Origin of the sequence: Parapedobacter sp. GCM10030251, from assembly GCF_042666505.1 — a bacterium.
Classification (GTDB): Bacteria; Bacteroidota; Bacteroidia; order Sphingobacteriales; family Sphingobacteriaceae; genus Parapedobacter.
Window position 1 is genome coordinate 807403 of the sequence record NZ_JBHTDN010000002.1, and the last position, 57671, is coordinate 865073.

Annotated in this window: 51 protein-coding genes (2 of these 51 only partly in view); 23 read left to right on the plus strand and 28 right to left on the minus strand. The window is 51.6% G+C overall.

Annotated features, from left to right (window positions below):
- The 6 genes from ACFQRK_RS09080 to ACFQRK_RS09105 all read left to right on the plus strand — a co-directional run.
- A protein-coding gene (locus tag ACFQRK_RS09080; RefSeq protein ID WP_379005775.1) for an endonuclease/exonuclease/phosphatase family protein crosses the window boundary here: on the plus strand, positions 1–573 show its 3' portion. The gene continues 228 nt to the left of window position 1, outside the view; the window shows 573 of its 801 coding nt (coding positions 229–801); its start codon lies off the left edge, out of view; the stop codon is at positions 571–573.
- Between the two features lie 439 nt (positions 574–1012).
- On the plus strand, positions 1013–2650 hold the full coding sequence (locus ACFQRK_RS09085) for a catalase (RefSeq protein WP_379005776.1): 1638 nt from the start codon (positions 1013–1015) through the stop codon (positions 2648–2650).
- Positions 2651–2662: 12 nt separating this feature from the next.
- Positions 2663–3169, plus strand: coding sequence for an ankyrin repeat domain-containing protein (locus ACFQRK_RS09090; RefSeq protein WP_379005778.1), 507 nt, complete (start codon positions 2663–2665; stop codon positions 3167–3169).
- A gap of 18 nt (positions 3170–3187) precedes the next feature.
- On the plus strand, positions 3188–3640 hold the full coding sequence (locus ACFQRK_RS09095; protein WP_379005779.1) for a hypothetical protein: 453 nt from the start codon (positions 3188–3190) through the stop codon (positions 3638–3640).
- A gap of 98 nt (positions 3641–3738) precedes the next feature.
- Positions 3739–4080, plus strand: a complete 342-nt coding sequence (locus tag ACFQRK_RS09100) for a YciI family protein (protein WP_379005781.1) — start codon at positions 3739–3741, stop codon at positions 4078–4080.
- A 46-nt stretch (positions 4081–4126) separates the two neighbouring features.
- Positions 4127–5371, plus strand: coding sequence for an RNA polymerase sigma factor (locus tag ACFQRK_RS09105; RefSeq protein ID WP_379005783.1), 1245 nt, complete (start codon positions 4127–4129; stop codon positions 5369–5371).
- Here ACFQRK_RS09105 and ACFQRK_RS09110 read toward each other — a convergent pair.
- Entirely contained in the window at positions 5332–5928 is a 597-nt protein-coding gene (locus ACFQRK_RS09110; RefSeq protein WP_379005785.1) for an N-acetylmuramoyl-L-alanine amidase, read from the minus strand. The two genes, ACFQRK_RS09105 and ACFQRK_RS09110, sit on opposite strands and share 40 nt — an antisense overlap.
- On the opposite strand from ACFQRK_RS09110, the gene ACFQRK_RS09115 reads away from it, so the two are divergent.
- The 7 genes from ACFQRK_RS09115 to ACFQRK_RS09145 all read left to right on the plus strand — a co-directional run bounded on the left by ACFQRK_RS09115 (position 5927) and on the right by ACFQRK_RS09145 (position 10885).
- Positions 5927–6571 carry a DUF488 family protein gene (locus ACFQRK_RS09115; protein ID WP_379005786.1) on the plus strand — a complete coding sequence of 215 codons (645 nt, stop codon included), beginning with the start codon at positions 5927–5929 and terminating at the stop codon, positions 6569–6571. The genes ACFQRK_RS09110 and ACFQRK_RS09115 overlap by 2 nt on opposite strands.
- 188 nt (positions 6572–6759) lie before the next feature.
- Positions 6760–8193 (plus strand): RtcB family protein, encoded by a 1434-nt coding sequence (locus ACFQRK_RS09120; RefSeq protein ID WP_379005788.1) that lies wholly within the window; start codon positions 6760–6762, stop codon positions 8191–8193.
- 100 nt (positions 8194–8293) lie between these two features.
- Positions 8294–8764: a response regulator transcription factor gene (locus ACFQRK_RS09125; protein WP_379005790.1), complete on the plus strand. Its 471-nt coding sequence runs from the start codon at positions 8294–8296 to the stop codon at positions 8762–8764.
- 115 nt (positions 8765–8879) lie between these two features.
- On the plus strand, positions 8880–9395 hold the full coding sequence (locus ACFQRK_RS09130; protein WP_379005792.1) for a DUF4199 domain-containing protein: 516 nt from the start codon (positions 8880–8882) through the stop codon (positions 9393–9395).
- Between the two features lie 38 nt (positions 9396–9433).
- Positions 9434–10024 carry a TetR/AcrR family transcriptional regulator gene (locus ACFQRK_RS09135; protein WP_379005794.1) on the plus strand — a complete coding sequence of 197 codons (591 nt, stop codon included), beginning with the start codon at positions 9434–9436 and terminating at the stop codon, positions 10022–10024.
- Positions 10025–10100: 76 nt separating this feature from the next.
- Positions 10101–10565, plus strand: a complete 465-nt coding sequence (locus ACFQRK_RS09140) for a hypothetical protein (RefSeq protein ID WP_379005795.1) — start codon at positions 10101–10103, stop codon at positions 10563–10565.
- A gap of 2 nt (positions 10566–10567) precedes the next feature.
- Positions 10568–10885, plus strand: a complete 318-nt coding sequence (locus tag ACFQRK_RS09145; RefSeq protein WP_379005797.1) for a DUF3817 domain-containing protein — start codon at positions 10568–10570, stop codon at positions 10883–10885.
- 77 nt (positions 10886–10962) lie between these two features.
- On the opposite strand, the gene ACFQRK_RS09150 is transcribed toward ACFQRK_RS09145, so the two are convergent.
- The 6 genes from ACFQRK_RS09150 to ACFQRK_RS09175 form a co-directional block, all read right to left on the minus strand.
- Positions 10963–11997 carry a PorP/SprF family type IX secretion system membrane protein gene (locus ACFQRK_RS09150; protein WP_379005799.1) on the minus strand — a complete coding sequence of 345 codons (1035 nt, stop codon included), beginning with the start codon at positions 11995–11997 and terminating at the stop codon, positions 10963–10965.
- Positions 11997–18839 (minus strand): Ig-like domain-containing protein, encoded by a 6843-nt coding sequence (locus ACFQRK_RS09155; protein ID WP_379005801.1) that lies wholly within the window; start codon positions 18837–18839, stop codon positions 11997–11999. Before ACFQRK_RS09155 ends, ACFQRK_RS09150 begins: the two co-directional genes overlap by 1 nt.
- A 129-nt stretch (positions 18840–18968) precedes the next feature.
- Positions 18969–19403, minus strand: a complete 435-nt coding sequence (locus ACFQRK_RS09160) for a cupin domain-containing protein (RefSeq protein WP_379005803.1) — start codon at positions 19401–19403, stop codon at positions 18969–18971.
- A 71-nt stretch (positions 19404–19474) separates the two neighbouring features.
- Positions 19475–20056 carry a Crp/Fnr family transcriptional regulator gene (locus tag ACFQRK_RS09165; protein WP_379005805.1) on the minus strand — a complete coding sequence of 194 codons (582 nt, stop codon included), beginning with the start codon at positions 20054–20056 and terminating at the stop codon, positions 19475–19477.
- 149 nt (positions 20057–20205) lie between these two features.
- Positions 20206–20412 carry a helix-turn-helix transcriptional regulator gene (locus ACFQRK_RS09170; RefSeq protein WP_379005807.1) on the minus strand — a complete coding sequence of 69 codons (207 nt, stop codon included), beginning with the start codon at positions 20410–20412 and terminating at the stop codon, positions 20206–20208.
- A 9-nt stretch (positions 20413–20421) separates the two neighbouring features.
- Positions 20422–20784 carry a hypothetical protein gene (locus tag ACFQRK_RS09175; RefSeq protein WP_379005809.1) on the minus strand — a complete coding sequence of 121 codons (363 nt, stop codon included), beginning with the start codon at positions 20782–20784 and terminating at the stop codon, positions 20422–20424.
- Positions 20785–20894: 110 nt separating this feature from the next.
- Here ACFQRK_RS09175 and ACFQRK_RS09180 point away from each other — a divergent pair, with 110 nt between their 5' ends.
- Positions 20895–21791 (plus strand): helix-turn-helix domain-containing protein, encoded by an 897-nt coding sequence (locus ACFQRK_RS09180; RefSeq protein ID WP_379005810.1) that lies wholly within the window; start codon positions 20895–20897, stop codon positions 21789–21791.
- A gap of 92 nt (positions 21792–21883) precedes the next feature.
- On the plus strand, positions 21884–22678 hold the full coding sequence (gene budA, locus ACFQRK_RS09185) for an acetolactate decarboxylase (RefSeq protein ID WP_379005812.1): 795 nt from the start codon (positions 21884–21886) through the stop codon (positions 22676–22678).
- A gap of 122 nt (positions 22679–22800) precedes the next feature.
- Here the strand turns inward: budA and ACFQRK_RS09190 are convergent, their stop codons facing one another.
- The 10 genes from ACFQRK_RS09190 to estT all read right to left on the minus strand — a co-directional run bounded on the left by ACFQRK_RS09190 (position 22801) and on the right by estT (position 39236).
- Positions 22801–24261 carry a metallophosphoesterase family protein gene (locus ACFQRK_RS09190; RefSeq protein ID WP_379005814.1) on the minus strand — a complete coding sequence of 487 codons (1461 nt, stop codon included), beginning with the start codon at positions 24259–24261 and terminating at the stop codon, positions 22801–22803.
- Positions 24262–24345: 84 nt separating this feature from the next.
- Positions 24346–25545 (minus strand): metallophosphoesterase, encoded by a 1200-nt coding sequence (locus ACFQRK_RS09195; RefSeq protein WP_379005815.1) that lies wholly within the window; start codon positions 25543–25545, stop codon positions 24346–24348.
- Positions 25546–25555: 10 nt separating this feature from the next.
- Positions 25556–26131 carry a BT_3987 domain-containing protein gene (locus tag ACFQRK_RS09200; RefSeq protein WP_379005817.1) on the minus strand — a complete coding sequence of 192 codons (576 nt, stop codon included), beginning with the start codon at positions 26129–26131 and terminating at the stop codon, positions 25556–25558.
- A 17-nt stretch (positions 26132–26148) separates the two neighbouring features.
- Positions 26149–27861, minus strand: a complete 1713-nt coding sequence (locus ACFQRK_RS09205) for a RagB/SusD family nutrient uptake outer membrane protein (protein ID WP_379005819.1) — start codon at positions 27859–27861, stop codon at positions 26149–26151.
- Between the two features lie 20 nt (positions 27862–27881).
- The gene (locus ACFQRK_RS09210) at positions 27882–30668 is read right to left on the minus strand and encodes a SusC/RagA family TonB-linked outer membrane protein (protein ID WP_379005821.1); all 2787 of its coding nucleotides are present in this window, start codon (positions 30666–30668) and stop codon (positions 27882–27884) included.
- Between the two features lie 47 nt (positions 30669–30715).
- Positions 30716–32464, minus strand: a complete 1749-nt coding sequence (locus ACFQRK_RS09215; protein WP_379005823.1) for a RagB/SusD family nutrient uptake outer membrane protein — start codon at positions 32462–32464, stop codon at positions 30716–30718.
- Positions 32465–32510: 46 nt separating this feature from the next.
- Complete coding sequence (locus tag ACFQRK_RS09220) at positions 32511–35969, minus strand: TonB-dependent receptor (protein ID WP_379005825.1); 3459 nt, start codon at positions 35967–35969, stop codon at positions 32511–32513.
- Between the two features lie 171 nt (positions 35970–36140).
- On the minus strand, positions 36141–37262 hold the full coding sequence (locus ACFQRK_RS09225) for a FecR family protein (RefSeq protein ID WP_379005827.1): 1122 nt from the start codon (positions 37260–37262) through the stop codon (positions 36141–36143).
- A gap of 100 nt (positions 37263–37362) precedes the next feature.
- Positions 37363–37947, minus strand: a complete 585-nt coding sequence (locus ACFQRK_RS09230) for an RNA polymerase sigma factor (RefSeq protein ID WP_379005828.1) — start codon at positions 37945–37947, stop codon at positions 37363–37365.
- A 377-nt stretch (positions 37948–38324) separates the two neighbouring features.
- Positions 38325–39236, minus strand: coding sequence for a macrolide hydrolase EstT (gene estT, locus ACFQRK_RS09235; RefSeq protein WP_379005830.1), 912 nt, complete (start codon positions 39234–39236; stop codon positions 38325–38327).
- 106 nt (positions 39237–39342) lie between these two features.
- On the opposite strand from estT, the gene ACFQRK_RS09240 reads away from it, so the two are divergent.
- A complete protein-coding gene (locus ACFQRK_RS09240) occupies positions 39343–40140 on the plus strand; it encodes a helix-turn-helix domain-containing protein (protein WP_379005832.1) in 798 nt (265 codons plus the stop codon).
- A 203-nt stretch (positions 40141–40343) separates the two neighbouring features.
- Here the strand turns inward: ACFQRK_RS09240 and ACFQRK_RS09245 are convergent, their stop codons facing one another.
- Positions 40344–41540 carry an ATP-binding protein gene (locus ACFQRK_RS09245; RefSeq protein ID WP_379005833.1) on the minus strand — a complete coding sequence of 399 codons (1197 nt, stop codon included), beginning with the start codon at positions 41538–41540 and terminating at the stop codon, positions 40344–40346.
- A gap of 179 nt (positions 41541–41719) precedes the next feature.
- On the opposite strand from ACFQRK_RS09245, the gene ACFQRK_RS09250 reads away from it, so the two are divergent.
- The gene (locus ACFQRK_RS09250) at positions 41720–42277 is read left to right on the plus strand and encodes a YeeE/YedE family protein (protein ID WP_379005835.1); all 558 of its coding nucleotides are present in this window, start codon (positions 41720–41722) and stop codon (positions 42275–42277) included.
- Positions 42278–42283: 6 nt separating this feature from the next.
- Complete coding sequence (locus tag ACFQRK_RS09255) at positions 42284–42697, plus strand: YeeE/YedE family protein (RefSeq protein ID WP_379005836.1); 414 nt, start codon at positions 42284–42286, stop codon at positions 42695–42697.
- A gap of 63 nt (positions 42698–42760) precedes the next feature.
- Here the strand turns inward: ACFQRK_RS09255 and ACFQRK_RS09260 are convergent, their stop codons facing one another.
- The 7 genes from ACFQRK_RS09260 to ACFQRK_RS09290 form a co-directional block, all read right to left on the minus strand.
- Positions 42761–42913, minus strand: a complete 153-nt coding sequence (locus ACFQRK_RS09260) for a hypothetical protein (protein WP_379005838.1) — start codon at positions 42911–42913, stop codon at positions 42761–42763.
- A 140-nt stretch (positions 42914–43053) separates the two neighbouring features.
- On the minus strand, positions 43054–44052 hold the full coding sequence (locus ACFQRK_RS09265; protein WP_379005840.1) for an AAA family ATPase: 999 nt from the start codon (positions 44050–44052) through the stop codon (positions 43054–43056).
- Between the two features lie 229 nt (positions 44053–44281).
- Positions 44282–45937 carry a M56 family metallopeptidase gene (locus ACFQRK_RS09270; RefSeq protein WP_379005842.1) on the minus strand — a complete coding sequence of 552 codons (1656 nt, stop codon included), beginning with the start codon at positions 45935–45937 and terminating at the stop codon, positions 44282–44284.
- Positions 45938–45939: 2 nt separating this feature from the next.
- Positions 45940–46311, minus strand: coding sequence for a BlaI/MecI/CopY family transcriptional regulator (locus ACFQRK_RS09275; RefSeq protein WP_379005844.1), 372 nt, complete (start codon positions 46309–46311; stop codon positions 45940–45942).
- Positions 46312–46512: 201 nt separating this feature from the next.
- Positions 46513–47757, minus strand: coding sequence for a YdcF family protein (locus ACFQRK_RS09280; RefSeq protein WP_379005845.1), 1245 nt, complete (start codon positions 47755–47757; stop codon positions 46513–46515).
- A gap of 32 nt (positions 47758–47789) precedes the next feature.
- Positions 47790–49310 (minus strand): RagB/SusD family nutrient uptake outer membrane protein, encoded by a 1521-nt coding sequence (locus tag ACFQRK_RS09285; protein ID WP_379005847.1) that lies wholly within the window; start codon positions 49308–49310, stop codon positions 47790–47792.
- 11 nt (positions 49311–49321) lie between these two features.
- The gene (locus ACFQRK_RS09290; protein WP_379005849.1) at positions 49322–52573 is read right to left on the minus strand and encodes a SusC/RagA family TonB-linked outer membrane protein; all 3252 of its coding nucleotides are present in this window, start codon (positions 52571–52573) and stop codon (positions 49322–49324) included.
- 282 nt (positions 52574–52855) lie between these two features.
- Between ACFQRK_RS09290 and ACFQRK_RS09295 the strand changes: the two genes are divergently transcribed.
- Together ACFQRK_RS09295 and ACFQRK_RS09300 are read left to right on the plus strand one after the other, a co-directional pair.
- The gene (locus ACFQRK_RS09295; RefSeq protein WP_379005850.1) at positions 52856–53473 is read left to right on the plus strand and encodes a papain-like cysteine protease family protein; all 618 of its coding nucleotides are present in this window, start codon (positions 52856–52858) and stop codon (positions 53471–53473) included.
- 10 nt (positions 53474–53483) lie between these two features.
- The gene (locus ACFQRK_RS09300) at positions 53484–54140 is read left to right on the plus strand and encodes a hypothetical protein (RefSeq protein WP_379005852.1); all 657 of its coding nucleotides are present in this window, start codon (positions 53484–53486) and stop codon (positions 54138–54140) included.
- 320 nt (positions 54141–54460) lie between these two features.
- On the opposite strand, the gene ACFQRK_RS09305 is transcribed toward ACFQRK_RS09300, so the two are convergent.
- Positions 54461–55384 carry a LytTR family transcriptional regulator DNA-binding domain-containing protein gene (locus tag ACFQRK_RS09305; protein WP_379005853.1) on the minus strand — a complete coding sequence of 308 codons (924 nt, stop codon included), beginning with the start codon at positions 55382–55384 and terminating at the stop codon, positions 54461–54463.
- Positions 55385–55629: 245 nt separating this feature from the next.
- On the opposite strand from ACFQRK_RS09305, the gene ACFQRK_RS09310 reads away from it, so the two are divergent.
- Together ACFQRK_RS09310 and ACFQRK_RS09315 are read left to right on the plus strand one after the other, a co-directional pair.
- Entirely contained in the window at positions 55630–56037 is a 408-nt protein-coding gene (locus tag ACFQRK_RS09310; protein ID WP_379005855.1) for a hypothetical protein, read from the plus strand.
- Positions 56038–56087: 50 nt separating this feature from the next.
- On the plus strand, positions 56088–56693 hold the full coding sequence (locus ACFQRK_RS09315; protein ID WP_379005857.1) for a Crp/Fnr family transcriptional regulator: 606 nt from the start codon (positions 56088–56090) through the stop codon (positions 56691–56693).
- A gap of 10 nt (positions 56694–56703) precedes the next feature.
- Here ACFQRK_RS09315 and ACFQRK_RS09320 read toward each other — a convergent pair whose 3' ends face one another.
- Entirely contained in the window at positions 56704–57012 is a 309-nt protein-coding gene (locus tag ACFQRK_RS09320; protein WP_379005893.1) for a type II toxin-antitoxin system VapC family toxin, read from the minus strand.
- Between the two features lie 79 nt (positions 57013–57091).
- Positions 57092–57343 carry a DUF2281 domain-containing protein gene (locus ACFQRK_RS09325; protein WP_379005859.1) on the minus strand — a complete coding sequence of 84 codons (252 nt, stop codon included), beginning with the start codon at positions 57341–57343 and terminating at the stop codon, positions 57092–57094.
- Between the two features lie 56 nt (positions 57344–57399).
- Between ACFQRK_RS09325 and ACFQRK_RS09330 the strand changes: the two genes are divergently transcribed.
- Positions 57400–57671, plus strand: partial view of a MauE/DoxX family redox-associated membrane protein gene (locus tag ACFQRK_RS09330; protein ID WP_379005861.1) — the 5' portion only. The gene runs 430 nt beyond the window's last position; 272 of the gene's 702 nt are visible here — the first part of the coding sequence; the start codon lies at positions 57400–57402; its stop codon lies off the right edge, out of view.

The following is a 57671-nucleotide window of genomic DNA, read 5'->3' on the forward strand; positions in this document are numbered from 1 at the left end:
TACTATGTGACCGGGCGCTATTCTACCGCGGGCCATAAGGACAAATATAAGGTGATCGTTTGCAAGACGCCTTTGTATGGTTATGAGGAGGTGCTCATGGCCGATACCTTCCACACCGCCACCAAGGCGTTTACCCGCATCGGTGAAACCGTGTTTTCCATCTATTCGATCCATTTCCCCTTCGGCTGGAGAGACCAGGCACACATTGACGAAACGACGGGAAAAATATCAGCCTTCGTAAATTACCTGCGTGAAAACGAATCGGGACCGGCTATCCCCCTGGTCATGGGCGATTTTAACTTTATCCTTTCCCAGCCAGAGAAAGCCAGTCCGTACTACGACATGCACCGGCATGCAGGGTATGCATCGGCTTGGCCGGCTTTGCACATCGACGTAACCAACCTGGGCACGATGGTCAAATTCGTCCCGAAAGGCGATGGTAATGGCCGCGTGATCGACCACATCCTTTACAAACCCAGTTTAATGCGGCCAATCGATGGCGGCATCATTGAAATGGAACACCCCCTGTCAGACCATAAGCCCGTATGGGCCAAGCTGCGGATAGGCGAGTAATCCCCTGTTGATACTAACGGGACACCTGTTGCTCCGGGTGTCCCGTTTTTCTTAGTCACCTTCGCCGCTTTATGCCTCTGCATCGGCGGCAGTCACCCGGAGGCCATACTATCCAAAACTGCCCTTGACCTTCCGGAAACCACGTCTGGCTGGCAGACATACAAACGGGAGCCTTCACCCCGTTTTAGCCGTTAAAAAAACGCACCACGTGTGGCATACAACAAGGATAAGGTGTCCATAACGCCATGAGCAGTGGCCCACTGGAAATCCTCCGTTGTTGATAGGATGTGATCTGCTGCCAGATACCGCTGAGCCTGATTTTACTTTGGTTAGGTGGCAAATTTTAAAAACAAGCAACAATTCTCCCATGGGGTTGTTATACCACAGGGGCTGTTAGCGAACGAGCTCCTAAGAATGTAACCGATTAATTCGACAGATCATGGAGCACGATAACCGACCCAACGCCACCTCGAATGAAAGCGCTGAAGCCAAGCAATCAACCCTGCGAAGTACTGGGCAAGAAACATCAAACATCCTCACCACCCGCCAAGGTCATCCCATTTACGACAATCAGAGTTTGCGGACCGTGGGCAACCGGGGTCCTGCCACGCTGGAAAACTACCAGTTTCTGGAAAAGATGTCCCATTTCGATCGAGAGCGTGTACCCGAGCGCGTCGTACATGCGCGAGGCGCCGGCGCACATGGCATCTTCGAGGCTTATGGGATGGTCGGCGACGAGCCCATCGCCCGTTATACGCGCGCTAAGCTCTTTCAAGAAAAAGGGAAGATTACACCGCTGTTTGTCCGCTTCTCCACCGTGATCCATGGGGGTCACTCGCCCGAAACGCTCCGCGACCCACGCGGATTTGCGGTAAAAATGTATACCGAAGACGGCAACTGGGATCTCGTGGGCAATAACCTCAAGATTTTTTTTATCCGCGACGCGCTGAAGTTCCCAGACTTCATCCATGCGTTCAAACCCGACCCGGTGACAAACCGTCAGGATCCCGTGCGGCAGTTTGACTTCATCAGCAATACGCCTGAAGCCTTGCATATGATCACCTTTCTGTTTTCGCCGTGGGGCATTCCGGCCAATTACCGTCAGATGCAGGGATCAGGTGTAAATACCTACAAGTGGGTTAACGAAGCCGGTGAGGCCATGCTGGTCAAATACCATTGGGAGCCACTCCAAGGCATCAAGAACCTCACCACAAAGGCAGCGCAGGAGATACAAGGCAACAATTTCAACCACGCCACGCAGGATCTGTATGAGGCCATCGAGCGCGGCGATTACCCGCAGTGGGAGCTCTACGTGCAGCTGCTGAGTGACGACGACCACCCCGAGCTTGACTTCGATCCGCTGGATGACACCAAGATATGGCCCAAAGACCAATTCCCCTGGCTCCCGGTCGGCCGCATGACTTTGAACCGGAATCCCGTCAACTACTTCGCCGAGGTGGAGCAGTCGGCCTTCGGTACCGGCGTATTGGTAGACGGGCTGGATTTCTCGGACGACAAGATGCTGCAAGGGCGGACGTTCTCGTATTCTGATACCCAACGCTACCGCGTAGGCACCAATTACCTGCAACTTCCCATCAACGCGCCGCGCAAGCATGTAGCCACCAACCAGCGCGACGGTCAGATGGCTTACCATCAGGATATTGTAGACGGCATGAACCCGCATGTCAATTATGAGCCATCCACCTTAGGAGGCCTTCGGGAGGCCCCACGGCCCGGTAAAGACCATACACCGCACTACAACGCCGCTTTGGTGCGGGAAAAAATAGACCGTCAGAACAACTTCAAACAGGCCGGTGAGACGTATCGTGGCTTTGAGGAATGGGAAAGGGAAGAACTGATTTTCAACCTCTCGGGCGCCTTATCGAGATGCCCTTCACACATTCAGGACAAAATGGTCGAAATGTTTTTTGCCTGCGATGAAGAATACGGTCAGCGGGTCAAGGAAGGCATCCAACAGGCGAGTTCGATGGCGGAAAACATGAAGGGAGCTTCCGCCGACGCCGACAAGGCGGTCAAGCAAGCAGAAGAAAAAGGCAGGGAGGCAGATCCCTATTAACCCGAGTTTCCTATGACACCCGATACGCTATTGGTTACTAAACTATTCGATGCGGCCCGTACTGGCGACGCGGCATTTATCCAAGCGCATGCCCATCAGTTCCAACACCTTGTTGATGAGCGAGATCCGCGCGGCTATACACCATTGATCATCGCCGCCTACAATGGCCACTTGGAGGCCACCGAAGCGCTACTGCAAGCCGGCGCCGATGTGAATGCCCAGGATTATGGCGGCAATACGGCGCTGATGGGCGTATGCTTTAAAGGCTATCCTCAAATTGCTGAGCTACTGATTCGCCGCGGGGGCGATGTCAACCTCCAGCACGGCAATGGAGGCACAGCGCTGATGTTTGCGGCCCTATTCGGCCGCAACGAGCTCGCTAAGCTTATGTTGCAACACGGTGCCGACAAAACGGTGTGCGAGGCCCGAGGGCTAACAGCGCTCGATCTGGCCATCCAACAAGGCAACCGAGAGGCCGTTGAGCTTCTGGCAGGCGAACCACAAGACAGAATGCAATAAAATTTAAATCAATACGTCATGAATATGCTGAAAAGCGTCCTCCCCCCACTAACAGGCTCACTTGTACTGAATATTGTTCACGAACTTGCCAGAAATCGGGTGGAAAAAGCACCCGAAATTAACAAGATCGGCGAGGAAGCCATCGCCAATGTATACAAGAAGGTGGGTGAAAAGCCACCGGCAGGAAAAAAGCGCTATGCGATGGCGATGGCCGGCGATTTGATAGCCAATACGGCATACTACCGGATGGTCGCAGGCAAATCGAAGCCGGAGACCTGGGCCAAAGGTTTGCTATTTGGCATTGTGGCCGGTGTGGGCGCGCTTACCGCCACCGAGCCTTTGGGCTTGGATGATACCCCCGTAAACCGAAGCACCCGAACCAAGGTGATGACGGTGTTATACTACACGCTAGGTGGCTTGGCTACCGCTGCGGCATACCTTGCATTAAACAAGCACCTAAAACAGCGGTGAACCATAAAAAATCTTATGTTTGAGTGTCCCTTTCGATGGAAGCGGATTGTTATTGGGGTGTAGTTCAAACAATACGTAACCATTTAACATCAAACAAAATGAAAGAGTACATTCTTCTTTTCAGGCACGAGAACATGAACCGAAAAGTTTCACCCGAGCAAATGCAGCACTGGATGAAACAACAAATGGAGTGGGTGGATAGCATTGCTTCAAAAAACAAATTTGTGAGCGGTACCGGGCTGTTATTTGACGATGCCAAAGTCGTCAATCACCAAAAATTCGTAACCAATGGCCCCTTTGGCGACATCAAAGAAACGCTCGGCGGCTACATTGTGGTCAAAGCGGAATCGGCAGACGAAGCCGCTGAATTTGCCAAAGGCGCGCCTATTCTGCAAGGCGAAGGCAATACCGTAGAAGTCCGTCAAATCGTAACCCATTAAAAGCCAAAGTAAGCTCCTGGATACCGGGAGCTTACTCGTTAATGACATGGATAAGACCGATATCATTCCGCACCTGTTCAAAACCGAATACAGTAAAATGGTGGCTGTTCTCAGCAAAACCTTCGGTTTAGCATACCTGGAAACCGCCGAAGATGTGGTCAGCGAAACGTTTCTATCAGCACTGGATAACTGGCCATACAAAGGGGTCCCTCCCAACCCCACCGCCTGGCTTTATACCGTAGCGAAAAACAAAATGAAAAACCATCTGTCACGAAATCATACACTCCACAAAATCGTAAGCGAGCGATTAGCCGATCCCCATCGATTTGACGAAACCTCGATCGACTTTTCGGATAAAAACATATCGGACAGCCAACTTCAAATGCTTTTTGCGCTGTGTCATCCGGCCATTTCAACGGAAGCCCAAATTTGCCTGGCGTTGCGCATACTTTGCGGTTTAGGATTAGGTGAAATAGCAGACGCTTTTCTATCCAACAAAGAAACCATCCATAAGCGCTTGCAGCGGGCAAAAGAAAAACTCTATGCCGCCAAGATCAAGCTCGAAATGCCCGATGAACATGAAATCCACAAACGACTCGACAGTGTGGTCCAAACGATCTACCTGTTGTTCAGTGAGGGCTATTATTCGGAAAGCAACAATTCCATTATTCGAAAAGAACTTTGCGTTGAGGCTTTCAACTTGGCCTATTTATTATTAGATAACCGGCTTACAAACAACCACACAACCAATTCGTTGATGTCGTTGATGTGCTTTCACGCCTCCCGGTTAGACGCGAGACGTTCGGGAAATGGCGATATCGTTTTATATAACGATCAAGACCGCGCCCGCTGGGATACGGAATTCATCGAAAAAGGATTCTATTATTTGCAGCAGGCATCCCAATGGGATATCTCGTCACCGTATTACATCGAAGCAAGCATCGCTTATTGGCATACCGTTGACAACACCCACCCCGATAAGTGGACCTGCATATTGAAGTTGTATGATGCTTTGTTACTGGTAAAACCCGCTCCGGTTGTAGCGTTAAACCGAATATGGGCATTTTCAAAGGTGCATGGAAACCGGGCTGCCATACCAGAGGCCGAGAAGCTCGGCCTGCATACCAATCATTTCTATCATATCCTGTTAGCGGAGCTTTATAAACCCGTTGACGCAACTAAAACCACCGAGTTTTTGACAAGGGCGCTTCACCTTTGCAAGACAGACACCGAAAAGGAAATGATACGCCATCAATTGTCCATCCGCTCCTTCACTTCATCGACCACATAGCCACTTTTGAAGTACGCATAGATATCCTCCCCCGGGCAGGCTGTTTGCTGGCTATGGTCGCGGTGGGTGGAGATAGCCGTGGGTGATATCCCATATTTTATGCACGAATCAACCAACAGGTCGATCAGTACCTGCAGGAGCTTCTCGTCCAGCTGTTGCTCGTTGTAATTCCCCAGAAAGCAGATGAGCAGGTGCCCCGTGGGGTCGTATTCGGTGTTCGTTTCTCCCACGGTCAGCGGATTGCGCCCTTCGTATACCGTCCCATCGGCAGCAATCAAGAGGTGGTAAGGTATATCAGCCCAATTGCGGTCGGGCCCCATGCACCAGCGCTGGATATTGTTCAGCCGCTGCCTGGCATCAGCCGAGGACATCAACCGCTTTCCCCCTTCGTGATGAACCGTAATCTGCACCGGTACATGCTGTTTAAACGGCTTCGCGGGCTGGGCCTCCCAACTGCTCCGGGGTACAATCGGCACCGTGTCTCGCCGGTCGGTAGGCTGGCCGTTGGCCCAGATCGCTACGGCGAGCATCAAAAACAAGGCAACGCTATTTTTCATGGGGCAAGTTACTTTGGTGGCCCAAGGTAACCAATATCAGGCCAAGCTCCAAACGTGTACCGAACAATCTGGCTTATTATCGGTTAACTCATTTGTGAAGCCATCCGATAAACAAGTGATTTATACCGTCGGACATTCCGATCATCTGCTGGACGAATTTATGGCGATGCTGCAATCCTTTTCCATCAAAAACGTCGTGGATATCCGAAGGCTTCCGAGCTCGCGTAAGTTCCCGCAGTTTGATCAGGCGAATCTCGCGCATTCCCTGGCCGAAAGCGGCATCGATTATGTGCATCTAAGCGGACTGGGTGGCAGGAGGAAAGCAAAGAAAGACACGCCAAACAACCGTTGGCGCAATGACTCGTTCAGGGGTTATGCGGACTATATGGAAACCGAAGCCTTTGAACAGGCGGCCGCCCAACTTGAACGGCTCGCTTTGCAACATCCAACCGCATACATGTGCGCCGAAGCCGTTTGGTGGCGCTGCCATCGCGCTATGGTATCTGACTACCTTAAAGCCAGGGGCTGGACGGTGCTGCATATTATGGGGCCGAACAAATACCAGGAACACCCGTATACGTCGCCTGCCAGGATCGAAGGCAGTCGCGTTTTCTATTCAGACGAAGATTTGCAACACCGATAAAAACCCCTCATCGGCGCTGACAAAAAGGTGACTACGAAACTAGGGCAACACTGGTTGAGGTTCGTACAATGCCCTCTCCGGTGGCGGCAACATCGTCGGACAATTGAAGGAACTGTTCTCCAAATAACTAAAATCACGTATCTTGCCGAGAGTAGAACCTTTCGGCAAGGTTTTAACTGTTGACGAAAATGAATACACCAACAAATCACCTCATCAATAGCGAAGAACTGATAGCTTTGGGATACACGCCCGGCCGTGCCTTCGGTGTAGCCCTGCGCACTGCCAACAAGCACGAGCATCTCGGCAAGGAACTGCTGCTTGCGCAACTTGCCAACGTATTGGCCGAGCCCGACGCATTTGCAACCGATGCCGTATACGGCAAGCTGGCCAAGGCCCTCATCGAGGAAGCCAGCATTTCCGAAGAAGCCTACATTCCCCTGCGGGATGCCGGAGCCGATTATGCGATCTATGGCAAATCACACATCGAAGCCGGCGCGCGCACGCAAATGGACGTGGCCATGCAACTGCCGGTCACGGTAGCCGGCGCGCTGATGCCCGATGCGCACCAAGGATACGGCCTGCCCATCGGCGGTGTACTGGCGGTCAACAATGCCGTCATCCCCTATGGCGTGGGCGTGGATATCGGCTGCCGCATGGCCTTGTCGATCTACGATATTCCCGAGGCGTTTTTCGAGGCGAACCAAGCGCAATTCAAGCGGGAGCTCATTGCGCAAACCCGCTTCGGCGCCGGGCACGGCTTCAAGCCCCACGAGCGAGCAGACCATACCGTGCTCACCGACGCGGCTTTCGGGATGAATCCCTTTGTAGCCAATCTGAAAGATAAAGCCTGGGCGCAATTAGGCACGTCCGGTGGCGGCAACCACTTTGTGGAATTCGGCATCATCGAATTCGTTAAGGTAGACGAGGCGTTGGGCGTACCCGCCGGTAAGTACCTGGCCCTCCTGTCGCACTCCGGCTCACGGGGTTTGGGTGCCACCATCGCCGGCCATTATACCAAGCTGGCTAAGGAGCTATGCCGCCTGCCTCATGAAGCTCAAAATCTGGCATACCTCGGCCTCGATACCGAAACCGGGCAGGAATACTGGCAAGCGATGACATTGGCCGGCGATTATGCCTCGGCCAACCACGAGATCATTCACCGCAAGTTAGCAGCAGCACTGGGCGCGGAAGTGCTGGCCAGCGTAGAAAACCACCATAACTTTGCCTGGAAAGAAGCATGGAACGGACAGGAGGTTATCGTGCACCGCAAGGGCGCTACCCCTGCCGGCGAGGGCGTGTTGGGCATCATTCCCGGCTCCATGACCGCGCCGGGCTTCCTCGTACGGGGAAAAGGCGAGGCGGCATCGATCAACTCCGCCTCCCACGGGGCGGGGCGACAGATGAGCCGCTCGCAGGCCATCAAGACGATCAGCCGTGCGGATATGCGGACGCAGTTGAAGCAGTACGGCGTTACGCTGGTAGGTGCCGGGCTGGATGAAGCGCCCATGGCCTATAAGGATATCCACACCGTGATGGCCGCACAGGCCGATCTGGTAGACGTACTGGCCACCTTCACGCCCCGCCTGGTGCGTATGGCCGACGACGGCAGCCGGGAAGATTGAAAATAATTGTCCCCAATAGCAGGCGGCAGCGGGTTAGCATAAAATAGTTATCTTTAACCCGTCGCCGTGGCATGGCCTCGGCAAAAAATAAACATTGCGTATGAAATCCCTGAAGCTGGACATAAGCTACAAACGTATCCTGTTATACGGGTTGATGTTGGCCGTGCTCGTGTTTTTCTTGAAATGGATACAGTGGAATTTCTTAATCATCGACCATGCCATTGACATCTACGTCGGTATCATCGCCGTCCTTTTCCTGGTGCTTGGCATATGGGTCGCCAACCAGCTAATCAAGCCGAAAATCGTTACCATTGAGCGGAAAATTCCCGTTCCGGCTGCGGACGCCTTCTCCATCAATGAAGATACCATCAAGGAACTAGGTATCAGCAAGCGCGAGTATGAAGTGCTGCAGCTCTTGGCTGATGGGCGCAGCAATGCGGAGGTGGCCGCCGAATTGTTCGTTTCGCTGAGCACCGTAAAAACACATGTCTCAAACCTTTTCCATAAACTGGACGTGAAAAGCAGGACCCGGGCCATTGGGAAAGCCAAAGAACTGCATATCATCCCCTAGTTACACTCGTCCTTAAGTACGATTTTCCGTTATCCATTTGCAATTTCATCCTAAAGTATGAACGGCACCTCGCTTACCGCCCCTATATTTACCATCGAAATCAATTGAAAATACAATGAAAAGGAACGTACTGCTATTCGGATTAATCATCGGGGTCATCCTGTGTGCCAACATGGTCATCATGGTCAATATGATGTACAGCGACACCGACTTCAAAGGAAACGACGTCGTTGGGTATACAGCGATGATTATTTTGTTTTCGCTTATATTCTTCGGTGTCAAAAATCACCGTGACAAACAACTCGGAGGTCACATCTCATTTGGAAAGGCCTTCAAAATGGGAAGCTTGATTGCTTTGGTCGGCTCGACGCTATACGTCGTGGTCTGGTTGTTCTACTACTACTTGTTCGTGCCCGATTTTATCGATGTCTACACCGACCATGTACTCACCACCTGTGCGCCGGAAGACGTGCAGGCCAAGAGTGTCCAGATGGCCAACTTCAAGGAAATGTATAAAAATCCACTTTTCGTGATCCTCATCACCTATTCGGAGGTCTTGCCCATTGGACTGGTGGTTGCCCTTGTAAGTGCATTGCTCTTGAAAAGGAAGCTGAAGGGAAGTCTGGCTTAATTTTCGTTTCTTTGCGAACAGACCGAATGGTATCTTTTATGAAGAAGGCGGCAGCGACCCGATTGATGATTTTAACGAAAGCTTTCGAACTGATTTACGTCAAGGGTTACCAGACAACAAGCATCGATGACATCATCGCGACCACGAAAGTGACCAAAGGAGCGTTCTATTACCACTTCAAAAACAAAGATGAAATGGGGCTCGCCATCCTGCAGGAAATCCTGAAACCGGCACTTGCCAACAGCTTTATCCAACCGTTGCAGCACCCAGCAAATCCCTTAGATGCCATTTTCGACCTCATGCACAGGCTTTTGATGGAAAATGAATTCCTGAAAGTGGAATACGGCTGCCCGGCAGCTAATTTTACCCACGAGATGACGCCTTGGAACTCGGATTTCCGGCAGGTGCTAGACGAGATCACCCAGGAATGGGAAACCGCGATGGTAGCGGCGATTGAACGCGGCAAGGAAAAGGGGCTTATCCGGAAAGACGTGAGCGCCAAGCAAGTCACCTTATTCGTGATGTCTGGCTATTGGGGCATACGGAATTTCGGGAAACTGGAAAACAGCAAATCTATTTATTTACCTTATTTAAAGGAACTTAAAAACTACTTAAACAACCTAGCTTAATTTTTCCTGCAAAAACATACCAACTAGTATGTTTTTGCATTACCTTTGGCGCAGCAAACAGTAAGTCGTCGAAGTTATGTATCCTACCCTATTGGTACTTCATTCCCTCTTTCGCTGGCTGGTCGTAGCCTGCCTCTTGTATTCCATCTGCCGTGCGGCAGTTGGTTTGATCAGCAACCGACCATTCGCTGAGGCTGACAATGCCTTCCGGCATTGGACTGCAACGGTGGCCCACATTCAGTTGATGATCGGCATATTGCTTTACACGCAAAGCCCGCTCGTGGCGTCTTTTTGGCATCACCCAAAAACGGCATTTTATGAGCTGAACTTGACTTTTTACGGCGTTATCCACCTCCTTTTGATGCTGGCGGCCATCGTATTGTTGACTATCGGTTCGGCCATGGCGAAACGGAAAACAACCGACCGGGAAAAATTCCGGACCATGCTGATCTGGTTCTCCATCGCGCTAATTCTTATATTCATCGCTATCCCCTGGCCATTCTCCCCGCTATCCGGAAGGCCCTATCTTCGAACATTTTAATCATGAAAACGCTGCTCACCACCACCATCGGACGCCTAAGGCTCTGCGCCTTCTTAGAGGGCGTATCCCTGCTTATCCTCGTTTTTGTTGCCGTGCCGCTGAAATACGGTTTTGGCCTCCCGTCGCTGGTCAGTGCCATGGGACCAATCCACGGGGCTTTATTTCTGCTTTTTGTATTCAGTGCACTGCGCGTTGGCGTGGATCAACGATGGAAATTCCGGGAAACGACATGGAAGGTGCTCTTGGCCTGCATCATCCCCTTTGGGACGCTCTACCTGGATTACGCATTGCTACGAAAGCTGCAATCGCGGGCTACCTAGCGGCACGCTAAGAGAGACCTGGCATCAATGCGTTGCTTCGACTGATAGCCGATCAATCCAACAACACCATGAAGCCCCTATAACAATTGCAGCGCCCTGCCGAATCGGTATTGCAATCCGATTTCGTGGGTGGTGTTGCTGATGCGCCGGTTCAGCGGCTCGCTTCCGGGATTGAACTGGTAGCTGTAACCCAGCCCGAAGCCAGCGAAATTGAACTGCGCCATCCCCGCAAACTCACCGTAGCTCCGCACGTTCGCACCGATGCCGAACGTCCGCTTGATGAACACCAGCGCCGAGGCCTCCGCCTGCGGCCGCAGGCTCTCCGCGTAGGTCACCAGCACCGACGGGCGGAACTGGAAATCCTGCCCCATATTAAACAGCGCCCCCGCCGTCAGGTGGTACAGGTTGCGGAAGTTGTACCGGCTGTCGCTGTCAACCCCGAGGCTCCCCAGCATCAGCCGCGGCAGGGATAGCCCCACGTAGTACCGTTCCGGGCGGTAAAGCATCACCCCGAAGCCAACCAGCGCATCCGTCTCCCGCACATCCTCCCGGAAGGCCGGATCCATCGGGTCCAGCTGCGAGAAACGCCCGTCCAGGTAGCTCACCCCCGCGTTCAGCGACAGCCCCACGTACTCCGTCTCCGATATCCGAACGCTCTTGGCAAAGAAGGCCGAAGCCTCCGTCAGCTTCTCCACCGCCAGGCTCTCGTGGCGGATGTTCACACCCGCCGTCGCACCGAAGCTTTCGAAGCCCACATGGCCGCTGCCCCAGAGCACCGTGGGCGCACCGTCCATTCCCGCCCACTGCCGCCGGCCGATCACCGACACCTCACCGCCCTGGGCCATCAGACTCGCCGCCGGGTTGATCACCGTACGCAGCTGCCCATGCTGCGTGTGCGTCAATGGCTGCTGGCCGTAGGCTACGGTCCATGTGCCCATTACCGCCCAAGCTAAACATATCGTTATCCGTCTCATATACTGCTGTTTGCTTTTTGCTTTTTGCTTTTTGCTCGCTGTTTTTATTGTCTGTTTTCTGCTGTTTGCTTTTGCTGTCTGCCTATTTGATGTTAGACGACTGGTGAATTGCAAAGTGCAAACCGCAAAATGCATCATCAATACCGCAGCACGAAGTATCCCTTCCGGTATTCCGTACTGCTGCCCGTACCGATTTCCACGATATAGAAGTACGTCCCCGCCGGAAGCAACTGCTGCCCGGTACCAACGCCGCGGAACGCTACCCGGTCGTTGTCGTAGCCCGAGGCTTCCCACACCACCGAACCGTTGCGGTTGATTATGCTCACCCGGTTGTCCGGGTAATCGCGGATGCCCTCGATCATCAGGAACTCGTTGATGCCGTCCCCGTTGGGCGATACCGCCTGGTGCACGCGCACGGCAAAGTCCGATGCCGGATCCACCACGCGCACCATCACCGTCACCGGTTCGGCCGCTTCGTGGTTCCCATCGCCCGACTGTGTGGCCGTGATGGTTACCGTGCCCAGCCGGTGGATGTGCAATGTGCTGCCTTCCAATGTGGCCACCTGTTCGTCATCCAGCGTCAGGCTTATCGGCAGGCCGCTAGTAGCTGATACATCCAGCTGCACGGTACCTTCATCCCGGTTCACCTCCGCCGGTGCATCGAAGTTGATCGATTGGGTGGCTTTGTTTACCACCAATGTCCGGCTGATTTCCGGGCGGCCCGTGTAGTTCCCGTTCTCCGGAACCGTGGCCGATATGGTGGTTTCACCCGCGCCCATGATGCGGATCTGCCCATTCGCCGCAATCTCCGCAACCGCCGCGTTGCTGCTTGTGTAACTTACCGCCTCTCCGCTGCTGGCGGAAGCCCCTCCGTCGAAATCCGCATCCCCGTAGGTCTTCTCCGGCAGTGCGGGGAAGGCTAGTGTGCGCTCAGCCGGCGTGATCGCTAGTGTGGCGGTCAGCACCAGTGTCTCATAGTTATCACCACTGATCGTGGCCGTTACTTCCTGGCTGCCCACATCCGTACGGCCGTTGCCGGTATAGCTCACCGACGTGCCTTCCGGCAGCGTGTCCGTGATGGCTAGTGATTTAGCCGCGCCGTCGTACACGAAGCTGCCGCCCTCCAGCGTAATGCCGGTGATGGTAGCTTTGGTGACCGCCAGCTCCGCCGTCAGCACCAGTGTCTCATAATTGTCGCCGCTGATCGTAGCCGTCACAACCTGGCTGCCCACATCCGTGCGGCTGTTGCCCGTATAACTCACCGACGTGCCTTCCGGCAGGCTACCCGTGATGGCTAGTGATTTAGCCGCGCCGTCGTACACGAAGCTGCCGCCCTCCAGCGTAATGCCGGTGATGGTAGCTTTGGTGACCGCCAGCTCCGCCGTCAGCACCAGTGTCTCATAATTGTCGCCGCTGATCGTAGCCGTCACAACCTGGCTGCCCACATCCGTGCGGCTGTTGCCCGTATAACTCACCGACGTGCCTTCCGGCAGGCTACCCGTGATGGCTAGTGATTTAGCCGTGCCGTCGTACACAAAACTGCCGTCCGGAAGTGTAATGCCGGTGATGGTAGCTTCGGTGACCGTCAGCTCCGCCGTCAGCACCAGTGTGTCATAATTGTCGCCGCTGATCGTAGCCGTCACTTCCTGCGTGCCCACGTCCGTGCGGCTGTTGCCCGTATAACTCACGGACGTGCCTTCTGGCAGCGTGCCCGTGATGGCCAAGCTGTGTGCCGTGCCGTCGTACACGAAGCTGCCGCCCTCCAGCGTAATGCCGGTGATGGTGGCTTCGGTGACCATCAGTTCGGCCGTCAGCACCAGCGTCTCATAGTTGCCGCCGCTGATCGTAGCCGTCACTTGCTGCGTACCCACATCCGTGCGGCCGTTGTCGGTATAACTCACCGACGTGCCTTCCGGCAGGCTACCCGTAATGGCCAGGCTGTGCGACGTGCCGTCGTACACGAAGCTGCCGCCCTCCAGCGTAATGCCGGTGATGGTAGCCTCGGTGACCGTCAGCTCCGCCGTCAGCACCAGGTCTTCGTAATTGCTGCCGCTGATCGTAGCCGTCACTTCCTGGCTGCCCACGTCCGTACGGCTGTTGCGCGTATAACTCACCGACGTACCTTCCGGCAGGCTACCCGTGATGGCCAATGATTTAGCCGTGCCGTCGTACACAAAGCTGCCGTCTCTCAGTGCAATGCCGGTGATGATACCGTTGAACTGGATACTCACCATATCCGATGCATCGTTTCCGTTGTTTGCTATATTAACCGCCGCATCGGCAGCAATCGACAGCTGAACGCCACCATGTACGGTAGGTGTAACCAAAAACGTGTAAGAACTATTATCAATTGTCTGCAAATCGCTCAACGTGCCGTTGCTAACCGTAATGTCACTGATCGTAAATCCAGCGACTGGCTCGCTGAACGTTGCAGTCACGGTAAATGGCTCGTTCACGGGCGATGTGGCTTCCGTAGACAAGGTAACCGAAGGCTTCACCGAGTATACGAAGACTTGATCTGTCGGTGGCACCCCCATTAACGCAAGCAATGCATTGTTGCCCGCATCATCCCGGATGGCACCTCCGTTCGGATTGATCGTTCCACCAAGGACAATGCCGTTTAGATCCAGGTCTGCCGCCTGGACGGTATAACTGAACGTGAGCGCATCGCCGCCGGAACCGCCGGTATATATTGCTTGCACGGTTGCCGTGCCGATGGTCAGTGCCAGATAAGGGCTGTCACTGCCGGTATTTACCAACACATCATCGTCCATCCGTACCGTAACTGTCAGCGCATCCCCTTCCCGGTAGTAGCCGTTAGCCGGTACATCTACGGAAGTAACCGTTGGGGCCACCCCATCGATGACGAGGCTGTGTTGCCCCCCGATTGAATGGGCACCGCCAACGGCAGGCAGTGTCAAGACGGCATCCTGTCCGGAGGCGCTCTGTATCGTGGCGCCATTACGCATTAATGCCGCGGTCGATTGGTAATCCAGGTCGGCGCTCACATCGCCCGCCTGCACAGTATACTCAAATGCGAGCGTATTGGAGCCCGATCCGGATATGTAGGCCGCTTCCCGGTCTGCGCTACCGGTTTCCAGCAGCAAGGAAGGTAAAGTGCCCAATCCAGCCACCGTCACCGCCTGGTCGAATGAGACCGTCAGGGTGATGTCATCCCCTATTTTGTACAGCCCGTTTGCGCTGGTTGCGTTCACCGCGGTGATTACCGGATGGATCGGGCTCACCGTGATCGCAATGACATCCCTATCCATCTGCGGGCCGCCAGACCCGGTCAATCCCAGGTCGTCGGTAACAACCTCAAGGCTTGCCGCGCCATTGTAGCCGCTTGTCGGTGCAAACGTCAACCCGTTGAGCGCGGTGTTGATGTCGGCGATGGAGCCTTCAAAAATCATGGTACCATCGCCAACCCCACTGCCGCTGATGAAAACCAGCCCCGTAGTGCTTCCCAAGGTGATCAAACCGTTCACAGCCGTTAGCGTGCCCCGTATGATACCTCCCCCGGCATCCACATCCGAAACGGAAATCGCATTGCCGTTGCCCGGGCTGACTACCAGTACCCCGTCCTGATCAACGGTCTGCCCTGCCGGTACCGTGTTCACGGGGGCATCGTTTACCGCCGTTATTGACAGGGTTATCGTTGCGGTATCCTCCAGGGCCCCGCCCGTTCCTGTATTGCCGTTGTCGTTGATATTCACCGTCAGGGTCACCGCTGAGGTCGCATTCATCGCGGTGGTGAAACTAACGCCGCCGGCTGCCATAAACGCATTGATGTCTGCTATCTTGCCGTTGAGACTCAACGTTCCCGTTCCCGATCCGCTAACCGCCACGCCACTGCCCGATGCCGCGGAAAGTGTGCCGCTTTCCACCGAGAACGCGGCGGTGACATCCCCGCCGTCGGCATCCACATCGGCAAAGCTGATGCCAGTAAGTCGGGTTGATACGTCCTCATCGACCGCGATGGAGGCCGGTGCCGTAATCACAGGAGCATGGTTTACCGCAGTAACCTGCAGGACCACCGTCCTGAAATCCTGAAACGCTCCACCTGTGCCCGTGTTACCATTGTCGTTTATTGACACCGTCAGTGCCGTACTTCCCGACGCATTCAGCGCCGGCGTGTATGCCAAAGCACCCAAAGCCATGAAATTGTTGATGCCTGCGATCGTTCCGGTCAATGTGAGCACACTGCTGGTTCCGCCAACGCTAATACCATCGCCGCTAGTCGCTGACAGCGAGCCAATCGGAACGGCGTATGTCGCCGTTACCATGCCGGATCCCGCATCCGCGTCAGCGAAGCTGATGCCCGTAAGCGAGACGGTCCCGTTTTCAATAACGGCTATTGAGCCGGGAACCGACATAACCGGAGCATCGTTAACCGAAACCACTGCTACATTCCTGCTCACCGGTTCGCTACCGACTGCCCCTTCGCTCACGACAAATTCGATGGAGCGGAGCTGCGTACCGGGCATGTCCGATGTATTGGTATACGTGATTGCGCGCAACGCTTCCTGCCACTCAGCAAGGGTAGCTGAAGCACCGGCGGACGTCAGCGTCAGCACACCCGCAGCCGCATCGTAGCTACTTGTAATGTTGCCCATTGTGCTGCCATTGTTGCTGAACGCCAGCAAATCTTCCTCAGGCATGAAATTATTCGTAATCTGCACTACGGCGGATGCCAGGGTAGCATTACCCGGGTGGGATACGACCAGTGCTTCATCCACGATAATAGGCACAGAAGCCCCACTTCCTGCTTCCGTAAACGTGGCCATACCCGAAGAAATCGTGATCACAGGCACATGTGCAGCGCGAACCCGTATGGCTTCTGTATTGCCTACGTTGTTCACCGATTCGCTTTGCAAGGGATTACCGGCCAGATCTGCAATAAGGGCGCCATCCGCCGCATCCAGATCGCCCACCTCGATACCGTCCATGTCGATATCTCCCGCCTGCACGGTATATGCAAAAACCAATGTTGAAGTGCCCGAGCCCGAGCGATAACTGGCCGTGCGGTTGGCGGTGCCAACAATCAGTTCTAACGCTACCGGGCCGGCATCGGAATCCACATTTACCGGTTCGCGCATCCCGACGGTAAACGTTAATTCATCGCCCTCCTCGTAAAGACCATCTTCCGGCACCCCAACGGAGGTGACAATCGGCATTACGTTATCAATCACATAAGCTAGCGGAACTACCGTACCCGAACCCAAATTGTCGCCATAATCCCAAAAAGTAACATCTTCTACGGTAATCGCATTGATTGCCTGTTCAACACCCGCCGTCGGCCGGAACCGCGCCGCATAAACGGAGGCAACTTCTCTCCCTTCCCAATCGCCCAGCGTACCATTCTCAAACGTAATATTCGTTTGATCGAAGGAAACAATGGGTTCGCTAAACCTGAAAATCACCCACGATACGTTTGTAGCAACATTGAATGTGCTGTGTTCCATTTCAACCGACAAAAGCTCCGGAACGACCGTATCGACGATGTAAATAGGCGATTGGGTTATCCCCGCGCCCGGGTTGCCTTTGGCATCGTAAACACCTGTGTTATTCAGCACAATCACGTTCGTTCGATTCTCGGTATCCGCCGCAGGCGTCAGCGTCGCCGTCCAGGTCAATCCCTCGTCCGAAGACGACAAGTCACTCAGCGTACCGCTGCCCACTGTGAAATCGCCTACAGTCAGCCCCGATACTGCCTCACTGAAAGCGATGGTGACGGCTGCCGTTTTGTTGAAATTAACAATGATGTTTTGATAGCTGTTCCGCCAGTCATTGATGGCAATTGAAGCCGTGGGGGAAGCCGTATCAATGGCATAATCATTCGATTCCGACGATCCAATCCCTGGTACGCCGGCGTCATTAACAAAGCCCGTATGGTCAAGCGTAATGCTGTTTGCGGTGGCTTCCCTATCGGGCGTTGGAGTCAGCGTGGCCGTCCACGTGATTCCACCGTCTTCTGTCGTCAATTCGCTCAACGTGCCATTCTCCACGGTAAAGTCGGTAATTTCCAGTCCAAAAACCGCCTCACTGAACATCACGGTGAGTGTCGCGGTTTCACCAACCGTCAATTGCGTATCGTCAACTTCCATGTGCGCGACAACCGTAGGAATCACAACCCAAGAAAACGACTCCGTTCCCGAACAACCACTTGCATCCGTCACCGTGACTTCCACATCAAACGTTCCGCTCTCCGTTGGCGTCCCCGAGATCGTACCGTTTGGCGATAAGGTCACCCCATCGGGTAATCCGCCATCGGTAATGGTGTATGCATGCGTTTCTAAGGCGCCCGTTTGTGTCAGTATGGCGTGGTACGATTGTCCGAGTGCCCCATCGGGCAAGGTGCCACCAACCGTGATTGCCGGACAGTCATACGGCGTGTAGACCACCTCATCCAAACCAATGTACTCCGAATTAATTCCCACAGGCCCTCCGTCGGTCACAAAATACCGGAACGCCATCCGACCCGACGTTGGTTCGGAAAGGCCCGTCACCGTAACGGTGTATTGCGTCCAGGTTTTCGGATACACATGGTGTGCCAGGGCCGGATTGATACTCAGCAGCAATGTAGTAAAATCGCCTACACCGGCAGCGGTTGTGCCTACAGCCGTGCTGGCGCCATTTGTACTCAACCGCACTTCCAATCGGTCTACCCGGTCGAGCTCAAATTGCGGTGTCCTTGCGCGTGTGTAAAACGTAATGACATCTCCGTTTCGAAACTCCCTATTTGGCGATATCAGCCAGTTGCTGATGGTGGCCGCCCCACCGCGGGCGCTTCCCTTTCCTACCCCAATATACGCCCCAGGGCTTCCGTTATAAGCGCTAAAAAGCCCCGCATTACCCTGAGCCCAGCTTTCCGTTCCAAGCAACTCACTATTGTTTTGCATCGACCATCCGTCGGCATTTAGTGTGCTCACATTATCAAAACTTTGCGAAAACCCGGTATTCAGGTCTGATTGTGCCATAACATGGCATGTAGTAGTACATAGCAAGATGACCATCAAGCCATGCCCTAGGCGGGGTAGACGATTATTCATTGTAACTGGTAAATGTTAACGTAGGTATAACGCTTCTTTGATCAACAAAGGCGCTCTTTAGTTGGCTACCGGCACGAGTCCGTACTGCAACATGATTTGTTTCATGCGAGCCATATCCGGCGGGCCTCCGGCATTCAGCACCTGGAGGAGGTCTTTGAAATAATGTGCGGTGAATACACCCGGGTTGGCATATGCCAGCATTTCTGCCGGTTCGCTCGTATCGTTGTGAAAACTATGCACCCTGCCTCTTTTTATAAAACAACAATCACCTGGATTTAAGCGCAGGGTTTCGTCGTCTACGGTCAGCGTGAGCGATCCCTTCAATCCGTATAGCGTTTCATCAAAATTCTCATGGTAGTGTGCCGCAGGGACTTTCGCGTTCGGATGCACCACCACTTTAAAAAGCGTAAACTGAGCGTTAGTATCTCCTGCATCGAGGCAGAAATGAATTTCTACCCCGTTTCCCAATTCAATAATTTCCGAAGGTTTCATCGTGTATCTATTAATTCGCACAAAGAAAAGGCGGAATTTCGAATAAAAAGTTGACGCGCGACAAGAAACGACTATAAACGCACATTTCTTTTCCGGATGCGGCTTAATGTTTCGGGTGTTACACCCAGGTAACTGGCAATGTGGTATTGCGGCAACCGATTTACCCAATGAGCATTCTCTTTCAACATGCGGCGGTATTGTTCATCGGGTGTTTCCGTACCGATATTGCTGATCATGCTTTTGAGCCATGCCACGGTACGGCTCCTGTTTTTGATTTGGTAGAGTGCGTAATCGGGAATATTCCGGGTGGCGTATTCCCAGCGTTCCCTGTTGATGGAGAGCAACATGCAGTTCTCCAGGGCCTGCATGCTTACGATAGAAGGGTAGCTATGGATAAAACTTTCCATCTCGCCGCACCACCAGCCCTCCTCGGCAAAAAAAATGTTGCGTTCGTAACCATCAGCTGTCGTTTGGTATTGCCTTAGGCAACCTTTCATCACAAAGCAAAGCTCCTTTACGACGGTATCCTGCGTAAAAAGCAGCTCGCTTTTAGCCAGTGAACGAGCTTCAAAAAGAGATAGCAATTGCTGAAACGACTCATCAGAGAAATCGGTTACTTCTTTTAAGGTTTTAAACAGTAAATGCTCCTCCATTAGCGTGTGTGTGGCTGTATTTGTTAAGTCGCTATAAAAGTAGCGATTTTTTCAAAGCAATGGCGTTCGCACCAGTTAACTGCGTTTGGGGGCGCTCCGCTGCGGTCTCCTAAGCCGTGTCTGCAACAGCCTTAAACGGCAAAAATCACCTATCGCCAGTCATCGGCTTCCAATGCGAATATGTCGTCTACCGTGGTATCGAACACATTAGCGATTTTCAGGGCCAGCACCGTAGACGGCACGAACTTTCCGATTTCGATGGAGTTGATGGTTTGCCTAGAGACGTTTACGCGGTCGGCCAGCTCGGCCTGTGTAATGTTGAGTTTGGCGCGTTCTACCTTGATTGTATTTTTCATCGCTATGCGCTACGCGGTATACAACCGGATGTTGTAGATGATAATGGCCAATGCAAATACCAGGATCAGGAAATGATTGATGGCTACCAGTTCGATGCCTATCGCCCCAGCATCATATAGGTAAGAACTTAGCAATTTGACCGTATACGCGATGATCAGCGCCAGCTGCGTGGACGACGCCTTTAGCCACGCAGACCGCTCGTCTTCCCGCGCCTCATGGCTAATGAAAAGCACAAACAAACCGGCAAGCAACAACATTTCCGAACCGGGTGAGCGGTTGTCTAGCATTACTTGAATCCCAATCAATACCGCTGCGATACCAAATAACTTAACAGCGCCCTTTACGATGGTTTTGCTTTTTTGTGTAGCCATTCCCTGGTTAAGTTTACTTATACAAAGGTAAAACATATTATTCAAAAAGACAAACAAACTTTACATTCTTCTAACGAGAGCAAAATGACCGATTTTCTTATGTTTGTAGCATGCACCAACGAGAATCCCTAAGACGGTTCCTTGCATTGCACGGCCGGGAGCCCTCGCCTGTCGAACAGTTCGATGTCTATGAGCGGGGCGGCTTTTCCTGCGCTGCAACCTCCCTCATGAGCAATCGCCGGGATTTTTATAAGATATCGCTGATTGTGAATGGGGCGGGTATCTTTACCATGGCCGATCGTGCCATCGACATCAACGGCAATGCCCTGCTTTTCATGAATCCCATGGTACCCTATGCCTGGAATCCCACTACCGAGGAACAGACCGGCTATTTCTGCCTTTTTACCGAACCCTTTGTAGACACCTCCTTCGCCAACGGTAAGCTCGCGCATTCGCCCCTATTCCGGGTAGGCGGCGACTTTGTTTTCTTTCCCGATGAGCCTACCATGCAGTTTCTAACTACGCTTTTTGAGCGAATGCATGTCGAAAAGGCATCCGCTTATGCAGGCAAATATGAAGTCCTTCGCAACTATGTGCAGCTTATTATGCACGAGGCACTGAAATTGAATCCTGCGGATGGATTTTACAAACCTGCTAATACCCACGAACGCATTTTTGCCCTTTTCATTGACCTGCTTGAAAGGCAATTTCCCATAGATGCGCCCGGCCAGGTGGTTCAGCTCCGTACCGCCAACGAGTATGCCCGGCAATTGAATGTGCATACCAATCACCTCAACCGATTGCTGCGGGAGCGGACGGGCCGTACCACCAGCGCGTGGATTGCCGAGCGGATCGTTAAGGAGGCCAAGGCGCTGCTCCGAAACAGCGATTGGGACGTTGCCGAAATTGGCTACACGCTCGGGTTTGAACACGCTTCCAATTTCAATAGCTTCTTCAAGAAGCATACAGGTCAACCCCCCAGCCAATACCGGAAGTTGCCTGTTTGATTGCCATAACCATCTATTTGAAATGCATACTCGCAAATCGAGGCTTCGGAGTAATTTTGCACCGAGATAACACCGTATCCAACACAGCGAACATGAAGAAAACAGCAGCGCCCATTGTATTACTAGCCATCCTCGTATGCGCGGTTTCCTGCGCCGACCGAGCCCCGGCGAAGAAAATTACCGATTTCGTTTACCAATATTCCATCATGGATGCATTACTGGCCGGCGTATACGACGGCAACATGACGTTTGGTGAGCTCAAAAAGCATGGTGATTTTGGTTTGGGCGGGTTCAACACGCTGGATGGCGAATTGATTATGAACCATAACGAAGTGTATAAAATGCGGTATGATGGAAGTATCCACGCTATACCCGATGCAGACCGTACCGGCATTGCATTTGTCAAGTTTTTCAGGCCAGACTCGACGTTTGCTGTCCACGCGAAGGGCCTGACCTATGACATGTTGAAGGATAGCATTTCCAAGCGGATCGCCCGTAATTCCATCTATGCCATACGCATTACCGGGAAGCTAAAGGCCATTCAGGCGCGGGCACCCCATCCGGCAACCAAGCCCTACCCGCCCCTCGCGGAATACTTGGCAACCGGCGGTCAGTACAATTTTGATTTTGAGAACGTGTCTGGAACACTCGTCGGGTTTTACATGCCCGATTACATGGAAAAAACGAATATCCCGGGCTTTCATACCCATTTCATCACCGATGATCGAAAGCAGGGCGGGCATATTTTCGACTTTGTGACCGATGAGCCGTTAACCGTAGAAGTTGACCAGGCGGAGGGCATTATCATAGCGGAAAATACCCACCCAGACTGGCAAAAGTTAAACCTGAAGGAAAACCGCCAGAGCGAGCTGCATCGGGTTGAATAATTACTTATGATGCACCGCGCTGCGCGTTGCTATGCTTCACGATTCCTTCAATGATCGTGGCCCAGTCGGCCTTATGCAATTCGAAGGTGCGAACAATATTAATCAGGCGCCCGTTGGTACGATTAATCGATCATCACCTGTGTTTTTGCATTTTGCCGAATATTAACCTTAACCAATACAACGGTTTTTTCTCCGTCATCAGTATCATATTGCGCAAGTACATTTCCACCAGTTACCTGGTATCGGCCTTTCTTCATCACGAAGCGAACTCGACCATCGTAAAAATCATGGGGCAGATCATTAGCGATCCACACCGAATTGGCCGAAGCCGTACCATCGTTCTCCCGTTCATACGAAGCCGATACCGTAGGCTTACCGTAGTCGCCCAACATCCGATGCACCGTTATACCATCAGCGTGCATGGCAGGTTGCTCGCTGGTCCAGCCCGAGGCCGTACGCCTGAAATTGAAGAAAGCCGCACGTTGGAAATCCTGCGCCGATCCCACCGAAAGCACGGTAAACGGTTCGGTTTGCAATACCCGTGTCCGGTGATTGTGCCCTACGAGCAGCAAATCACTGGGATATGCCGCAGTGGCAATGTTCGTCCACCCTTCCAATCCGTCATAAAAATGGGAAACAAGCAACCGGTATTTGACCGTCGGATCATTCCAAGACCGGGCGTAGTCCGCTCTTGCCCAGTCCAGAAACTCATTAGATGTCCATTCCGTATTCAGCACGTACATAGACCCCATTCTAAAAGAAAAGGCACGTTGGCCAACCTGTTCGGTATACTGTTTCCGCCAGGCTTTGATGTCTACATAATCGCCCCAACCTAAGTCGTGGTTGCCCGTAGCCAGTACCGTGGGTACCTCGAAGCCTGCCAATCCTTCCATGAAGCGCGCTACGCGGACCTTGGCCTCTTCCATACCGCACCACTCATCCGCCCGGTTATAAAGCTGCATATTGTCCCCGGTTTGGAAAACCAGTCTGGGATTGATCAGGTTAACCACCGGCGCCAGCCAATTCAAGGCCTCTTTTGTGCCGCCAGACCACCGCTCACCTGCGGTACCACCGGGCTCGCCTGCTGAATCCTGCGTGAGGTGTTGGTCCGATTGGTGAAGAATGTAGAAATCGGCTTCCAGATCGGGTACCACATGTACAGCCCGCTCCGCTAGGGCCGTCTTGCCCGAAGCATGCGATACGGCAAGCCCCACGAGTTCCGGCGGCACGTCACCCGGCAGCTGGATGGTGAGTACCCACCCCTTGCTTGTCTGGTGGTGAATAGCGTCCCATTTTGCAGACAGCACCTGGCACGGCCATGTGGCGAAATCGTTTTTTACGGTGGCGCTCCACCCCGATTCACGCCAACTGCTATCGGCCATTATTTCAATCAGCATGCTATCCCCCGCCTGTACAAAAGCAGGGTTATGAGCCCGGGGCGTCCATATCGAAAACGATTCGTGCGCCACCGGATGCGACCCGTCCATTCGGTTAGGTATCGTGGGCGATGCAGTGGCTAACACAGTCACTTGCAGAAACGGGAGCGCGATCGACAAGCAAGCGCGAAATATTAATTTTATCATAATAGCTGATATTAATTCGTTTGTAAGTCTATTGCCAACAGCTGCAAGCGCTGTTGGAACAATCAGGAATAAAAACAGTACCACTCACCGCTTTGCGCTGGAATTTATCGTGATATTTTCGATGACTTTACCGTCCTGGTCAATTACCTCGATGTGGAGGTGCTTGCTATCGGCCGTCGCTTTCACCACGGAGGTGTTTGCATTGATTAAGACAGGGAATCGATGTCCCTCGGGGTCTGGCTGGCGATTGATGTGCCGGTGAAGGTGACCGCTCAGCATCAGGTGGGCTCCGGCTTCGTTGAGCAGCGGTACGAATTTTTCTGCAACCTCTACTTCGCCATGCCAGCCGCCAAATGGCGGCATGTGGCAGATCACCACTTTGAATGGCGCTTCCGTGTATTCCGGACGTTTCATTGCCGCTTCCAGCCATTCAGCCTGCTGCGTCCTGTATTCATCGAAGGCAACGATACCGCTATATTCCATGTCGGCATCCGGTTTATCCTCGCCAGCGTCGAGCACGACAAAACAGATAGGGCCGCGGCGCAACAGGTAATACAACTGGCCGGACTTGGTTGGAAAATAGTCAGCAAACCTTTCCGCAAACGGCCCCCGTGTTTCGTGGTTACCCCGCGCATAGTACATTGGGTGCGTCGATGCGAACACATGGGTTGCGGTATCCATGAACGACCCAAATACCTGGCCTTCGCCCAAGAAATGGCTGGCCATATCCCCATTGAAAAACACCAGGTCATTTTCAGCAAATTCAATTTGGCCCAATAACTTCTTCATCAATTCGTTATTGCCGTGTATATCATTGATCATCGCAAACGAAATGGTCGTCGCAGCCGGATCTACCGTCGTAAAGCTTAGTGGTTCCTTTCGGTACACCTGGGTGGCTGCCACGCGCCCATACTCCACCGTTACCCATTCGTGGCTTTTCACCTCCTGCGAAAAAACCCGGTACCGATATGTTGTTCCCGGCTGGAGCCCTTCCAATCGAACGTGATGAAGCGTATCCTTCACTTTAAAGCCATGGCGTACGGCAAAATATTTCGGCCGCTCCTTCTGATAGAAATGGCTTCCATCATCTGGAGCCAGTTCCACCCAGCTGATCGCCGTCTTATTGGTCGTCCACAAGATACTCACACTCGTTTCATCCAGTGCTTGCAAATAGGGCTGGTGGGTAATCTGGAATGGCGCCTGCGCAAGCATCAAAAGCGGCATAATCGCCCCTAGCGACAGCGTTAAAAAAATCCGGAACATGGATACTAATCTTTCCTTCATGTCCAATTCGTTAATCTGCCAACAGGTTGGTGTCAATGACAACAATCGTGGTCTCTTTATCCGGGTTTGTTTTCCGCTCGGCACTTGAGATGCTCAAGCCAACCGCAAAGACCTGGCCGGGATGGCTCAACAGGAACGGCAGATCAAGCGTCAACTCGAATGAAACGGCATCCGATCCGTCCGCCAAAACAACCGTCGTAGGTAGCGCATAGGCTGAAGCTGGGACTAATTGTGCCTGTAGTTGTCCCTTATCGATCAGTGTGCTCACCGTATCGGGCCGGTCGGTCACGGTAATGGAAACCGATCCGCTATTCGCGATCCCGCCCCGCACCACACCAAGCGGGATAATAACCTTGTTTGTACCTTCATCGATCCGAAAACGATACGGATTGCCAGGTGTGGGCACGTCATACGTATCTTTGGGTTCGGTTAAGTGATAAAGCTGCCCTGCAGCTGGCATATAGATCACCTGATCCGGATAGTCGGCATCCGCCAATTCCTGATACTTCCCACAGCCAAAAGCAACCAAAACAACCAGTATCCCAATCAAAACCGGAAAATACTTCCTTTTTATTGTCTTTTTCATAATGATATCGCTATAAATTACCACAACGGATTTTGTACGAGCCCATCCACTTTCAGCAACTCCTGTTGCGGGATTGGGTAAAAATGCATTTTAGGATGAAACACCCGGTTTTCTACAGTGGCGGGCGTATAGGTAAACGTTTCACCTGTCCGCACAATATCCACGCCTTTCAACGGTTCACCGAGCGTAGCCGGAGCGATCATCCACCGCCGTACATCCCAGAACCGGTGACCTTCAAACGCCAATTCGACCTGCCGCTCCCTACGGATACGGTCCCGCATTTCGGCTTGGCTCAGCCCAATGGGCAGGGGCGGCATACCCACTCCATTCCGTTGCCGAACCCGATCGATATATGCTTTGATGTCCGGATGCCCTGGGTCGTATTCGTTCAGGGCTTCCGCATAATTCAGGTAAATACCGGCCAGGCGGATAAAAATCCACGTATGTACGCTCGTCGTCCCGGTCAGCAGATTGATGTTTGGATCTACATATTTAAGCAGGTAATATCCCGTACGCGACGCTTGGTCGCGGCCTTTTCCGTCGAGCCCTCCGGCCCACAGCTCAACCGGCCTACCTTTAAATGCCGTGTTATTGGTCAGCAGACTCATGCCCAACCGAGGGTCGCGGTTGCTATAGGGATTGGCGGCATGTGCCGGGTTTGTCCAATCAAACGGCATAGCCGTGCCATCTTCGGCGATTACCTCATAGGCATCAACAAGGTTTTGTGAAGGTGTTGTCCCGCTCTGCCCCAAGTCATAGCCCACGGGGAAGTTAGCCCTTTCAAAGCTATTAGTCGCACCCTGCCGCCTGGCAAAAATAATCTCTTGACTATTGAATGTCCTGAACAGTGACTGATAATCTCCATGCAGCGCATAGTTTGCCTCGGTCAAATCGATTACTGCCTTTGCAGCGTCTGCTGCCGCCTTCCAGCGGGCGGCCCGATCGGCAGCGGGCAACGCAATCAGCTCAGGGTGCGCATATCCACCAGCCCAGTCCGGCGTGTTGTACAAATCACTTGCAGCATAGAGCAAAACCTGGCTTTTGAGCGATAACGCCGCACCTTTGGTTGCTCTTCCCAAGTTGACCGATTCGGGTACAGCCGGCAAGTTGGGTGCGACCGCATCACATTCGTCCACGATAAACCCGATGCTCTCCGCCAATGATTGCCGGGACAGACCATCCGGTGAATCGTTCAATCCGAAGGTCTCCGTAATGATCGGCACGCCCCCGTACCGTTTGACCAACTCGAAATAAAAGAACGCCCGTAAAAACCGAACCTCGTTTTTCCATCTGTTGATTTCCGCGAGTCTTGCCTGATAGGTTTCCTGCTGCGACGGCCTTGGATCGAGCCGCAGGTAATCCAGGTTAATGTCGTCGCTGGATGCCAGAAACTGGTTGGCTACGCGCACGCCACTATAGTAATGCGCCCAGGCGTTATCCGGGTTATTGATCGCGTCCCAATCGCCGGTATTGAACCGGTGTACGGACGATGTTTCCAACGTATGTTCGGCCTCATCGCTTGCGGCGGCCAACATGGCGCCATCCACCTCATCAAATCCGGCTTTCAGCACCTGGTACACAGCCGAAACGCGTGCCCGGGCATAATCGTACGAATGGATGACATCCTTTTCGGTAAGGTTGACGATGATATCGCGATCCAAATAATCTTTACAGCCTCCGATGAAACACAGAAGCAAGAGGGAGACAACAGTTATTTTAATTCTTTTCATGTCTTTTACTGGTATTGGTATTAAAACTGAACCTTCAATCCAAGACTTAACGTGCGCATTGCCGGATACCCCGTCAAGGTCTCCGGATCAGTATGCTTGACCCTATCCACCGAAAACAAGTTCGTTCCATTTGCGAAAACACGAAGGTTTTCCATAGACCACCGTTGCAATACGTCTTTTCGGATGGTATACCCCAATTCTACACTCCGCAGTTTGATGAAACTCCCATCCACCTGCCAAAAAGACGACGGCTGGAAATTGTTGAGGTTGTTTACGGATGATAACCGAGGATAAGTAGCCGTCTCAGCGGTTGCCGGTGTCCAGCGGTCGAGCGCTATTGCCGACACTTTGCCATTGTTTTGAAACGCATGAAAGTAATGGCCCGACAAGTATACGCTTCGGTTGGTTACCGCTTGGACGAAAAATTCCAGGTCAAATGCATTCCATGAAAAGCCGGGATTAAGTCCGAGTGTTATTTCGGGAACCGGCGTGTAACCTTGTGACACATAATCCTCCGCGTTGATGACGTTATCGCCGTTTTGGTCTTTATATCGGATATCGCCCGAGCGTATGGCAGCAAACCGTTGCTCGGCGGCTTCGGCAATTTCAGCCTCATTGCCGAAAAAGCCCATCGCTTCCAAGATAAACGGTTGCCCCACGCGGTGGCCCGTACGCTGAAGGTAATCGTGTCTTCTGAATTCTTCAGACATCTCAGCAATCTGATTTCTCGCGTACCATAGGTTCGCGTTCACGAAAAACGTCACATTTTTTGCACGATTGCTGGTGTATCGAGCCAATAGCTCGAATCCCTTGTTATCAACTTTTCCCTCGCTTAGCAAGGGCGACTCGATGCCATAGATGTCCGGCAAGGTACGATTGGCGGTGGTGAGAATGTCGTAACGATGGTTTCTGAAAACATCTGCTGTAAGCTGTAGCCTACCGAAGAGTTCGGCTTCAACCCCCACGTTAAACTTCCGATCCTTCTCCCATGTCACATCGGGATTTGCGGCTCGGCCCTCTTGCAGCGAGCTCGACGAGCCGTTGTCCGTACCGAAAAAATACGACCCCGGATTACGGTAAAACTGTTCGAATAAAAACCGCTCGTCGGCTATCCGGTCATTCCCGGTCAACCCAAACGATGTGCGTACCTTGAGGTGGTTTATCACGGAATGGTCTTTCAAGAATTCCTCTTCCGAAGCCACCCAGCCCAGCGATACCGCCGGGAAGAAACCGAAGCGCTTGCCCGGAGCAAACCGTTCTGACCCCATATAGCCGAATGAAAATTCACCGATGTATTTTTGCTGGTTGGCGTAGGTAAACCTACCACTCACTCCCAGGTGCTTGAATGGATACAACTCGCCGAGCCGGGAGTAGCTATCTACATTATAAAGCAGCATTCCCATCAGCGCGTGGTTGCCAATCGTGCGGTCGTAGTTGAGCTGCGTCTGAAAGACCACATTTCGCCACTGTTCAGATCCTCCCTCGTCGCCGACCAACGATGAACGTTCGCCGTAGCGTTGGTATACCGATTCACTATTGTTGCGCTCCATCAGGTAGCGCTCGTAATTCCGCAGCTTATTGGAATAGTTACGGAAGAAATTGTTAAAGGCGATGGTTGCGGAAACCTTTAGGCCATCGGTGACCATACCAAGCTGGTGCTCCAGTCTGAATGCCGACTGCAATGTCCGGCCATTGGACGTAAAATGTCCCTTCTCCAACACATCGCCGAGCGGATTCGAGAAAAGCGCATTTCCACCGTAGGTATGATTTGGATTATACACCGGGAACGCATTGGGCGGAATGACAGCCATTGTTGCAAAGATATCGGATGCGTCATTCGCCACCGGATTCGCTTTATCTTCCACCGTGCCGGATAAGGTAAGGCTAGCAGCGAGGTTCCGATTCAGCCTGATGTCTATGTTGGTCCGAAAGTTATAGCGATTGTACTGGCTATTTTTGCTGTTTTCGGACTGATTTCCCGAGCGGATGAAGAGCCCCTGCTCACTAAGCACATTCACCAAGCCGAAATACCTTACCGTTGAATTGCCGCCGCGCAGACTCAGGTTATAACTCGATGCCGGCGCATGGCTACGGAGCACTTCTTCATACCAATTAACGTCTGGGTGGAAGTACGGATCGTTTCCCGATCGGTACGCTTCCAGGCTGGTTTCCCCATACAACGGCGGCAGCCCATCGTTCACACGCGCTTCATTGTGAAGCGTAGCATAGTCATAAGACCCCAAAAAATCAGGTAGTCGCAAGGCACTCCGAATGCCGGTTTGGGCCGAAAAGGAAATCTCCAAGGGTCCTTCCAAGCCTCGTTTCGTGGTGACCAGCAACACACCATTTGCACCTCGGCTTCCATAAACTGCCGTAGCCGAAGCATCTTTCAATAACGTGATGGATTCGATTTCGTAGGGGCTTAGCTGCTCGAAAGCGCCTTCAAACCCGTCTACCATAATAAGCACGTCATTTCCCGGTCCAAACGTTCCCACACCCCGGCCCAGCAGCCGAGGTGTCTCCAAGCCCGGTTCGGCGCCCTGCTGCAGTACGGTTAATCCGCCCAGCCGGCCGTAAAGACCGGTAGCCACATTGCTGGTAAACGACTTCGTCAGATCGGACCCGGTGACGGACGATTGCGCGCTGGAAATCATCCAGTCGGGTTGGAAGCCAAATGCCACCGGCATTTGGCGGGTCGAATCGACGATTGATTCGTGGGGCGCGTCTTCTTGCGCCCAGGCGCATAGCACGGTAACCGAGCAGCAAAAAAGGGCCAAGATTTTGGATATGTGAAAATTTGACAACATGAGTTCGCTAGAAAAAATGAGCAAAAAAAATGAAATATTCAGTTCAACTACCAACCAGGGTTCTGGACCAGGTACCCCTTATTCACCTCATTCTGGTGGAAGCAATGCAAGTACATGCTACGATTAAACGTACGCTCTTCAAACACCACGGGCTGGTAGCTAAACGCTCCCGGTGCAGTTTGTTCGATCTGCAAGCCCCACATCTGGCCCTGCATCACCCCGTCTTCTTCCGCAATCATCCAGCGCATGATATCCCATAAACGATTATCTTCAAACGCCAGCTCGATAGCACGCTCGTTTCTGACCCGCTCCCTGAATTCCGCGGAAGTCAGGTTTTCCGGCAAACCGGGCATGCCAGACCGGCTTCTGATCGTATTGATCGCTTCATAGGCCTCCGCCACAGGGCCCTGGGCTTCATTTAATGCCTCGGCATACATCAAATAGGCATCCGCTAAGCGATAGAGGTAATTATGCGGTATAGCGGGAGCAGACAGCCGTAATGCATCCGGAATGAACTTGCGCTGCCAGTGGCCCCCACGGCAATCCAGCGCGTGGTCGTGTCCCTGATAGAGGTGCAATACGGGAAGTTCTTCATTCCAATAGGCCCCATTATAGCCGATCGTTTGCGCGAACCTTGGGTCGAGCTCAGCGTACTTCTGGGTAATATCGTCGCCACCGGCCATATCCCAGGTCTGCGGTGTACCATCTTTCTTTTCATATTTCCGGACAAAATTGAACGAGATGGTCATCCCATAGCCACTGAACGGCCTTGCAGGCAATATGCCGATAAAGGGATATTGCGTTCTGGAGGTGCTGCCTTTGAATTTATTGGCCAATATGATCTCCGGATTATCATGCGTTTCCCACATGTATTTGTAGTTCTTATCCGGCCCATATTCCGTTATCAGCCGCACGCCGGCCGAAGGAGCCCAATCGATTACGGCCTTGGCTGCATCCGCCGCCATTTGCCACCGGTTTGGATCTTCATTGCCGTAGCATATCAGATTATTGTTATTTCCTAAGCTTAGGTAAGGTGTGGCCCGGTTGAAAAGCGGACTAGCCGCCAGCAGCAAGGTTTTTGCCTTCACCATCAACGCAACGCCCTTTGTCACCCGCCCCTTCATGTCTGAAGGGAACGAATTGGGAAGCAGCTGCACAGCCTGTTCGCAGTCGCTTACAATAAAGTTCACAACCTCTTCCACAGTATTACGCACCAGGGGATTTTCCATCACATCCTGTGTGGTGAGGCGCCTATCCACGATCGGGACACCGCCGTACCTTTTCAGCATCTCGTAATAATTCATTGCCCGAATGGCAAGTGCCTCCCCCCTCACCTGATCGATATACGCCTGATCCACACCCGGCACATCAGCGATTCGCTCAAGTAGTATATTGGCCCGCCGAATAACGGCCCACCGCAGGTAGTGCCTCAAATCCGAATAGTGGATGTTGGTGGTATTGACACCGCCTCTATTCCAGTTATGCGGTTCGCCCCAGCTCACCGCCACTTCGCCCTCATCCGTGACACCGACAAAGGCAAACCGATCACTACCCGAGTGCCCGGTGATGGCATTTGGGCCACCAGACTGATCATGTATCGCCAGCATGGAATGTATACCCTCCCGGTATAACCCCGCAATAAACGTTTCCACCTGTGTGCGCGATGAAAAAATGGTATCCTCGTTGACATCCACACCCGGCGGCTTATCCAAAAAATCATCTAGATTATTCTCGCACGATAGCAAAACAATGCCAAAAAACAGGCACAAGCTCGTTATATTAACTAAATATTTCATTAGACTGTCTATTTTATATGACTTGATAGGAACTGCAGGCAGCACTTCAGAGGTTCACGTTTAAGCCAAAATTGATCGTTCGTATCAACGGATAAGGTTCGTTGTTGGTACTCGCGATATGGCTCTCCGGATCGACGCCTTTAAACATGCTGCTCCATGTCAAAAGATTGTTGCCATTGACATACAATCTCATTGAACTGATGCCGATCCGGGCGAGCATCCTTGCTTGAGACGTGTATCCGATCTCTGCATTTTTCAACCGTACATAGCTGGCGTCTCTCACCCACAATGACGAAGGCTGGTAGTTATGCTTGTTATTCACATCCCCTTCAGAAAGACGCGGAAAATTGATTTCCTCGCCATTAATATAGCGTTCGTGCGTCCAGCTTTGGTCAAGTATAAAGCTGGTTATGCCGGCCTCTTCCCGATAGCCATACCGGAAATTCCGGGAATACGACACCGAAACATTGCCCGCCCATTGGAACAATATGGAAAAATCGAAACCTTTGAAATCACCGCCGAAAGAAAGCCCGCCGATTTTATCCGGGAAATTAGAATACCCGATGGGCACCATATCGTCCACATCGACATTCCCATCCCCATTCACATCCTTGTACCGGGCATCACCGGGCTGGATGCGGTCGTTACTCCATCCGTAGCGGGGCCTTACCGGATCATTGACTTCCTCCCAGGTATTGTAAAAGCCGTCGAATAGCAGGCCGAAATTCTGCCCATGCCGCTGGCCCGTCCGGTATTGGTAATCGTATGGCCGTGTTACCTCATCCTGAAACTCGATCACATTCCGGGCATAGGTAAAATTAGCCTTCACCCAATAATTGAAATCTTGCACCTGATGCTGGAAGGAAATATCGCCGTCGAAGCCGCTGTTGCGCATCCTGCCAAAATTCGATGCGGGCAAATTAGCGCCCACCACGAACGGAACGGTTCCGAGATTCGCTAAGATATTGTCGCGCTTTTCTTCAAACCAGTCAGCCGTTACCTGTATCGCATTGTTAAAAAACCGCCCTTCGATGCCAATATTCGTTTTTCTGGCACGTTCCCAAGTTAAGTCGGGGTTACCGATTTTACCTTCTGTAGACGCCCTGTATTGCTGGTAAGAGCTCCCTATTTCACCAAACGAATAATAGTTATTTACAAAGTTGTACGAAGATGGCAGGTAGAGGAACCGATCACCTCCGATCTGGTCATTCCCCACTTCGCCCATTGAACCCCTTACTTTGAGGAAAGGCACGATGGTATTTGTCGGAAAGAACGGCTCTTCAGAGACGGTCCAGCCGAGTGAGTACGCAGGAAAAAAGCCAAATCGCTTTCCTTCGGCAAAGTTCTCCGTTCCGTTGTAACCCACATTCACTTCTGCCATGTAGCGCCCCAGGTAGTCATAGGTAGCCCGCCCCACAAGCCCCTGATGCCCACGGGGGATCAGGAAAGCCAACGCCGGGCTATGGTATTTGTTTTGATTATACAGCAGTAAGCCCCCCACGTTGTGCGCGCCGAACCTCCGGGAATAGGTCATGCCAAACTCCACGTATTCGCGCCGGTTTTTATCGATCGATTCGCTGTACGTGGTAACCCCCTCTTCGCGTTGCGGCACATACACGATCGAATGGTCTGGGTTACGCACCGGAAGGTACATCACCACCGGCTTGTAGAAGCCGCCGTCTTGTGTATTATAATTCACGTAGGAGACCGTACCATGGGTGGAGAGTCCCTCCGTGATGAAAGCCAGGTCATAGTTGAGCCGCGCAAAACCATTCAGGTAATTGCGGTGGCGCCGCTGATATCCCGACGAGAACAACGATCCGAGTACTCCACCCGCAGGGCCTGCTACCCCGAGAGTAATGGGTTTTCCATCAACGATACCCGGCGAGTTGATCGGATTAGAACGGGTAATCACCTCCAGCCGTGCGTTCAAATCGTGGAATGCGCCCTGCTGTTCCTCAAATTGATACGAAATATTCAACGTGGCCGATAATCCCTTCAGGATCTCAAAATCCAAATTGGACCGGAAGTTGTACCGCGAGAACGTGGGTTGTGCATGATAGGCTTCGGTAAACTTAGTGATGTTTTCGTTAAACAGGCCTTCCTGGTTGAAGTACCCTGCAGAAACAAAATATTTTACGCGTTCGGTACCGCCGTTAATGCTGAGGTTGTGCTGCATTTGGCCAGATCGCTCTCTATACATGGTATTGAACCAATCGACATCCGGGTAAAATAGCGGATCTTCCCCCGTTCTGAATTTTTCGATGTCCTCCGCCGAGAATTTAGGCGTGTACCCGCCACTGATGTAGGAGTCATACTTCAGCGCTTCATTAAACCCCTTTACATACGGATAAGCCCGCGCACTTTCCCGCATGTCGGTAAACGAAGTGGTCGCGAAATTGGTTGTAAAGCTGATCTTCGGGCGGCCAAGTACCCCGCGCTTAGTCGTTATCAGAATAACCCCATTTGCGCCCCTAACCCCGTACACAGCAGTTGCAGACGCATCCTTCAATATCGATACAGACTCAATCTCATTCGGATCGATGTTATTGAAGTTAACCCCTTCTATACCATCTACCATGATGAGTGGCGCTTGCGATCCACTGAATGTACCCACCCCCCGGATGCGCAACGTCGACTGGTCTTCGCCCGGCAAGCCGCTCCGTTGCACGGCCAAAAGCCCCGGCAAGCGCCCTACCAGCATGTTGCTGATGTTGGCTTGCGGTGATTGCAGCAGTTCCTTGGTACCCAGCGTGGATAGCGCCCCGGTGATGGTGGCTTTCTTTTGCTGGCCGAAACCGACCACGACGATTTCATCCAGATCGCTGATGAGCACCTTCAATGCTACATTCATCCAATTTGCTGCTCCGATGGATATTTCTTTGGCTTCATAGCCCACGATCGTAAATACGAGCGATGCTCCGCCCTGTGGCACGGATATCCGGTAATTACCCGCTTTGTTCGAAAAAGCCTGCGTAGTCGTCCCTTTCAGGGTAACGGTTACACCCTCCAGCGGTTCCCCATTTTCACCGGTAACAGTCCCGGTGATCTCCCGTTGCTGCAAACCGGGGGTGGTGCCCGATGTTTCAGTTTGCTTTTCACTCCGTATCAGGATGTTCTTTTCGACAATCTTAAATGAAAACGGCAGATTCGCCAAGCAGGCCGTAAGGGCCTCTTCCAACGAGAGCTCCTTGATAGACAAGCTGACTTTCACGTCTTTGAGCGATTGGCTATCGTACACGAACACGTACCCGGTTTGCCTTATTATCGACTGGAAAATGGATTCCATTGCGACGTCTTGAGCCTGTATGGTCACTTTTTGGGCGGTAGCTTCTGCGCTTACCTGCACAAGTGCTATTACCAATAAGCCGATGATCAGATTGAGCCGCATAAAAAACTGCTTATTTGTTAAGAGAACACTGGTGTTATTCTTTTCGAAGAGCCGCAATAATCGCCATATCGACCAATTCGCACGGCCGGCCATTGCATACACATTGATTTTCACTATCTTTGTAATGTTTGAGTTAACAAAAATGTACTAATTCCACTTAGGGCAAGCTCAAATGCTACGTCTTCTGATGGCAGTCAGAAGGCGTCTTTTTTTGCCCTGTACTCGAAGTTTGGTCTATTTCTTTTTCATATAATCATGTTTTAGGGATTGTATAATGATGAATTCTTAGGTGTAAATAACAATCCGCTTCACGCCGCTTTCGGTCTCGATCCGATATTTCAGCTTGAAATAAGTGAGTATCTCCAATACCTGCGATGCGTTTAAGTTGCGGTACACATTGCCCCACAATTTCAGATCCGGTTTATTTCCTTCAAAAAGCACTTCCACGCCGTACCATCTCGATAGCTGGCGCATGATCGTCTCAATATCGGTATTATCAAACCGGAACAAGCCGTTTTTCCACGCGATCGCATTCGTCACATCCACCGTTGAAACCCGTAGGTGATTCGTCCGATCCAACGATGCTTGTTGCCCCGGTGCCAACACCACCTCCATCTGGGACCCTTGTTCGATGACCCGGACCGCCCCTTCCAACAGCGTGGTCTTGATCGTTGGTTCGTCGGCATAGCTGTTGATGTTGAAATGCGTACCGAGTACTTCTATGGTCTGATTCCTCGAGACGACTTTGAATGGCCGCCGCTGATCTTTTGTCACTTCAAAATAGGCCTCTCCCGTCAGTTCGACCAACCGCATGTCATCATCAAATCGCGCAGGATACCGCAACGAAGACGCCGCGTTCATCCATACTTTCGTGCCGTCCGGCAATATGATCTGATATTCGCCTCCCTTCGGCGTGGTTAATGACAACAGTTGATCGCCCGAATTTGAATCCAAAATCAGGCTTCCATCGGCATATGCAATCTCATCATCGCCGATGACCACTCCGTTTTTGTCGCTGCTCAATTCGATGGTCTGCCCGTTGGCGAGGGTCAGCAATGCCTTATTACCGCCAGGAAGGATATCATCTGCTGTTGTAGCAGCGATATACGGTTGCCGGGTGGCGTCATCCTGCATCGGGCGGATTACAAACCAATACATCCCTCCGCTAATCAGCAGGATGGCAACAGCCGCCGCATAGCGCACCCACGATACCGGACGCCGGACCGGTCCTTTCGACAGCCGTTGGCGGATCTCCTGTAGATCAGCTTCCATATCTTCCTGAGCCAGCGAAGACTGTGATTGTGACGTCGTCTTGTTGTACCAGGTCTCCACCAAAGCCCGTTCCTCTTCCGTACAGGCGTTTTTGGCGTAGCGATCCAACAAGTTATGCAATGTTTGTTTATCCATGAATGTCAAACTTCTTACCCCTCATTCACTAGTAAAGTCAATTGGCAGGGTGCCAGGGCGTAGAAAAAAAGAAAAAAAATTAGGAAAGCCTGTTTTGGGTCTATACGAGCAATAAGAGCAAAATTACCAGGGTTTGGAATTTGACCCGCAACACCTTGAGGGCATTGTTGACCTGCTTCTTCACGGTAGCTGGAGAAAGATTAAGTTGTTCGGCAATTTCGCTGTGGGTCAGGTGCAATTCCCTGCTCATATAGAATATATCCCGCATTTTCTTTGGCAGTCGGCTCGCTTCGGCCTCAATCAATTGTTTGAGCTCCTTCTCACGCACCAAACAATCGGGTAGCGGCTGTTCTTCCACCATCAACTCTTTCCAAGTTGCCTCCAATACGGACAGGCGCTTCTCCCGTACCTCGAGATTGATGATTTTATATCGAACTACCGTATACAAATAATTCGCCAATTGGGATTCGATCGTCATTACCATCCGCTTGCTCCAGAGCGACTCAAAGATATCCTGTATCAGATCTTTAGCGGCTTCCCGGTCTTGCAGTCTTTTTTGAGCATGGAGAAAGAGCACACCCGCATACCGGTTATAGATTTCGGTAAAAGCCGGATAGTCATCTCCCGCCATCAAGTCGACTAATTCTTCATCTGTATACAACTGATATGAATCCGTTGATTTCATGCTCGCATTTCCGTCATTCTGAGATGGTATACTAATTGCTACCCTTAGTTTGCTACCGTTAGTACCCTAACGGTTTCAAAAGTATCGAACCCTTACGAATTTACGATTATCGTACTATTAAGTAATTGTTCAAATTGGCTCCAAGCCGATCCAGATAGGACTAACCCCAGGTCTGCATAGCTCTTGGCAAACTTAATAAAAAAAAACGCGTTCAACCATCGGAAAAGCAACGTGCGCAACCAAACGACCGTGGCAACCAAGGTCCTGCCACCCCGGAGAGCTACCAACCTCTGGAAAGATGTCGCATTTCGATCGCGAGCGCGTGACGTGCGTGGCAATGGCGCACCTAGCGTCTTCAAAGCGTACGGGACGGTGCGCTAGCGGAGCCCGTTGATATGCTTCACGATTCCTTCAATGATCATTGCCCAATCGGCTCGATGCAATTCATGCCCGGTGCCGTCCAGCAACATCCGTTTGGAACCTGCTATTTTCTCCAATAAGAGCCGGGAGTTTTCAACGTGCCAGATTAGATCATCGGTACCATGGATCACGAGCGTAGGCTGGTATATTTCCTCCAATCGGTTGTAGAACTCCATGCCGCCCCCTAAGGTAGCATGGTTAAACATGCTGATGTAGTTGTTCGCCCGGGCGAATTCCGAGCGCACCAGCTTTTCACCCCTCGTTTTGTCGAAAGGCTTTCTCCCGCTCATCAGCTGCGCCCCTTCGAGCATATAGCTCACCACCTCTTCCTCGCTAGTCCAATTTACCGCTGCCGCTTTACCGTGAAAGTCCAAAATACGCTTATCCATTTCCGGGATGGTGGTGTCCGCTTCGGCCCACGGGCCCGTGGCCATCAGGGTGAGTGAGCTGACCCACTCCGGATGCCGTATCGCCGCGATCTGAGCGATTAGTCCGCCCAATGACATGCCTACGAAGTGCGCCTCGGCCAGCTGATAACCATCCAGAATGGCGATCGCATCGGCTTCCAGGTCAAGGATGTCGTAGTTGGCCGATCCCGGCTCGTAGTGGGTAGACCTACCCACATCCCGGTTATCATAGCGGATCACGTAGCATCCGCGAGCTGCCAGTTCGCTGCAGAATTCCTCATCCCAGTACAACATGGATACCGTTGCCCCCGCCAGCAACAAAACCGCGGGATCTTTGGGATTCCCGAAACTTTCGGTGCAAATTTCGACCCCGTTGTTTTCAATCATTTTTTCTTTACCATTCGCCGAAGCATCATCCATCGGTGTAATAATCGTCATCATCGCGCTGATTAAGTTATTCATGCCGCAAAATTAACGCCACCATCCCACCCAAAATTGGATAAAATCGACTTTCAATTGCGGTTAACAATCGGTACTTTCGTCGTTCCGACCAGGTTGGTTAGCTACCATGCAGTATAAAAAGATTTATCCCGCTGATGTTATCAAGCACATTGTCTGCTTCTTCTGGGAGTTTGAGGGAGGCTTCACTGAATCGGAGCCTTACGCGCATGGGCTTACGGCGTCTGTCAATCCGAAGCTGGCCTTCCAGTACAACGGGCTGATGCACATCCAGCACGATAATGATGCATCTCCCGTATTCCAAAGCGGGTTCCAGTGCCAAACCAGCGCTCACCTCACCATTTCGGCCACCCAACCGGTCGGCATATTCGGCACGTATTTCTACCCCTACGCCATCCCACTCTTATTTGGCATCCCCGCGCAAGCATTAACGAATTACAATATCGAAATATCAGACGTATTGAGTACCGAAGGTGTGGAGCTGGCGGAGCGAATGATGACCTGCCGCGATACGGCCGAACGGGTGGCCACGATGACATCGTTCTTAACGAACAAGCTCAGCAAGGGGCCGAATTCGCCGAAAGATATGATTGCTACAGTCAATTATATAACGGCCCACAGTGGCAAGGTGGATATCAACGAGCTCGTAAACCGGAACTTCTTATCGCAACGGCAATTCGAGCGCAAGTTCAAATCGTGGGTCGGATTCCCCGCCAAACTATTTACGCGGATTGTCCGCTTTGAAGCGTGTTTGGCTAACGCCGTAGCCAGCAGCCAATCACTAGTCCAGCTTTCGTTGGATTCGGGCTACTACGATCAGTCGCATATGATCCGGGACTTCAAGGAGTTTTCGGGCACCCATCCCCGGAGTTACTTAACGGAAAACCATTCGTCGTTCTTTGAATGAAGGCTCCTTTAGGACGGCTCGTCAAAATCATCGCTCATCCGAAGCTTCCCCTTCAGACGCCCCACCTTCGTTTTCACTGCGTCTTTATCGGCCATGCGAAGGAACTTGATTAATTTTACGATGCAAGATAAATAACAGCTAGTTAATGGGCAAATAGAAGCAATATCTTTTATTACGTGTTATCCGGCCTTCATGCCCGAAAATCAATACAAGAATCCGAATAACCATAATGGAATTCTCCGTGCTGTCCCGTATTCGATATCATCTATAGCAAGGTAGCTATCGTCGCTTGCAGCGATTTGTTTGGTCCCTTTGCTTTTGCCCCCCACTTCGACCGTATATCGATTATCAATAAGAAAATCGCCTGTTTTGGGATAGCTAATTCGATGGCCAGCACCCACTAGCTGCGTATAAAAGAAGGTTTCCCTTAGATTCCCTTTGTTGGGCTGTCCATTAGCCAATGCCATAATAAGGCTGGTGTTGTGTAGGAAAACCTTCTCTGGCTTGTTCATCAGGCTTATGCCAAATGAGGCACTCCTCAAATTGAATATCAGCTGCGCCTTCTCCAATAAGTCGAGCATTTCCAGCAACCTGCTTCTCGACGTGCCCACCTGCTCGGCAAGCCGGGTGATATTGGGTGTAAATGGCACAGCGGTGGAGAGGATATAAAGCAGTTTCTTCAATTTGGCCTGCGTACCCGGCTCGATTGACTTGGCTTCCGGCAAATCGTAATCAATAATGACATTAATCAGCTGGTTGAGCCGCATCAGGTAGTCCGCTTGTCCCTCCAAGAAAAATGGGTAGGCTCCGTATGTTATATATTCCTGAAACGATTTCAGCGGTGATTGCAATTTGCCTTTCAGCTCATCCACCAATTGTGAATGGTTTTCGAACAGATCAACAAGTGTAAAAACAGGCAGTTCCACAACGTCTTTAAGCGAGACGAATTCACGAAGGGAAAGTTCCGGCAGGTGGTACCGAAGTAACCTTCGGCTCAGATCGGCCTCTGACCGTTGTAACGCAATGATGGACGATCCCGACACCGCCAGCCGCAACTTCGGATAAAAATCATAAAGGTTCTTCACCTCCCGTTGCCAGTCGGTGTATTTGTGCACTTCATCCAAAAAGAGGTATCTCCCGCCCTGCTGGTAAAAGCGCTCAGCAACTTCCGTCAGTGTATGCTGTTTGAAATACAGGTCGTCTGCCGAAAGGTAAAGGGTTTCGTCTAAGGGAAGATTCTCCTTAATATGTTGGAGCATTAAGGTCGACTTGCCTGTGCCGCGCGCGCCTTCAATGCATACTGCGCGCGCCTCCCAGTTGATTTCGTTTGCCAATTTACGAACAAACTTACTTTCTATCTGGTTCAGTAATGACCGATATTTATTGATTAGTGATTCCATTGCACCTTCAAAGATACGAAAACAAGACATAAACGTATCACCTGCGATACAAAAACAATATCAAATCGTATCATGTAAGATACGATTCGTCTCTTACGTTGGTTAATATCTTCCATTTTGCAATGGATGATTATTTTTTACCATAGATTTGTATCACGTCATATACAATAGCAGTAATTATGGAATGGATTTTAGCCCCTTGGCCTTGGTATGTAAGCGGCCCACTGATTGCCTTTACGATGTTCACGTTGCTCTATGTGGGCAAAACGTTTGGCCTGTCGTCCAACCTAAAGACAATATGCACCTTATGCGGCGCAGGCAAAACCAGCGACTTTTTCCGCTTCGACTGGAAAGCGCAGCGCTGGAACCTACTCGTCATCACGGGCGCCATCATAGGCGGATTTCTGGCGTCGCGATTCCTGTCGGCCGATCAGGTGCCCGACCTCAATCCACAGACCATCGACCAGTTGCACGAATCGGGGTTTGCCAGTGCGGGAACAGCCTATGTGCCAACCGAATTGTTCGGTAGCGACGCTTTTTCGTCCCCTAAAACCTTGCTCCTGCTGTTGATCGGCGGACTATTGGTCGGATTTGGCGCGCGTTATGCAGGTGGATGCACTTCAGGACATTCGATATCCGGCATCAGTAACCTCCAGCTCCCATCGGTCATCGCAACCATCGGCTTTTTCATTGGCGGGCTGCTGATGATTCACCTGGTTTTTCCATTGTTATTCTAGCTAGCTATGAAAAGTATCGTATACCTACTTATCGGAACGTTTTTCGGGATCGTCATGTACAAATCCGAAGCTGCATCCTGGTTCCGGATTTATGAAATGTTCAACTTCCAGTCCATCCACATGTACGGATTGATGGGGTCGGCATTGGTTGTAGGCATCCTCATCGTGCAATTTATCAAACGGCGAAAGGTGAAAGACGCTTATGGAAATCCAATCGTCATTGCAGCCAAAGAAAAAGGCATTGCCCGGTATTTAATCGGGGGCATCATTTTCGGGCTGGGCTGGGCACTGGCCGGCGCATGCCCGGGACCGATGTTTGTGCTGGCCGGTGCCGGTTATTTGCCGATCCTGGTGGTTATCCTCGGTGCCGTGCTGGGCACCTGGCTATACGGACTGATCCGGAACAACCTGCCGCACTAAGGCGTTTATACAATAATGAACCGGAATTTTTTATCGCATAGGTGGCCCATTCCGCAGTATGACCTACCTAGGCAATTCGGGACGCTGCATATGGTACTGGGTGGCAGTTATTGCGCCAAGAAAAGCAACCACTGTGGTCTTTTCATCGGCCGTAAGTTCCAGTGGCCTTAAGATGGCAACCGTTATCGTTTCATGTTCTTTCCATCTGGTTTTCATCCGTAATCATTTCCAGCAATATTAACGCAACTCAACCACTCTTTTTCGTAAATGTGATTAAGCATATCAAAAATGTGATTAAAAAGGAAAAAGCCGCGCTACGGTCTCTTAGGCCGTATCTGAAATGGAAACTGTCCGACCTAGGATAGAAAACCGAAAAGCCAGAGGGGAATTTTATTACCAAAACCAGTCTCCAAGTCATCAGCGGCGATCATATAATCGCCCGCATTGGCTACCTGCTCCCCCGATTTGCCTCTCCCGCCCACTTCTATCGTTACGTCTCCCACTTTGAAATCACCGGATTTGGGCGCCCATACGGTGGCACCGCTATTCAATAATTGATTCAACAGAAAGGTTTCCCGAAGATTACCGCGGTCTGGATGCGGATTCATTGCAAAGGCAAGGTTGGTGTTCTCCAGGTACAATTTTTCCGGCTTTTGCAAGCGCGACGCACCTTTACCTTCGACTGTCAATATATTTAACAGCTTGGCATCCTTCAGTTGATGGATATACTCGTAGATCCGATCGCGGACAATATCCAGTTTCGATGCCAACGCCGAGATGTTGGGTTTGAAAGGGGCTGATTCAGCAATAACACTTAGCAATCGCTTTACTTTTTGAGCCGTTCCAGCATTATATGAAGCGATGTAAGCCAGATCAGTATCGACAATGGCATTAATTACCTGCTCCAGTCGCTGAAGATAGTCCGATTCACCATCTGCAATGATAGGTAGATACCCGTATTTAAGATATTTTTCGAAAACAGGCAGCGGTTGCCACTGGTTAAGCATCTGAAAAGTCAAGTGGACATGATTTTCCCGAATATCGTCTATCGTCAAAGGCTCAAATAGCGGTCCGCCGGAAAACTTGATGTATTCGCGCAAAGACAATCCCGGCAAGTTATATTGGATAACGCGCCTGCTTAGATCCGCTTCGCCGCGGAAGATATCGAGTGCCGACGAAGCCGAAAAGATGACCTGCATTTCGGGCAGGCCGTCATAGATATTTTTCAACTCGCGGGACCACCGAGCATATTTATGTACTTCATCGATCAATAAGATGCGCCCTCCTTGTTGATACCAAGCGGTAGCCGTATCGAGCAGGCTGTGGTTGTAAAAATAAGTGTGATCGGCAGTCACATATGCGCTTTACTGAACGAGTCACCTAGCTCATATTTAAGATGTTGTAGCATCAGGGTGGTTTTTCCAGCGCCACGGGGCCCCTTGATACCAATCATCCGCAATTTCCAATTAATTTTACGGTGCAGAAAACGTCTGAATCCGTTGCTCACCGAAGCTAAAAGGCCCTGTTGAAAGATAAATAGCGACTCCATAATGTTGTTTTCAAACAACACTATATCGATCTATACTATTTACGTTTCCACTCGTCGCTATCAAAGTACTTTTCAATCTCCTTACTGCCGTCTTCGATTTTTTTCAACTTTGCTTTCCATTCCGGCGATTCAAAGTACTTTCCGATGCTTTGTGCACTCTTTTCCACTTCGGCAATCTGTTTTTTCCATTCAGGCGATTCAAAGTACTTTTCGACGCTTTGCGCACTCTTTTCCACTTCGGAAATTTGCTTTTTCCATTCAGGCGATTCAAAGTATTTTTCGATACCCTCTGCACTCTTTTCCATTTCAGCAACCTGCTGTTTCCATTCCGGTGATTCAAAATAGGCGGTGACGTTAGCCATTTTGGATTTCCACTCGTCCGAATTAAAATACGCATTGAGCTTAGCCGACTGATTTTCGACTTCGGCCATGTGCCGTTTCCATTCCGGCGAATCCAGGTGTTTCTGTAATTCCCTGGCGTTTTTCTCCATCTCTTTCATCTGAGCACGCACCTTTTTGGGCAGCTTCGCTGTATCGGGTACTGCCGGGGCTTGCGGCACAATGGTATCAATAGGTGGTACGGCGGGAACCGGGGATACCGGTTTAATCGGGCGTATGGCGTCAACCGCTGGTATGGGCTTAGCGGGCGCCACTTTGATGGTATCCACGGGTGCCACGGCTATTTCCTCCGCATGTGTCGGTTGAGCGGGGATGAGCATCGCGATGGTAAACAGCGCCAGCGAGCTCGCAACAACGGCAATCAGCTGTTGTTTGATGTTTCTTTGATTCGATTCCATGTTAATCATTCGTTTAATTCGTTGAAGTAATTGATTTTTCGCTCCCGTTGCGGCCATGCTCAGGGCTGGAGCCTTTTCCATCCGCAGTTCCTCCAGTTCGACGAGGGCACGGGCATAATGCATCGGTGTACCGAGCTGCTGCAATACCTGATCGTCACAAGCATGCTCGCGCTCGCGAGCTATTACCTTGGAGAGGGCCCAGATAAATGGATTGAAAAACAGGATGGTTTCGATAGCTACCTTGAATAGGTTAAACAGGAAATCGTGCCGTTTTATGTGTACCAATTCGTGCAGCAGGATGGCCTCCACCTGGTCACTGCTCAACCGGTTAGCATACGCGAGCGGAAAGAGCACGAATGGCCTCACGAACCCGATGGTCAGCGGCACGGCGATGTGGCGTGACAGGTAAATGGAAACCTTTTTTTGAATGCCCAGCTTCCGCCTGGACTTTTCGAACAGATCTACCCAGGGTAAAGGAATGGGATCCAGCCCATTGTATTTCAACGTCATCAACCGTACGTAGCTACTGGTCAGCAGCAGTATCTGTACCACCAGGCCAATGAGATAACCTCCCGCCAGATACGGAAAGAGGCTTTCCAGACTGAATGGCTTTCCACGGTCCGAAATCACCTGCTGGATCATCTCGGTTGCCCCCAGTCCCTGCGGGATTTCGACCACGCTGGATTTGCCGTAGTAATATACAAAGCTGGCCACAAAGCCCGCAAACACAACGATCTGCATACCGAATGCCGTATTGTGTTTCGCCGCAGCGGACTGCCGGGGGTGAACCAACCGCAGTAAACACAAGGCTACGTAGCAGCAGGCACCCAGGCCCAACGAATGGAACATGCTCCATCCAAGGGCTTGTATCAGGTTATACACGTTGATTTCCATGACTACTTATTTTCTTCCAGGTTCTTTAAAAATTCCTTGATCTCTTCCAGTTCCTGCCGGCTGGTCCGATCGTTTCCCAGCGCTTGCATTACCAGCCGCGCGGTAGATCCGTTATAAACCGCATCGATCATCTTATCCAGAAACTGCCCTTGCGTGTGCTCTTTTTCGAGCGCCGCCTTGTATTGATGGGTTTTGGACGACGTGTCGCGCACGACCATGCCTTTGTCATGCATGATCTGCATGAGTTTCAATATCGTGGTATAACCCACGTTTTTCTTGTCCAAGGCTTCATAGACATCCCGTACACTGCTTTGGCCTTTTTCCCAAAGTACCTGTAGGATCTCCATTTCGCTATCTGTCGGCTTTATCGTCATGCTTTTACATTTACGAATTATTTCGTACACAAACGTACGAACATTTTCGTAAACTCCAAACTATTTGGATTTTTTTTGTTACAAAAATGACGTAGTAACGATTTAGGGGTCTAGCGGATCATCCGATGGGATCTTCATCGTATCGGCAAAGAAACGAAAATATTCAAAAAACGTATCGCATACGGAACGTTGGCGTGGTTACTACGGATCCAGCGGCTCATCCGGATCAATGGTAAACGCTTCCGGTTTTGGCTTGAATTCGATAACTACATCGCTAACCCGCTTACCCAGCTTATAAGGCACATACCCCAACTCCTTCAGGCAACGTTCCGCCATATTTTCAACGGCGTCTATGTGCGGTTTGCTACTTGTTACGATGGCAAATTTGTCCGCGGGGAATCCATAGCTAAGCATAATCCGGGCGGTATTGCGCAGATTAGTTGTCGTATGGCGTGCATGCGGATCGATCAAAATGGCTTCTTCCGGAACATTCAGCACCTCCATCAGGTACTTTTTCATTTGAAGGGCCTCGATATAGGGAGTTTTGTACGGATGTACCCGGCCTCCCGAAACCACGATAAACGGGGCCAGTCCATCGAAGTAACTACGTGCCGCCATGCGGGTGCGGAGCATTCCTCCCGGGCTGATCGGTTGATCGTAAACCGATGGGCCTGCCCCCAATGTGAGCAGCAACGCATACGGATACTGATCGAAGTCTGTGTTACGGATGGCCTCGAATGCCGGTTTGTTTTCCCGTTCGATCAGCGGTTCCAGTTGCGCGGCATCCCACCGTTCGTTGATTTCCAACAATCGCACAGCCGTGAGGAGCGTCTCATAAAACGCGTGGTAAGATTGCTTGCTGTCGCGCAATATATCCTGCCTGATGTCCGACAGCAACGCCAAGTAGGAACGCTGGGTAACGTCAAAAGAAATGGAATCAATGCGTGGATAATTGGGTTTCTTCGCTCCGGCGTAGACATCGATCACGTAGTTCATCGCGTTTAGATCCTGCCGCAACGCCTTTCCGAAATACTGGCTGGCGGTTGTCTGTGCCGGAACGCCATAAGCCATGGAAGGAAGCAACCGCTCATTTAGTTTCGCCTTCAATGCCTCGTCCTTTTCCGCCTCCCTGACCAACAATCCCACCAACGCATCGATCTCTGCCTCCTGCCATTTGAAAGCTTCGAGAAAACAAGCAACATCGGTGCAATCACGGCTGCGCACGTACCGTTCATGCCGCCCAGCAAGCACCTGCCGCAACTCCGGAGTTCCCAACAACCGCTTGCTCAGGGTACTATCCTGATATAAAAGCGACGTAGCCAAATAGTTTTTTACAATGACCCAGTCCTGTGGCGATTGGTAATCCGCATGATACTGCCCTGAGGCTAGGAGGCCGAAGCTCATCGCCAGCGCCAGAAACGCAACGCTTATACCATATCTCATCATCTGATTCAAGAGTTATATAAATAGCCGGGATTTTAATACCCGGGATTCTGGTACATTTTCTCCGGGTTCAGCTTGTATTCGTCAAACGGGATGGGGTAGTACCGGTCTTTCGTCGAAATGTTGGAAAGCTGCGCATTGCCGTAATCGGCCTGCTCTTTTTGGACGAAGTACGCAACCAATTCTTCCGCGTTATAATTGCGGATCAGGTCAAACCAGCGGTGGTTTTCAAACGCCAGTTCCACCCGGCGCTCATGCAGGATGGCATCCTTCAATGTCGGATACTTCGCGTTATAGGTCGCGTTTGCGCGTGCTTCGGCATAAGCTGGCAACCCTGCCCGTTCGCGGACCTCGTCAAGCAACGCGATCGCCTCGGCGTCTTTGTTCAAATGCATCTTGGTTTCGGCCAGCAGCAGCATCACGTCCGCATAGCGGATGAGTATCCAGTCGTTGCCGCCCCATCCGGCTGTGCCGGCGGCGTCGCTATTGTCCCTGAACTTGGTGATGAACCAATCATTCACCTGTGGATGTGCGGCAAACTTCACGGAAAATTCCTTGCGGAGATCGCCCGCTTCGTAATCCTTGACCAGGTCCAGCTTGAGGTTGGTGCCGCTGCCCGTCGAGTTGAACTGCGAGTTGATCGTCTCTCCGCGCGCCTGGTTGTTGCGGGCGATGCTGGAGCTGTAGCTTGGGTCGCCCTGCAGGTACTGCACCTGAAAGATCAATTCCTTGCAGGTATTTTTGGCGGCGACGTCGAACACCTGGGCATAGGGGATTTCCGAAAGCTTGTCAAACGTACGCATGTTATACGCGGCTGTTAGGTATTGCTCGGCCTGTTGGAAGTGTTCCGTCTTATTGTCGGCCAGTGTAGCCCCCATGGTGAGGTACACCTGTCCCAACAATGCATTGATCGCCGCTTTCGACGTGCGGCCTACGGCATACTCCCACTGCGTATTGGGTAGGTTGCTGGCCAATGCGTCGGTGAGGTCGGCCACGATCTGCTGGTATACCGTAGCCTCCGGCTGCCGGTAAGCGATGGCAGCAGCTTCCTCTTTGGTCTTGATTTCCTGTACGGACAGGGGGATATCGCCGAACTTCCTGACCATGTGGAAGTACAGCAATGCCCGCACAAACTTCGCTTCGGCGATATAACGCTGTTTCAGTGCTTCGTCGCTGAACGTTACCTGATCTATGCGTGAGAGCAACGTATTGCACCGCGCGATGCCATCGTACATTGATGACCAGTGTGTACGCAGGTAGGTGTTGCCTGCAAGCAGTGAAAAATCATTGAACTGGAAGGGTTCACCGGCATTCGATTGGTTGTCGTTCCTTCCGGCATTGTCAGAGCGCTCCTCGTTGTACAGGGCACTGCCCTCTCCTACGGTGCTACCTGAACGCAGCACCTGGTAAATACCATTGACGGCGAGCAACACGTCGTTTTCGGTCTTAAAATACGAATCCACAGACACGGCATTCGGGTCTTGCTGATTCAAAAAATCCTGCTCGCAGGCTGCGAGTGCAAAAAGGACAAAGGGCAATAAATATCTTTTCTTCATGGCTATCACGATTAGAAGGTCACTTTCAAACCTAAATTATACGAGCGCACCAGCGGGTACAACCCGTAATCGACTCCCGGCGTCAGGTTACCGCGCTGGTCGTAATCCGACTCCGGGTTGTACCCTTTGTACTTGGAGATGGTGAAGGGGTTATCTACGCTGGCATAAATGCGCAACCCGCTCAACCGTATTTTCTGAGACACTGCCTGTGGCAGGGTATACCCGAGCAGGATGTTGGTCATCCGGAAGTAGGAAGCGTCCTGCAGGTAAAATGTAGACAGTCGCGTGCTGTTACTCTGGGTGCCGCCCCGTGACGCGCGGTAAACCCGGCCGTTGCCCGGCTCGGCCGGCGACCGCCACCGCTGGGCTACATCGGCATATTGGTTGCCGGAACCTTCCATGTTGTAGAGGTAGTAGTCGTAGCCATCCAGCATCTGGTTGCCCTGCGATCCATTGAACGAAGCCCGAAGATCGAAACTCTTGTACCGGCCGTTCAACGCAAATCCGTAGGTAAACTTCGGGTGCGGGTTGCCGATAACACGTTTGTCATCGTCGTTTACCACCCCATTGCCGTCCACATCTTCAAAATACAGATCGCCCGGCTGGATCGGATTGGTCGATGCTGCCGAGGGGGCCACATCCTGATAATTCTCTTCGGTGGCGATTCCCAGCACCTTAAAGCCGTAGAACATCCCGATCGGGCTTCCCTCCTGCGTGATGTGCGTCAGGTACGATCGTTCGGCCCCGTTGGTGATGATCGTCGATGCACCGCCGAGATCCAGCACCTTGTTGCGGTTCACCATGATGTTGCCGCTGAAACCCAAATCGAAATCCTGCTTCCGTACGATCGTGGCATCGACCTGCACGTCGAATCCTTTGTTCTCGACCTTGCTGTCCGGCAGGTTCGTCAGGATCGTGGTGGCTCCGGATACGGCGGTGATGGGCTGGTTAAACAACAGATTAAACGAGCGGCTCAGGTACAGGTTCGTAAAGATGTTGAGCCTTCCGCGAAGCAGGCCCAGGTCCAGACCCGCATTGTACTGGGACGTCGACTCCCAACCCAGTTTGGGATCGTACAGGTCGCCCGGCCAATATGCCGTGGCCACCTTGTCGCCGATGATCACGCCACCCGGTGCGTTGTACACCGTAATGGCCCGGTAATCGCCGATGTTGTTATTGCCGCTGAGTCCCCAGCTGGCGCGCAGCTTCACCGTCGACCGTTCGCCCAGCCAGTTGTCATAAAAACCTTCATTGGATAACGTCCATCCGGCAGAAACGGAGGGAAATGTGCCCCATTTGCTTTCCGGACCAAAACGCGAGGATCCGTCGGTACGGAACGAAGCCGACAGGAAATACCGCGAATCGTAGGTATACATCACCCGGCTGAAGTACGATTGCAGGGTGGTGTTCCGTTTATAAGCGTCGCGCAGCTGGAAATTGGACGGATCGGCACCTTTGTCGGTGATCTCCCCAATCGCATCGCTCTGAAATCCGTTGGCACGGACCGCTACGTAGTCGATGTTCGTCTGCTGGGCCGAATACCCCAGCAAGACATTGAGTTGATGGACGTCGTTGAAGGTCTTGTTATAATTCAAGGTCGTTTCGATCAGCTTATCGATTTCACCCCGTGTATTGGCATCGGCATATGCCGCTGTCTTCGCATTATCCGAAAACGGCGGATTGTTGCCGTTTGAAAGGCTCGTGGGCAGGTAATAATCGTACTTTTCATCGTATGTGGAAATACCGCCGTTTACCTTGAGGTTCAGGCCATCAACGATGCTGAAATCGGCAAACGCATTGTAAAGGCCGCGCTTCCCCCGCCGGTTATCTTTGATCATAGTCACATACGCCAGCGGGTTTTCCGGGTTTTGTATCCCGTAGTTGTTCGCCGAAAGATCGGCCATGAGGTACTGCGCATAGCTGCCGTCTTCGTTATACACGGGCAGGGTGGGCAAATACAGCAGCGCGGCCATGGACGGGCTTTGGTTGTAACGACCGGTTGAAACCTCGTTGTTGTCATTGTAGGTAAACGCGACGTTGGCCCCTACCGTGAGCCGCTCGCTGACTTTCGAATCGACATTGACCCGGAAATTGTATACCTCCTGATCGGTGCCCAGCATCACCCCGTCCTGGTTCTGATACGATCCGCTCAGGAAGTACCGGGTTTTGTCGTTGCCGCCGTAGATGGATAAATTATGCCGCTGGAACGGTGCACTGCGATACAAGGCGTCCTGCCAGTCGGTATCGTAGCGAGATTGTTTGGCAAGGCCCGTGCTTAAGTCGTAATAATCTTCCGGGATACTGACCGACCCGGCGTTACCCACACGGGCGATACGGGTGGCATTGTCGTCCTTCAGCATATCGTCTGTCCACGTTAGCCCCCGGTTCACGACCAGATCTTTGTAACTGTTGTTCCTACCGTCAATGATCAGATCAATGAACTCCTCCGCATTCAGCAGGTCTACTTTTTTTGACAATTGGCCAAAACCGGCCAGCACCTCATAATCGACGGTGTTCCGTCCTTTAGTGCCCCGCTTTGTGGTAATCAGCACGACCCCACCCGCAGCCCGCGATCCATAGATGGCCGCGGAAGCCGCATCTTTCAATACGTCGATGGATTCGATATCATTCGGGTTGATGTTCAGGTTGTTGCCTGCCGGGTATCCGTCGATCACGTAGAGCGGTTCGGAACTGGCATTGATGGATCCCATACCTCGTACGCGGATCTTCGTACCGTCGTACGGTGCGCCACTGGTCTGCGAAACCTGCACACCGGCCAGCTTACCGACCAGGGCCTGGGAGAGCTTGGGCGACGTAAGGTTGAGCTCGCCGGCTTTCACATTGGCGATTGCCCCGGTAACGTCTGATTTACGCACCTGCTGGTAACCGATGGATACCAGCACCTCTTCCATAAGGTTCTCCGCTGCTTTCAAGATAACCCGATTGCGAGTTGTCGAGGCAACGTCCAGCGTCACTTCCTCGTATCCGAGGTAGCGGATACGCAGCTGATCGCCTACCTTGCCGGCAACCGTAAACGTTCCGTCGCCATGGGTTTGTGTAGCGGATTGGTTGGTCGTGTTGGTGACCGTGGCACCGGCAATGGGCGCACCCGCCTCATTGGTTACCGTGCCCGATAGGGTTGTCTGGTGATTCTGCACATCCAGGCCGGTGATGCTCGCGTACGACGCGCCGCTGGTTGCCAGTGACACCGCGAATGGACCGACAAATAAAAGCCAGGCTAGTTTAACGTAGTTAAGAACCATGTTTTTGCAACGATTAAATTCGGTGCTAAACTATCCGGCCTATGTTACGGCAACCCTTATCGAAAATTAAGAAATAGTGAAGTATTGTCGCGGTTAGAAACCCCAACGAAACTGGAACGCTCGCTCCTCTCACGCCCCTAGGTTTCTTTTGGGGTTTCTAATCGCTTGGGAAAGGGTGGAGTAAAAGCAAGCCCCAAATACACCATAATGGGTATTGCCGTCCCACGCAACCCTAACTACCTTTGCTTCAATAGGTAAGACAATCACTAAAGTTTAACCATTATGAAACGCACTAATCAATTTATCGTTTTGGCAGCAATCACTCTGCTTACCGTGGCCGGGTGTTGCAAGTGCCCTGGCGACTGCCAGAATCTCGGCTCGGTATCGGTACCGATACGGCCGCAAGAAACCAGTAACTGGTGCTGGATTGCCTGCTCGCAGATGATCCACGCCTATTTTGGACACAGCATCACGCAATGTGCGCTGGCCAATGCACAACTAGGCCGGACGGACTGCTGCACTCCCGAGGGCGACGCCCCGTGTCCGAAGACCGATAACTGCAATACACCCGGTAATACCCGCGGTGCCATTGAGTCCCTTGGCTATACCGTGACACAGGCCAATGATCCGCTGACATGGGATGCGCTCCGCAAAGAAATCTACTGCCGCAAAAAGCCCTTGGTATTCGGTGACGGGGCATCCGGCGGTGGCGTAGGCCATGTACGGGTAATCTATGGCTATGTAGACGTCGGCGGCCAGCGCTGGGTGTCCTTGTCCGACCCTTGGTCGCCGTGCGAAGGCAGCGACGATCTGATCTCATACGAAACCTACGCCAACACGTCCGGGCCGGGCCGCGTACACCGCAGAACGCTCTACCAATTCATTGATAACAACGATTAAGCAATCAGCCATGAAGACACTATTAATAACCCTTATATTGGGGTGCACGCTGGCCCTCAACGGTTGCCAGTGCAACGACGGCCGGATACCGGATGACGATATGGAACACCAGCCAAATGCGTACAAGAGCCCCGAAGAGGCACTCAAACAAACGCAGGAGCGACTGCACCTGCTGCTCAATGAAAACCAGCGCAAGGTATTCGGACTGGCTTCGGATGAGGAGATCCAGCAGCTGACCACCAAGCTGGCGGTGCCGATCTCGTACCTACAGCTCGAGCGGCTGGGCGACACGGCACGCATCCAAACCGATGATGGGTACTGGTATGGCTTGGGCAACGGGGATGCCACGAAAATAGGCATCAGTGTGGAACGCGCCGGAGATGTCTGGATACAAAGCACCATTGGCATGAAGAAATTCGTACAGGCAACCAGCCGACACACGGGAGTGACCCGTTTGGTGGAGGTACCCGGATTGGAATTGAGCTTTGTTGAGCTAACCGAAAACGGGCGCATCAGCTATGCCCCCATTGCCGATTACGCAGATGCGAAGCTCAGCGCAGACAGGCGTTATGCTTGGCCGGAATTGCTTCGAATACTGGAGGGCTACCGCGTACAATTGGAACGGAAATTTGGCGATGACTTCACGAAAGGTAACCTCGAGCGTTGATAGATTAAGAAAAGGCCGCCTGCAGCGGCCATGTTTTAGCCCGTTACTCCACGACTGGGACCCGCGGCGCTTCGCTGGCGTCTCCTAAGTTGTGTCTGTAACGGGCTAAAACTGTTTAACTCCCTACTTTCTCCTGCCTTTCTCCTGACATCTACTATGCGGGGATTAAGGTTCATTTAACCCGTATCCATTAAATTGATAGTCACCGGATGGATACCGCATAGCTACCGCTTGGGTTACGGCAGGAGAATGGCAGGAGAAACCCAGAAGAAAGGCAGGAGAAACGTCGAAGAAAGGCACTATGCACTGAATAACAGGAATTATTTCCGAATCTTTTTCGTCGAATTCGCATTCCACCAGGTTTCGAAATGCTTCACGGTCCCCTTCACCAGTGTTTCTTCGAAAAAACCCATATTCTCATTCCCAAAGCCTATTATCCAACGATAAACGGCTATTTTCTTTCCGGTAGCCTCATCCTGCTTAGTCGATTTGTCCTTGCGCAGTTTTCCGACCACGGCAATGTTGATTAAGTATTTGCGCTTCAACTTGTAGAAGCGCCTGGGATCTAGCATTTTTTCCAATTCCGTGATGCTTTTATTGGTGAAGTAGGTTTCCCCATTGATGGTTCGTATCAGTCGATGGCCATTGGCCGCCTGTATACAACCGATATCCAATTCGGAAACCCGCAGTTTCAGTCGTTCTTTGTGGCCTTCCGTCACCTCGATAAACACGGGTTCCCGCCTCGTCTCGGGCTGATGTTTATGCAGATACCATACCGCATATCCGGCATTCATTACCGCAAGCAGTGATAGCACAATCCACACCTCGAACCGTAGATAGCCCGACTTATGGATGTCGACCCCAAAGCACGCTAATAGTGCCAAAGCGAGCAATATGCTCAACACCCAGCCACCCGCCAGTGGCATGGCTAACTGGCCGAGCAGGCGGTTCTTGAAATCGACATGCCAACTGGAATGCGCATCGAGCCATCGGTTGGCCCAATGTGCGTATCCCGACACGATGACAACAATGAGATAGCTACCCGAAAAAGAGACCAACAGCTGCGCCAAATGATCCCTGAACAGCGCCAAAATCCATTCCCAGCGCTTGCCTACCAGCACCATTAGCACGGCTATGGGCAATGCCAACCCTAAACGACTGGGCAACCCCAGGTATTTAATGTCTCCTTGACGCGTTATTGTTTTGTAAAACCTGTCAATCCGATGGTAAATGTGTCTTCTCATGTGTTTATATTTTGGTTATACGAACAGGCATGGGTTCGAGTGTGACACCACGAATATAGTGAATATTCACCAACACCGCTAAACCACCCGGCTGGATGTGTCGGATTCATTTCCGTTTCACTGATTGATTTTTCCGTTTGGCAAAAACTGATTCGCTTGGAACAAAGGTATTTTATAGTTTTACCTACGTGATCAGAAAAATCACTACAATTATTTAATAATCAATAACTTAAAATTCAAAAATCATGGAAAAACCCTTGTTAAATTCATTAGGAGCACAGCAAGTGCTAGCGTCTTTATACGACCTTCCCGAAAACCAGTTACAGCAGGAAAGTCGGCAAGCGCAAAAAAACCTGGTAGCCTGGCTCGAAAAGCACTTCGACCTGAAGATGCACCAACTCGCTTATCTTGAAAATGTCCCGGAAGGCTACTTCATTTTCTTATCCGAGAAAATTTCGCACTTTCTGTCGCTCAGGCTGCCCATACAGCTGGTAACGCCGTATGCGGCCGATAAAAAGTTGCCGCCCATCGACCATCCGGGCAAGCTGTTGATTACCGATGAGTCCAGCACGGCTACTTACGCGCCGCACACCGGCTATGCGATTACGGAGTCTCTGCGGATTATTTTTGCTATCCCTCCTGGTGAGGATTAATGTTCAAGCGCCTGGAGCTAGCTAGCTTCAGGCCTTATTTTCCAGCTATCATGAACCAACGATTAGATTTACTCCCATCGGCGTTGCTTAACTATTGGACCCGTTACTGTCCGGTAGACCCCTCACACCGCGAATGGCTGCACACCTATGCCCGGGTGATCGAAATAAAGCGGGGTGCGCGGCTGTTTGAGCCGGATGATGACAGCCGACACCGGGACTACGTGTATTTTGTGTGCGATGGCCTGCTTGCCACGATGTGGTGGGACTTAGACGGCCACCGTCGCATCGACCGCTTGCTGCTGCCGGATGACAACGTACTTACCACCCGGAATCTATATACCGACAAACCCGTGGATTACTTCGTCGCGGCTTTACGGCGCAGCACGGTGATCCGCATTCCGGCGGATGCACTCCGGACCTACAAAGAATCCTGCCGCGAGGCAGACACTTTGGTGGATGTCATGGAACAGAAGAAACTGAAACAGTATCGAGCCAAGAATCGGCTAATGCTCATTAAAGACGAACGGGAGCGCTACGTTGAGTTTGTGAGGGATGAGTACATGAAACCGCTACGACTTGTTACTTCGCAACAGGAGCACGCAGATTATTTGAATATTTCGCGGGTAACGATTACGCGGGTAAATCGAGATATTTAGCTTGAATTTTCTACCAAATCACTTTCAACGGATATTTGGCCATGTTTGCATCGGTAGAAATGACTTCCATATCTCCGTCTATTGCGGTAGCAGTAATCAACCGATCGAATGGATCTCTGTGAATAAGTTTAAGGTTTTCGAGTTGGGATAAATTCGACAATTGAATTGGCAAGATGATGATGTTATTCATAACACATACATGATAGAGTTCGACAAGCGTGTATCCCAATATTAGTTTGCCTAACGATTTCTTTATGGTGATTTCCCAAGACGAAGCTATACTAACATGGATGTCATTTGTATTGTCATAATAATCGATTTTGCTCGTTCGGAAAGTCGCGGGCTGTCATCGTGGAGCCAAAGTAGTGCATGCGTGTCCAATAAATACTGGCCCATACTTACATATAATCTTTGAAGTCTTCCAATGGATCATCAAAGTCCTCAGCCATTTTAAGCTTTCCTTTCAGAAGCCCCACTTTCCTAGGAGAAACTTTCTTAGCAACAGCTGATTGTCTTTTACTTAATATGAAATCAATAAAATCTTCTACCTCCTGCTGATACGCTGGTGGTATTTTTTTTATTTTCTCAACAAGTTGAACCTGTCCCATAGTCTTGACTGACAAACAATCAAAGATAGTAAAAATATCCATAAAACTTGCTTCTCCAGAAGCAGGTGTACCCTCTCCGTTTGACCGTCCTTTGTGATATGAACAAGCATAGAAAACATATCGCAAAAAGGCATATCACAAAAGGTTTGATTTTCATTGTCCGTTTAACTTTGGTAGTGCTGTGGGTTCCGGTAGCAGCGGATAAGCTGTGGGATCTGAAAGGATTCCACAGCGTCCTGCTGCGGCAGCCGATCCCCGACTGGTGGGCCGGTATCCTGTTCTGGTTGTTGCCGTTGCTGGAACTGCTGGCCGCAGTCCTGATTGCCTGGCGGAAAAACCGGCGACGCAATCACCAAGGGATGTGGTTTTC

Bases quoted from the DNA above. Each gene is read 5' to 3' on its own strand.
- ACFQRK_RS09085 (WP_379005776.1), top strand. From the start codon at position 1,013: ATGGAGCACGATAACCGACCCAACGCCACCTCGAATGAAAGCGCTGAA.
- ACFQRK_RS09090 (WP_379005778.1), top strand. From the start codon at position 2,663: ATGACACCCGATACGCTATTGGTTACTAAACTATTCGATGCGGCCCGT.
- ACFQRK_RS09095 (WP_379005779.1), top strand. From the start codon at position 3,188: ATGAATATGCTGAAAAGCGTCCTCCCCCCACTAACAGGCTCACTTGTA.
- ACFQRK_RS09100 (WP_379005781.1), top strand. From the start codon at position 3,739: ATGAAAGAGTACATTCTTCTTTTCAGGCACGAGAACATGAACCGAAAA.
- ACFQRK_RS09105 (WP_379005783.1), top strand. From the start codon at position 4,127: ATGGATAAGACCGATATCATTCCGCACCTGTTCAAAACCGAATACAGT.
- ACFQRK_RS09115 (WP_379005786.1), top strand. From the start codon at position 5,927: ATGGGGCAAGTTACTTTGGTGGCCCAAGGTAACCAATATCAGGCCAAG.
- ACFQRK_RS09110 (WP_379005785.1), bottom strand. From the start codon at position 5,928: ATGAAAAATAGCGTTGCCTTGTTTTTGATGCTCGCCGTAGCGATCTGG.
- ACFQRK_RS09120 (WP_379005788.1), top strand. From the start codon at position 6,760: ATGAATACACCAACAAATCACCTCATCAATAGCGAAGAACTGATAGCT.
- ACFQRK_RS09125 (WP_379005790.1), top strand. From the start codon at position 8,294: ATGAAATCCCTGAAGCTGGACATAAGCTACAAACGTATCCTGTTATAC.
- ACFQRK_RS09130 (WP_379005792.1), top strand. From the start codon at position 8,880: ATGAAAAGGAACGTACTGCTATTCGGATTAATCATCGGGGTCATCCTG.
- ACFQRK_RS09135 (WP_379005794.1), top strand. From the start codon at position 9,434: ATGAAGAAGGCGGCAGCGACCCGATTGATGATTTTAACGAAAGCTTTC.
- ACFQRK_RS09140 (WP_379005795.1), top strand. From the start codon at position 10,101: ATGTATCCTACCCTATTGGTACTTCATTCCCTCTTTCGCTGGCTGGTC.
- ACFQRK_RS09145 (WP_379005797.1), top strand. From the start codon at position 10,568: ATGAAAACGCTGCTCACCACCACCATCGGACGCCTAAGGCTCTGCGCC.
- ACFQRK_RS09150 (WP_379005799.1), bottom strand. From the start codon at position 11,997: ATGATGCATTTTGCGGTTTGCACTTTGCAATTCACCAGTCGTCTAACA.
- ACFQRK_RS09155 (WP_379005801.1), bottom strand. From the start codon at position 18,839: ATGGCACAATCAGACCTGAATACCGGGTTTTCGCAAAGTTTTGATAAT.
- ACFQRK_RS09160 (WP_379005803.1), bottom strand. From the start codon at position 19,403: ATGAAACCTTCGGAAATTATTGAATTGGGAAACGGGGTAGAAATTCAT.
- ACFQRK_RS09165 (WP_379005805.1), bottom strand. From the start codon at position 20,056: ATGGAGGAGCATTTACTGTTTAAAACCTTAAAAGAAGTAACCGATTTC.
- ACFQRK_RS09170 (WP_379005807.1), bottom strand. From the start codon at position 20,412: ATGAAAAATACAATCAAGGTAGAACGCGCCAAACTCAACATTACACAG.
- ACFQRK_RS09175 (WP_379005809.1), bottom strand. From the start codon at position 20,784: ATGGCTACACAAAAAAGCAAAACCATCGTAAAGGGCGCTGTTAAGTTA.
- ACFQRK_RS09180 (WP_379005810.1), top strand. From the start codon at position 20,895: ATGCACCAACGAGAATCCCTAAGACGGTTCCTTGCATTGCACGGCCGG.
- budA (WP_379005812.1), top strand. From the start codon at position 21,884: ATGAAGAAAACAGCAGCGCCCATTGTATTACTAGCCATCCTCGTATGC.
- ACFQRK_RS09190 (WP_379005814.1), bottom strand. From the start codon at position 24,261: ATGATAAAATTAATATTTCGCGCTTGCTTGTCGATCGCGCTCCCGTTT.
- ACFQRK_RS09195 (WP_379005815.1), bottom strand. From the start codon at position 25,545: ATGAAGGAAAGATTAGTATCCATGTTCCGGATTTTTTTAACGCTGTCG.
- ACFQRK_RS09200 (WP_379005817.1), bottom strand. From the start codon at position 26,131: ATGAAAAAGACAATAAAAAGGAAGTATTTTCCGGTTTTGATTGGGATA.
- ACFQRK_RS09205 (WP_379005819.1), bottom strand. From the start codon at position 27,861: ATGAAAAGAATTAAAATAACTGTTGTCTCCCTCTTGCTTCTGTGTTTC.
- ACFQRK_RS09210 (WP_379005821.1), bottom strand. From the start codon at position 30,668: ATGTTGTCAAATTTTCACATATCCAAAATCTTGGCCCTTTTTTGCTGC.
- ACFQRK_RS09215 (WP_379005823.1), bottom strand. From the start codon at position 32,464: ATGAAATATTTAGTTAATATAACGAGCTTGTGCCTGTTTTTTGGCATT.
- ACFQRK_RS09225 (WP_379005827.1), bottom strand. From the start codon at position 37,262: ATGGATAAACAAACATTGCATAACTTGTTGGATCGCTACGCCAAAAAC.
- ACFQRK_RS09230 (WP_379005828.1), bottom strand. From the start codon at position 37,947: ATGAAATCAACGGATTCATATCAGTTGTATACAGATGAAGAATTAGTC.
- estT (WP_379005830.1), bottom strand. From the start codon at position 39,236: ATGAATAACTTAATCAGCGCGATGATGACGATTATTACACCGATGGAT.
- ACFQRK_RS09240 (WP_379005832.1), top strand. From the start codon at position 39,343: ATGCAGTATAAAAAGATTTATCCCGCTGATGTTATCAAGCACATTGTC.
- ACFQRK_RS09245 (WP_379005833.1), bottom strand. From the start codon at position 41,540: ATGGAATCACTAATCAATAAATATCGGTCATTACTGAACCAGATAGAA.
- ACFQRK_RS09250 (WP_379005835.1), top strand. From the start codon at position 41,720: ATGGAATGGATTTTAGCCCCTTGGCCTTGGTATGTAAGCGGCCCACTG.
- ACFQRK_RS09255 (WP_379005836.1), top strand. From the start codon at position 42,284: ATGAAAAGTATCGTATACCTACTTATCGGAACGTTTTTCGGGATCGTC.
- ACFQRK_RS09260 (WP_379005838.1), bottom strand. From the start codon at position 42,913: ATGAAAACCAGATGGAAAGAACATGAAACGATAACGGTTGCCATCTTA.
- ACFQRK_RS09270 (WP_379005842.1), bottom strand. From the start codon at position 45,937: ATGGAAATCAACGTGTATAACCTGATACAAGCCCTTGGATGGAGCATG.
- ACFQRK_RS09275 (WP_379005844.1), bottom strand. From the start codon at position 46,311: ATGACGATAAAGCCGACAGATAGCGAAATGGAGATCCTACAGGTACTT.
- ACFQRK_RS09280 (WP_379005845.1), bottom strand. From the start codon at position 47,757: ATGATGAGATATGGTATAAGCGTTGCGTTTCTGGCGCTGGCGATGAGC.
- ACFQRK_RS09285 (WP_379005847.1), bottom strand. From the start codon at position 49,310: ATGAAGAAAAGATATTTATTGCCCTTTGTCCTTTTTGCACTCGCAGCC.
- ACFQRK_RS09290 (WP_379005849.1), bottom strand. From the start codon at position 52,573: ATGGTTCTTAACTACGTTAAACTAGCCTGGCTTTTATTTGTCGGTCCA.
- ACFQRK_RS09295 (WP_379005850.1), top strand. From the start codon at position 52,856: ATGAAACGCACTAATCAATTTATCGTTTTGGCAGCAATCACTCTGCTT.
- ACFQRK_RS09300 (WP_379005852.1), top strand. From the start codon at position 53,484: ATGAAGACACTATTAATAACCCTTATATTGGGGTGCACGCTGGCCCTC.
- ACFQRK_RS09305 (WP_379005853.1), bottom strand. From the start codon at position 55,384: ATGAGAAGACACATTTACCATCGGATTGACAGGTTTTACAAAACAATA.
- ACFQRK_RS09310 (WP_379005855.1), top strand. From the start codon at position 55,630: ATGGAAAAACCCTTGTTAAATTCATTAGGAGCACAGCAAGTGCTAGCG.
- ACFQRK_RS09315 (WP_379005857.1), top strand. From the start codon at position 56,088: ATGAACCAACGATTAGATTTACTCCCATCGGCGTTGCTTAACTATTGG.
- ACFQRK_RS09325 (WP_379005859.1), bottom strand. From the start codon at position 57,343: ATGGATATTTTTACTATCTTTGATTGTTTGTCAGTCAAGACTATGGGA.